The 57283-nt window shown below is 60.7% G+C and carries 54 protein-coding genes; 18 read left to right on the top strand and 36 right to left on the bottom strand.

Annotation, left to right across the window (positions count from 1 at the left end; genetic code table 11):
• Positions 1–54 precede the first annotated feature (54 nt).
• The 14 genes from FBZ97_RS28740 to FBZ97_RS28675 all read right to left on the bottom strand — a co-directional run bounded on the left by FBZ97_RS28740 (position 55) and on the right by FBZ97_RS28675 (position 13217).
• The gene (locus tag FBZ97_RS28740; RefSeq protein WP_145323537.1) at positions 55–1068 is read right to left on the bottom strand and encodes an aldo/keto reductase; all 1014 of its coding nucleotides are present in this window, start codon (positions 1066–1068) and stop codon (positions 55–57) included.
• A gap of 230 nt (positions 1069–1298) precedes the next feature.
• Entirely contained in the window at positions 1299–2378 is a 1080-nt protein-coding gene (locus tag FBZ97_RS28735) for an ABC transporter ATP-binding protein (RefSeq protein ID WP_145323539.1), read from the bottom strand.
• Positions 2375–3175: an ABC transporter permease gene (locus FBZ97_RS28730; protein WP_145323541.1), complete on the bottom strand. Its 801-nt coding sequence runs from the start codon at positions 3173–3175 to the stop codon at positions 2375–2377. The genes FBZ97_RS28735 and FBZ97_RS28730 overlap by 4 nt, the downstream gene beginning before the upstream one ends.
• A gap of 1 nt (position 3176) precedes the next feature.
• Positions 3177–4049, bottom strand: coding sequence for an ABC transporter permease (locus FBZ97_RS28725; protein WP_113420113.1), 873 nt, complete (start codon positions 4047–4049; stop codon positions 3177–3179).
• Between the two features lie 114 nt (positions 4050–4163).
• Positions 4164–5174, bottom strand: a complete 1011-nt coding sequence (locus FBZ97_RS28720) for an ABC transporter substrate-binding protein (protein WP_145323543.1) — start codon at positions 5172–5174, stop codon at positions 4164–4166.
• Between the two features lie 53 nt (positions 5175–5227).
• A complete protein-coding gene (locus FBZ97_RS28715) occupies positions 5228–5542 on the bottom strand; it encodes an NIPSNAP family protein (protein WP_113396227.1) in 315 nt (104 codons plus the stop codon).
• A gap of 5 nt (positions 5543–5547) precedes the next feature.
• On the bottom strand, positions 5548–7011 hold the full coding sequence (locus FBZ97_RS28710) for an aldehyde dehydrogenase (RefSeq protein WP_145323545.1): 1464 nt from the start codon (positions 7009–7011) through the stop codon (positions 5548–5550).
• A gap of 5 nt (positions 7012–7016) precedes the next feature.
• Positions 7017–8057, bottom strand: coding sequence for an LLM class flavin-dependent oxidoreductase (locus FBZ97_RS28705; RefSeq protein ID WP_113396229.1), 1041 nt, complete (start codon positions 8055–8057; stop codon positions 7017–7019).
• The gene (locus tag FBZ97_RS28700; RefSeq protein ID WP_113396230.1) at positions 8054–8989 is read right to left on the bottom strand and encodes a flavin reductase family protein; all 936 of its coding nucleotides are present in this window, start codon (positions 8987–8989) and stop codon (positions 8054–8056) included. Before FBZ97_RS28700 ends, FBZ97_RS28705 begins: the two co-directional genes overlap by 4 nt.
• Positions 8986–9822, bottom strand: a complete 837-nt coding sequence (locus FBZ97_RS28695; RefSeq protein ID WP_186449564.1) for an alpha/beta hydrolase — start codon at positions 9820–9822, stop codon at positions 8986–8988. Before FBZ97_RS28695 ends, FBZ97_RS28700 begins: the two co-directional genes overlap by 4 nt.
• A gap of 25 nt (positions 9823–9847) precedes the next feature.
• The gene (locus FBZ97_RS28690; protein WP_145323549.1) at positions 9848–10450 is read right to left on the bottom strand and encodes an amino acid synthesis family protein; all 603 of its coding nucleotides are present in this window, start codon (positions 10448–10450) and stop codon (positions 9848–9850) included.
• 350 nt (positions 10451–10800) lie between these two features.
• Complete coding sequence (locus FBZ97_RS28685) at positions 10801–11712, bottom strand: agmatinase (protein ID WP_145323551.1); 912 nt, start codon at positions 11710–11712, stop codon at positions 10801–10803.
• Positions 11713–11733: 21 nt separating this feature from the next.
• Positions 11734–12429, bottom strand: coding sequence for a GntR family transcriptional regulator (locus FBZ97_RS28680; protein WP_113396232.1), 696 nt, complete (start codon positions 12427–12429; stop codon positions 11734–11736).
• A gap of 86 nt (positions 12430–12515) precedes the next feature.
• Positions 12516–13217, bottom strand: a complete 702-nt coding sequence (locus FBZ97_RS28675) for a winged helix-turn-helix domain-containing protein (RefSeq protein ID WP_145323553.1) — start codon at positions 13215–13217, stop codon at positions 12516–12518.
• 129 nt (positions 13218–13346) lie between these two features.
• On the opposite strand from FBZ97_RS28675, the gene FBZ97_RS28670 reads away from it, so the two are divergent.
• Both FBZ97_RS28670 and FBZ97_RS28665 read left to right on the top strand, forming a co-directional pair.
• Positions 13347–14114: a metallophosphoesterase gene (locus FBZ97_RS28670; RefSeq protein WP_145323555.1), complete on the top strand. Its 768-nt coding sequence runs from the start codon at positions 13347–13349 to the stop codon at positions 14112–14114.
• Positions 14115–14239: 125 nt separating this feature from the next.
• A complete protein-coding gene (locus FBZ97_RS28665; protein WP_145323557.1) occupies positions 14240–14824 on the top strand; it encodes a protein-tyrosine-phosphatase in 585 nt (194 codons plus the stop codon).
• Between the two features lie 71 nt (positions 14825–14895).
• Here FBZ97_RS28665 and FBZ97_RS28660 read toward each other — a convergent pair whose 3' ends face one another.
• The 3 genes from FBZ97_RS28660 to FBZ97_RS28650 form a co-directional block, all read right to left on the bottom strand.
• Positions 14896–17976, bottom strand: coding sequence for an efflux RND transporter permease subunit (locus FBZ97_RS28660; protein ID WP_113354655.1), 3081 nt, complete (start codon positions 17974–17976; stop codon positions 14896–14898).
• A 9-nt stretch (positions 17977–17985) separates the two neighbouring features.
• Positions 17986–19107, bottom strand: coding sequence for an efflux RND transporter periplasmic adaptor subunit (locus tag FBZ97_RS28655; RefSeq protein WP_233788749.1), 1122 nt, complete (start codon positions 19105–19107; stop codon positions 17986–17988).
• Positions 19108–19630: 523 nt separating this feature from the next.
• Positions 19631–20104, bottom strand: coding sequence for a VOC family protein (locus tag FBZ97_RS28650; RefSeq protein ID WP_113390894.1), 474 nt, complete (start codon positions 20102–20104; stop codon positions 19631–19633).
• Positions 20105–20252: 148 nt separating this feature from the next.
• Here FBZ97_RS28650 and FBZ97_RS28645 point away from each other — a divergent pair, with 148 nt between their 5' ends.
• The 6 genes from FBZ97_RS28645 to FBZ97_RS28620 all read left to right on the top strand — a co-directional run bounded on the left by FBZ97_RS28645 (position 20253) and on the right by FBZ97_RS28620 (position 26085).
• Entirely contained in the window at positions 20253–20840 is a 588-nt protein-coding gene (locus tag FBZ97_RS28645) for a GNAT family N-acetyltransferase (protein WP_348642468.1), read from the top strand.
• A 187-nt stretch (positions 20841–21027) separates the two neighbouring features.
• A complete protein-coding gene (locus tag FBZ97_RS28640; protein WP_246661892.1) occupies positions 21028–22038 on the top strand; it encodes an ABC transporter substrate-binding protein in 1011 nt (336 codons plus the stop codon).
• On the top strand, positions 22035–23075 hold the full coding sequence (locus FBZ97_RS28635; protein WP_145323563.1) for an iron chelate uptake ABC transporter family permease subunit: 1041 nt from the start codon (positions 22035–22037) through the stop codon (positions 23073–23075). The genes FBZ97_RS28640 and FBZ97_RS28635 overlap by 4 nt, the downstream gene beginning before the upstream one ends.
• The gene (locus FBZ97_RS28630; protein ID WP_145323565.1) at positions 23072–23833 is read left to right on the top strand and encodes an ABC transporter ATP-binding protein; all 762 of its coding nucleotides are present in this window, start codon (positions 23072–23074) and stop codon (positions 23831–23833) included. The genes FBZ97_RS28635 and FBZ97_RS28630 overlap by 4 nt, the downstream gene beginning before the upstream one ends.
• 149 nt (positions 23834–23982) lie before the next feature.
• Positions 23983–24750 carry an SDR family oxidoreductase gene (locus FBZ97_RS28625; RefSeq protein ID WP_145323567.1) on the top strand — a complete coding sequence of 256 codons (768 nt, stop codon included), beginning with the start codon at positions 23983–23985 and terminating at the stop codon, positions 24748–24750.
• A gap of 246 nt (positions 24751–24996) precedes the next feature.
• Positions 24997–26085 (top strand): ROK family protein, encoded by a 1089-nt coding sequence (locus FBZ97_RS28620; protein ID WP_145323569.1) that lies wholly within the window; start codon positions 24997–24999, stop codon positions 26083–26085.
• A 5-nt stretch (positions 26086–26090) separates the two neighbouring features.
• Here the strand turns inward: FBZ97_RS28620 and FBZ97_RS28615 are convergent, their stop codons facing one another.
• The 14 genes from FBZ97_RS28615 to FBZ97_RS28550 all read right to left on the bottom strand — a co-directional run bounded on the left by FBZ97_RS28615 (position 26091) and on the right by FBZ97_RS28550 (position 39712).
• Complete coding sequence (locus tag FBZ97_RS28615; protein WP_145323571.1) at positions 26091–27098, bottom strand: phosphosugar isomerase; 1008 nt, start codon at positions 27096–27098, stop codon at positions 26091–26093.
• 68 nt (positions 27099–27166) lie between these two features.
• Positions 27167–28057: an ABC transporter substrate-binding protein gene (locus FBZ97_RS28610; protein WP_113390920.1), complete on the bottom strand. Its 891-nt coding sequence runs from the start codon at positions 28055–28057 to the stop codon at positions 27167–27169.
• 60 nt (positions 28058–28117) lie between these two features.
• On the bottom strand, positions 28118–28906 hold the full coding sequence (locus tag FBZ97_RS28605) for an amino acid ABC transporter ATP-binding protein (RefSeq protein WP_113396243.1): 789 nt from the start codon (positions 28904–28906) through the stop codon (positions 28118–28120).
• Entirely contained in the window at positions 28903–29769 is an 867-nt protein-coding gene (locus tag FBZ97_RS28600) for an amino acid ABC transporter permease (RefSeq protein ID WP_113390886.1), read from the bottom strand. The genes FBZ97_RS28605 and FBZ97_RS28600 overlap by 4 nt, the downstream gene beginning before the upstream one ends.
• Positions 29766–30719, bottom strand: a complete 954-nt coding sequence (locus FBZ97_RS28595) for a BadF/BadG/BcrA/BcrD ATPase family protein (RefSeq protein ID WP_145323573.1) — start codon at positions 30717–30719, stop codon at positions 29766–29768. The genes FBZ97_RS28600 and FBZ97_RS28595 overlap by 4 nt, the downstream gene beginning before the upstream one ends.
• Before the next feature lie 207 nt (positions 30720–30926).
• On the bottom strand, positions 30927–31916 hold the full coding sequence (locus tag FBZ97_RS28590; RefSeq protein ID WP_145323575.1) for an NAD(P)-dependent oxidoreductase: 990 nt from the start codon (positions 31914–31916) through the stop codon (positions 30927–30929).
• A gap of 16 nt (positions 31917–31932) precedes the next feature.
• Entirely contained in the window at positions 31933–33141 is a 1209-nt protein-coding gene (locus tag FBZ97_RS28585) for a glycosyltransferase family 4 protein (protein ID WP_145323577.1), read from the bottom strand.
• A gap of 261 nt (positions 33142–33402) precedes the next feature.
• The gene (locus FBZ97_RS28580; RefSeq protein WP_246661886.1) at positions 33403–33765 is read right to left on the bottom strand and encodes a PIN domain-containing protein; all 363 of its coding nucleotides are present in this window, start codon (positions 33763–33765) and stop codon (positions 33403–33405) included.
• 75 nt (positions 33766–33840) lie between these two features.
• On the bottom strand, positions 33841–34107 hold the full coding sequence (locus tag FBZ97_RS28575; RefSeq protein ID WP_145323579.1) for a type II toxin-antitoxin system Phd/YefM family antitoxin: 267 nt from the start codon (positions 34105–34107) through the stop codon (positions 33841–33843).
• A 118-nt stretch (positions 34108–34225) separates the two neighbouring features.
• Positions 34226–35422 carry a glycoside hydrolase family 172 protein gene (locus FBZ97_RS28570; protein WP_145323581.1) on the bottom strand — a complete coding sequence of 399 codons (1197 nt, stop codon included), beginning with the start codon at positions 35420–35422 and terminating at the stop codon, positions 34226–34228.
• 27 nt (positions 35423–35449) lie between these two features.
• Positions 35450–36298 (bottom strand): carbohydrate ABC transporter permease, encoded by an 849-nt coding sequence (locus FBZ97_RS28565; RefSeq protein WP_145323583.1) that lies wholly within the window; start codon positions 36296–36298, stop codon positions 35450–35452.
• Positions 36288–37232: a sugar ABC transporter permease gene (locus tag FBZ97_RS28560; protein WP_145323585.1), complete on the bottom strand. Its 945-nt coding sequence runs from the start codon at positions 37230–37232 to the stop codon at positions 36288–36290. Before FBZ97_RS28560 ends, FBZ97_RS28565 begins: the two co-directional genes overlap by 11 nt.
• 63 nt (positions 37233–37295) lie before the next feature.
• On the bottom strand, positions 37296–38648 hold the full coding sequence (locus FBZ97_RS28555; protein WP_145323587.1) for a sugar ABC transporter substrate-binding protein: 1353 nt from the start codon (positions 38646–38648) through the stop codon (positions 37296–37298).
• Between the two features lie 59 nt (positions 38649–38707).
• Positions 38708–39712: a LacI family DNA-binding transcriptional regulator gene (locus tag FBZ97_RS28550; protein ID WP_113354638.1), complete on the bottom strand. Its 1005-nt coding sequence runs from the start codon at positions 39710–39712 to the stop codon at positions 38708–38710.
• Positions 39713–39914: 202 nt separating this feature from the next.
• On the opposite strand from FBZ97_RS28550, the gene FBZ97_RS28545 reads away from it, so the two are divergent.
• From FBZ97_RS28545 to FBZ97_RS28535, 3 genes are read left to right on the top strand one after another with little or no spacing between them, the layout of a single operon-like run.
• Positions 39915–40505, top strand: a complete 591-nt coding sequence (locus FBZ97_RS28545) for a hypothetical protein (RefSeq protein ID WP_145323589.1) — start codon at positions 39915–39917, stop codon at positions 40503–40505.
• Positions 40502–41065: a hypothetical protein gene (locus FBZ97_RS28540; protein ID WP_145323591.1), complete on the top strand. Its 564-nt coding sequence runs from the start codon at positions 40502–40504 to the stop codon at positions 41063–41065. Before FBZ97_RS28545 ends, FBZ97_RS28540 begins: the two co-directional genes overlap by 4 nt.
• On the top strand, positions 41055–41627 hold the full coding sequence (locus tag FBZ97_RS28535; protein ID WP_145323593.1) for a hypothetical protein: 573 nt from the start codon (positions 41055–41057) through the stop codon (positions 41625–41627). Before FBZ97_RS28540 ends, FBZ97_RS28535 begins: the two co-directional genes overlap by 11 nt.
• Before the next feature lie 34 nt (positions 41628–41661).
• Here the strand turns inward: FBZ97_RS28535 and FBZ97_RS28530 are convergent, their stop codons facing one another.
• On the bottom strand, positions 41662–42993 hold the full coding sequence (locus FBZ97_RS28530) for a hypothetical protein (protein ID WP_145323595.1): 1332 nt from the start codon (positions 42991–42993) through the stop codon (positions 41662–41664).
• 57 nt (positions 42994–43050) lie between these two features.
• Positions 43051–44100 (bottom strand): LacI family DNA-binding transcriptional regulator, encoded by a 1050-nt coding sequence (locus FBZ97_RS28525; protein ID WP_113354682.1) that lies wholly within the window; start codon positions 44098–44100, stop codon positions 43051–43053.
• A gap of 463 nt (positions 44101–44563) precedes the next feature.
• Between FBZ97_RS28525 and FBZ97_RS28520 the strand changes: the two genes are divergently transcribed.
• The 3 genes from FBZ97_RS28520 (at position 44564) to FBZ97_RS28510 (ending at position 48301) form a co-directional block, all read left to right on the top strand.
• Positions 44564–45520: a sugar-binding protein gene (locus FBZ97_RS28520; RefSeq protein ID WP_113333353.1), complete on the top strand. Its 957-nt coding sequence runs from the start codon at positions 44564–44566 to the stop codon at positions 45518–45520.
• A 102-nt stretch (positions 45521–45622) separates the two neighbouring features.
• Positions 45623–47164, top strand: coding sequence for a sugar ABC transporter ATP-binding protein (locus FBZ97_RS28515; RefSeq protein WP_145323597.1), 1542 nt, complete (start codon positions 45623–45625; stop codon positions 47162–47164).
• A 129-nt stretch (positions 47165–47293) separates the two neighbouring features.
• Complete coding sequence (locus FBZ97_RS28510) at positions 47294–48301, top strand: ABC transporter permease (protein WP_113333351.1); 1008 nt, start codon at positions 47294–47296, stop codon at positions 48299–48301.
• Positions 48302–48373: 72 nt separating this feature from the next.
• Here the strand turns inward: FBZ97_RS28510 and FBZ97_RS28505 are convergent, their stop codons facing one another.
• Positions 48374–48829, bottom strand: a complete 456-nt coding sequence (locus FBZ97_RS28505) for a hypothetical protein (protein ID WP_145323599.1) — start codon at positions 48827–48829, stop codon at positions 48374–48376.
• A gap of 113 nt (positions 48830–48942) precedes the next feature.
• Positions 48943–49845, bottom strand: a complete 903-nt coding sequence (locus FBZ97_RS28500; RefSeq protein ID WP_145323601.1) for a LysR family transcriptional regulator — start codon at positions 49843–49845, stop codon at positions 48943–48945.
• A 136-nt stretch (positions 49846–49981) separates the two neighbouring features.
• Between FBZ97_RS28500 and FBZ97_RS28495 the strand changes: the two genes are divergently transcribed.
• The 4 genes from FBZ97_RS28495 to FBZ97_RS28480 all read left to right on the top strand — a co-directional run bounded on the left by FBZ97_RS28495 (position 49982) and on the right by FBZ97_RS28480 (position 55613).
• Positions 49982–51208: an HlyD family secretion protein gene (locus FBZ97_RS28495; RefSeq protein ID WP_145323603.1), complete on the top strand. Its 1227-nt coding sequence runs from the start codon at positions 49982–49984 to the stop codon at positions 51206–51208.
• Between the two features lie 77 nt (positions 51209–51285).
• On the top strand, positions 51286–52893 hold the full coding sequence (locus FBZ97_RS28490) for an MDR family MFS transporter (RefSeq protein ID WP_145323605.1): 1608 nt from the start codon (positions 51286–51288) through the stop codon (positions 52891–52893).
• A gap of 30 nt (positions 52894–52923) precedes the next feature.
• Positions 52924–54129 (top strand): adenylate/guanylate cyclase domain-containing protein, encoded by a 1206-nt coding sequence (locus FBZ97_RS28485; protein ID WP_145323607.1) that lies wholly within the window; start codon positions 52924–52926, stop codon positions 54127–54129.
• A gap of 392 nt (positions 54130–54521) precedes the next feature.
• Positions 54522–55613 carry a porin gene (locus FBZ97_RS28480; protein ID WP_145323609.1) on the top strand — a complete coding sequence of 364 codons (1092 nt, stop codon included), beginning with the start codon at positions 54522–54524 and terminating at the stop codon, positions 55611–55613.
• 154 nt (positions 55614–55767) lie between these two features.
• Here the strand turns inward: FBZ97_RS28480 and FBZ97_RS28475 are convergent, their stop codons facing one another.
• Positions 55768–57102 carry an acetyl-CoA hydrolase/transferase C-terminal domain-containing protein gene (locus FBZ97_RS28475; protein ID WP_145323611.1) on the bottom strand — a complete coding sequence of 445 codons (1335 nt, stop codon included), beginning with the start codon at positions 57100–57102 and terminating at the stop codon, positions 55768–55770.
• Between the last annotated feature and the right edge of the window lie 181 nt (positions 57103–57283).

Genomic DNA, 57283 nt, shown 5'->3' with positions numbered 1-57283 from the left:
CGGGTTATTGCAGCCGCGACACGACGGCAAAGAGATCTAACCCGTCATGCCCTGTCATTGGTGGAGCGACAACTGGAGACCCGCCAGCGCCTGATCGACCGCCGCCATCACATCTGCCGGCAGCGGTCCCTTGGCCAGGGCTCCGGCGTTTTCCTCGACTTGAGCAACCGTGCGGAAGCCGGGAATTGGCAGCGTGCGCGGCGAACGCGCCCACAACCAGGCAAGCGCACCCTGTGTGAGCGTGCGGCCGCCCTCGGTCAGCAGATTGCGGACCGCTTCCAGGCGCGCGGCGAATTCGGGAGCAATCCTGCCGTCCTTGAAGTAGACCATCCAGTCGAGGCTCGCACCACGCACATCTTTTTCTCCGACTCCCTTGTCAGGCGTGAACTTACCGCTGAGCAGCCCCATGGCGAGCGGACCGCGATTGATGGAAATCAGACCATTACGCTCGATGACATCGATCATCGCCGGGACCGGCTCGAAGACGTTCATCGTATGCTGAACCGAAACGAACCCTGAGCGATGCACGTGACGTGCGGCGCGGTCCGGATGATCCGTACTCCAGCCGAAAGCATCGATCTTGCCTTCGGCCTTGAGCGCTTCAAGTGTCTCAAATACCTCGTCAGAAGCTTCGAGCGGAAAATCGTTAAGATGGAACTGCAGCAGATCCAGACGATCACGGCGCAGGCGACGCAATGACGTCTCAGCGGACTGCCGGATAAAGGCAGGATCGGAAAAGGCGCCCGTGGCTTGCTTGGTCTTCTCGTCCGTCGCGAAGCCGAATTTGGTGGCGATGGTGATATCGTCCCGATTGCCGATCGCCCTGCCGACCACCTCTTCGGAATGACCAGCCCCGTAATTCGAGGCGGTGTCGAAGAAGCGAATGCCGAGATCCACCGCCCGGTCGATGGCACGGACCGATTCATCATCATCGACGTCACCCCAGCCGAGCGGCACATCGCCAGCATAAAACGGTCCGCCGATCGCCCAACATCCCATGCCCAGGCGTGGAATTTCCCGGCCATTCCAGAGCGTCATTGTGGTCGTGCCATCGGGTTTGGTCAGCATGTCGTCCTCCACGATCATCTATCGTTGCAGGCAGAAATAGGGAGAGATGCCAGGGCGATAAACAACCAAATCTGCAGGGTATTTTTCATCGATGAAAAACGGCTGGCGGCTGCGCAATACAAATCCGGGAAGCTCTACATGGTATAGAACGCACTCTGGCGTAAATAGCACTGCCGTCCTCGCTGCCATTGTCTTCATCGCGCTTCGACAACGCCAGCCTCCGGTCAGCGCTAACAGAAGACATGCGCGGCGTCGGGATCGAACTCCAGATACACGTTGTCGCCGCGGCTAAGACCCGAGATGGCTTCGTGGCCGAAGGGCAGGCGCACGGACAAGGTTTCGCCGGCGGCGATCCGTGTCGTCACATGCACGTTGTTGCCGAGGAAAGTGATATCGTTCACGGTCGCGCTGAGGCCCTTGCTCACACCTGCCTCGCGGCCGAGCCGGATGCGTTCCGGCCGCAACATCAACGCCGCTTTGCTCCCCGACGCCGGCCGGCCGTGAACCGGGATGCTGTCGAAGATGATCTTGTCGCCGAGTGAGATCGTCGCCTGGCCATTGTCCGATGAAAGCAGATGACAGGAAATGAAGTCGCTGTCGCCGATGAACTCGGCGACAAAACGAGTGCGTGGATTGGCGTAGAGTTCCGGGCCGGTTCCTATCTGATCGATGATGCCTTTGGAGAAGACGGCGATGCGATCGGACAACCGCAGGGCCTCTTCTTGGTCGTGGGTCACATAGAGGATCGTTACCTCGGTTTGCTCGTGGATCCTTTTGATCTCGTGCTGGATTTCTTCGCGCAATTTCTTGTCGAGAGCCGACAACGGCTCGTCCATCAAAAGCACCGGCGGGTCATAAGCGAGTGCCCTCGCAAGAGCGACGCGCTGCTGCTGGCCGCCGGACATTTGCGCGGGCTTGCGATCCTCGAAGCCTTCCAGCCGGACAAGGCGGAGCATTTCCCTGACACGGCTGTCAACCTCCGCTTTGGGCTTGCGGCGCACCTTCAACGGAAAGGCGATATTCTCTCCGACGGTCAAATGCGGAAATAGCGTATAGCGCTGGAACACCATGCCGATATTGCGCTTGTGCGATGGTGTCGACAGCAGCGTCTCGCCGTTCAGCAGGATATCGCCCTTGGTGGGGTTCTCGAAACCGGCTAGGATATAAAGCGTCGTGCTCTTGCCGGAGCCGGAGGGGCCGAGAAAGGTCAGGAACTCGCCGCGCTTGACCTCGAGATTGACGTCGTGGACCGCGACGACGGGACCGTATTCCTTGCGGATGCCTTTGATCTTCAGGAAGGATTCGCTCATTTTCTTAGAACCTTGCGCACGATCGCGGCCAGCGTCATCAACATGACCGTCAGAAGGATGAGAAGTGTGGAGGCAGCAGCGACGACCGGCGTCAGGTCCTGCCGGAGCGTCGCCCAGACTTTGACGGGCAGCGTCTGCAACGTCGGGCTCGCCATGAAGATCGCAACGACCACCTCATCCCAGGACGTCAGGAACGAGAAGACGGCAGCCGAGAACAATCCGTGGCTGATGGCGGGCAGCGTGACCCTGATCTTCGCCTCGAGCGGAGATGCGCCGCAAAGCACGGCGGCATCCTCGATCGACTTATCAAAGCCTTCGAGCGCCCCAGCGATCGACAGGATGGAAAAGGGTAGCGCCAGGACCAGATGGGACAACACGAAGCCGACTAAGGTGCCGCCCAGCCCAATTCGCAGGAAGAAGGCGTAGAGAGCGACGGCGAACACGACGACTGGGAGTATCATCGGCGTCAGGAACAGTGCCTTCAGCGCATCGCGAAACATGAACTTCCCGCGCACCAGGCCGAAGGAGGTCACAAGACCGAGCAGCACCGAAAGCACCGTGACGATCGAAGCGATCTTGAAGCTCGTCCAGGCGGAAGCCAGCCATTGCGGATCGGAAAGCAGTTCCGCGTACCAGCGCCAGGTCCAGCTCGGCGGCGGAAAGATCAGCCATTGCGATGAGCCGAACGACAAGGCGGCGATGAACAGGATCGGCAGAAGAAGAAAGGCCGCGGTCAGGACGGTGATGGCAAGCAGCACATATTTCCACCAGCCGAGACGATCGAAATTCAGCAACATCTCAGCGTCCCCCCGTGCTTTGAACGCCGAAGAGCCGCAGCTGGACGGCATAGAGCGTCAGGGTGACGACCAGCAGGACGAAGGCGGCCGCGCCGCCCATGCCCCAATTGACGAGCGATTGCACGAACTGGGCGATGAGTTCGGCGAGCATCATGTTCGCGGTGCCGCCAAGCAGCGACGGCGTGACGTAGTAGCCGAGCGACATGACGAACACCATCAGGGCTCCTGCCATCATGCCGGGAGCGGCAAGCGGTATCAGAATGCGAGTGAGGCACTGCAGACGGCTGGCACCGCACAGCGCCGCCGCCTGCAGCACGGCCGGATCGATCTTCTTGATGACGCCGTAGAGCGGCAAGATGATGAAGGGCAGCATGATATAAGTCATGCCGATCGTCACACCGGTCAGGTTATTGACGAGGGCAAGCGGCTTGTCGATCAGGCCCATGCCGATCAGCATCTTGTTGATCAATCCCGTACGCTGCAAAAGCACCATCCAGGCATAGGTGCGCGCGAGCAGGTTCGTCCACATCGACAGCAGCAGGATCGCAAAGACGACCGAGGACCAGCGCGACGGCATGATCGCCAGCGTCCATGCCACGGGAAAGCCGATCAGCAGCGATAGGACGGTGACGACGCCCGACACGATGAACGTGTTGGCGAAGATCTTTAGATAGGTTTCTGAGCCCAGCAATTCGGCGTAATTGCCGAAGCCGAAAGCCGGCTCCATCACGCTGCGCAGAAGCAACGCGATGACCGGAAAGACGAAAAAGATCGCGACGAAGGCGAGGGCCGGCGCGACCTGCGCGAATCCGGTCGACCCTGCCGTCTTGCGCGCCGGTGCGGCCGCGTCCGCGACGTCTACGTATGTCGACATGGCAATCCTTTCCCACCATGGGCGCTGTTGAGCAGCGATCGCTACGCACAGGCCTGGACCTCGCATTGCCCCACCGCGGAGATTTGTCCGCGGTGGTCTGGTCATCTCCGCCGCTTACTGAGCCTGCCAGGCGTACCACTTCTTGCCGATCGCATCCCTGTTCGCGGCCCAGTAATTCATGTCGGCATTGACCTGACTGGCGGTCTGCTGGTCCGGCAAGGTCTTGGCTATTTCAGGGTCCATCAGTTTCGCCGAGCCGAGGTTGGTCGGCGCATATCCGGTGGCCTTCGCCAGATCGGCCTGCGACTGTGCCGAGGTCGCGAGCGCGATGAATTTCATCGCCGTTTCGAGGTTCGGCGCACCCTTGGGGATGACAAGGGCATCCGCTGCCGTGATGTTCTGGCTCCAGGAGGTCTCCGTCTTGACGCCGCTGTTGGCAAGCGCGGTCATGCGGCCATTCCAGAGACTGCCGAAAGGCGCTTCGGCCGAGGCCAGCAGCTGCTGCGATTGCGCGCCGCTCGACCACCAGACAATATCGGATTTGATCGTATCGAGCTTCTTGAAGGCGCGATCGAGATCGAGCGGATAGAGCTTGTCGGCGGGAACGCCATCGGCCAAGAGCGCCGCTTCGATGACGCCGGGCGCGGACCATTTGTAGAAGGTGCGCTTGCCGGGGAATTTCTTCGTGTCGAAGAGATCAGCCCAGGTCTTCGGGCAGACGCTGACCGCATCGGCGTTGCAGCCGATAACAAAGGAATAATAGAAGCTACCGACGGAATAGTCGCTGACGAAGCGCGGATCGAGCTTGGACTTGTCGATGACGGAAAAGTCGAGCTTTTCGAGCAGACCCGCCTTGCCGGCCTGCGCGGCATAATCACCCTCGACGTCGACGACGTCCCAGCTCACCTGGCCGGCTTCGACCATTGCTTTCAACTTGCCGTAATCCGTTGGGCCGTCCTGCATGACGCCGATACCGGTCTTTGCCGTGAACTGGTTGGCCCAGGCGACCTTCTGCGCATCCTGCGTCGTTCCTCCCCAGCTCGTGAAGACCATGGTGTCGGCCTTGGCGGGCATGGATGCGGCCATCATGGCGGCAAAGGCCGCGAGTGCAATTCCTGCTTTCATGTTCCCTTGTCCTTGTTTTCGGTTTTTAGAGGCATGCCTTACGCACCCGCCGATCATCCCAATGGGGAGAAACCGGCGGGCTTCATGATCTTGTTTTCCGCTTGTTCGATCAGGTCGCGGATCTTCGGCAGGAAGGCCTGCCATTTGGGGTCGGCGGCCAGCCGCCCGCGCCGGGCCTCGCGATCGTCGAGGCTTGCATAGGCCCAGATGTGCACGATCTCGTTGATGACACCGATTTCCGAGTAGAAGTAGCCGACCAGATCGCCGAGATGGGCCTTTTGGATGGCAATCCCTTCCTCTTCCACCACCTTCAGATATTGCGGGGTCGTGCCGTTCTTCAGCCGGTAGGTGCGGATCTCGTAAAACATCGGTCTCATCTCATGACGAAGGGATCGGGAATTGGATCGTCCGATGTGCGCAGCCAGATCGTCTTGGTGCGCGTATAATCGAGCGCCGCCGCAAGCCCGCCTTCCCTGCCATGGCCGGAAAGGCCGAAGCCGCCGAAGGGCGCGATAGGCGATACCGCGCGATAGGTATTGACCCAGACGACGCCGGCGCGGATGCCCTTCATCAGGCGATGGGCGCGTGTGAGATTCTGGGTGAAGACACCGGATGCCAGGCCATAGCGGGTATCGTTTGCAAGCCTCAAGGCTTCTGCCTCGCTCTCGAACGAGACAACCGACAGAACCGGCCCGAAGAATTCCTCGGCCAATGACGGCGAGTTGACGCCATCGCAATCGAGGATCGTCGGCGGGAAGTAATAACCCACGCCGTCTGGCTTTTGGCCACCGGTGATCAGCCGAGCGCCGCTCGCAATGGATTTCTCGAGGAGAGCGGCCACATGGTCCTGCTGGCGCTTCGTAGCTAGCGGGCCGACCTCGGTCGCCATGTCGAGCGGTGAACCGATGCGGATCGCCTCGGCCTTGCGCTTGAGGATCGACAGAAAGGCATCCTTGACGCTGGCCTCGACGATCAGCCGCGAGCCGGCAACGCAGCTTTGACCAGTTGCCGCGAAAATGCCGGCGACTTGCGCATTCGCGGCGCTCTCGAGATCGGCATCGGCAAAGACGATGAAGGGTGATTTGCCGCCCAGTTCCAAGGAGGTCGAAGCAAGGTTCTCGGCCGAATTGCGGACGACATGGCGTGCCGTCTCCGGTCCGCCGGTAAAGGCGATATGCGCGACCTTGGGGTGCCGCCCGAGTACCGCGCCGCAAGAAGGGCCGAAACCGGTGATGATGTTGACGACGCCGGCCGGAAAGCCGGCTTCATGAACCAGGCGCGCGAATTCCAGTAACGGCGCCGGACCATCTTCGGACGCCTTGACGACCATGGTGCAGCCGGCGGCGAGTGCCGGTCCGATCTTCACCGCCGAGAGAAAAAGCTGACTATTCCAGGGCACGACCATGGCTACGACGCCGACTGGCTCGCGGCGCAGCCAGACATCCATGTCCGGTTTGTCGATCGGCAGGTAGGAGCCCTCGATCTTGTCGGCGATGCCGGCATAGTAGCGATAATAGTCGGCGACATAGGCGATCTGCGCCGAGGTCTCGCGGATGATCTTGCCGGTGTCGAGCGTCTCCAGTTCGGCAAGTTTCCGCGCATTGGCCGCGACGAGATCTGCGAGCCTGTAGAGAAGCTTGCCACGCTGCGTCGCCGTCAACTTTGCCCAGGGGCCTTCGTAAAGCGCCTTTTCGGCGGCATCGACGGCGCGGTCGACATCAGCCTCCCGCGCTTCCGGCATTTCTGCCCAGACGTCGCCAGTCGCGGGATCGATGCTCTGGAAGCGGGCTTCCCCATCCAGAAATTCGCCGCCGATGTAATACTGGAAGCGCTGCATGGTGTTCACTCCGCAAATGCCGGCATGACCTCGGCGATGAAGCGTTCGAGCGATGCCTTCTTGCGCTCGAACGACATGCCGGTGTCGATCCAGAAGGAATATTCGTCGTAGCCCATCGCCTGATAGGCCTTCAGTCGGGCAATCACGGTTTGGGCATCGCCGACGACGTTATTGCTGCGCATGACCGCATCCGACAGCATGGGATTGGCGCGAATGTCTTCTTCCGGGATGCGCTCGATCAGGCCCTGATGGATCGGCTTCTCGTTCTTGAACCAGGCGAAGAAGTAGTTGTAATAGACGCTGAGCTCATGGGCGGCCTGCGCGATGTCATCCTCGGACGAGCCGACATAGGTATGACGCAGGAGCATGATCTTCGGTCGCTCGATGTCCGGGTTCTTGGCGCAGGCGTCATTGAACCGCCCCATCAGCGCCTCGACTTCATCGTCACCTTGCCAGAGCGGCGTCACCTGGACATTACAGCCATTAGCGACGGCGAATTCATGCGAATTCGGGTCGCGCGCGGCAACCCAGATCGGCGGATTGGGCTGCTGCAGCGGCTTTGGCGCGGAGGTGGTCGGCGGGAATTTGAAGAACTCGCCCTCATGGGCGTAATCCCCCTGCCAGATGCCTTTGACAGCCGGGATCAGCTCGCGCATGCGCTGACCAGCGCCCCAGGCGTCGAGACCCGGCAACAATCGCTCATATTCAAAGGAATAGGCGCCGCGGGCAATGCCGATATCGAGCCTGCCGTCGCAGATGATGTCGGCCATGGCGGCCTCGCCGGCAAGCTTGATCGGATGCCAGAAGGGCGCGATTACCGTTCCGGTGCCAAGCCTTACCCGCGATGTGCGCCGCGCCAGATCAGCGATGGTCACAAAGGGATTGGGCGCGATGGTGAAATCCATCCCATGATGCTCGCCCGTCCAGATCGCGTGCATGCCGCCCTTGTCGGCGATCTCGCACAGCGCGACGAACTCCTCATAGAGGCTCTTATGCGTCTGGTTCGCGTCGAGGCGCTCCATGTGAACGAAGAGAGAGAATTTCATGCCCGCACCGCCTTTCCGGAAACCGGTCGCACCATGCCGGAGGTCTCGTCGCCAAAATAGACCCCGAAATTGCCGATCTGGCTTTCCAGCGCGAAGCGGGAGACGATATCGGCCGTGGAGCTGGTCTTGAAATGCGCGGTCTTGAGCGCATCCGGCTTGAGGAACCGGCCCTCGCGCGGCTCACCTTGTGAAGCAAAGGCCCGATAGACGATGTGATGCTTGCCATCGCTCCTGCCTTCATAGACGGAATAGAGAAAGCCGACGGTCACGGTAAGGCCGGTCAGCGTCCGTAAATACTGACCGAGAATATCGGCGGGGCTGCCCTCCCTGCCCTCGCAATTGGGAAGAGCCAGAACATCGTCCCCGAGCAGCAGGATCTCGCCGTCGCGCTCGAGAACGGCACCCAGCTCGATATTGCCCTCCGCCGCAGCGGAGACCGCCTTGCTCGCCAGGATCGGGGTGAAATAGCCGCCACGGGCATAGCCCAGCCCATTGCGGCCGCTATTGTCGAACGAGACGATACGTCCCATCAGGACAACGTGATCGCCTGCTTCGATCACTTCGCTCATGGCACATTCGAACCAGGCGGCGACATCGGCGAGGATCGGACAACCATCTGCCCCGGAAGTCCACTCGACGGCGGCAAACCGGTCTTCAACGGGTCGAGCGAAGGTGTTTGAGACGGCCTTCTGCGTCTCCGAGAGCACATTGATGGCAAAGTGCTTCGCGCTCGTCATGGCCGCGAAATTGCGCGAGGTCTTGGCGAGGCAAACAAGAAGAAGCGGCGGTTCAAGCGATACCGACGTGAAGGAATTCGCCGTAAAGCCGATCGGCAGACCAGCCTGATCGCGCGCGGTCACGACCGTCACGCCCGTCGGAAACGCGCCGAAGGCGTCGCGCAGCGCCCGTGGATCGAAATCTTGTGCCGTCATCTTGCGTCCTCCCCGCATGAAAGCCACTCGGCAAGCAGCTCATTGACGATAACTGGCGCGGTCAGGTTCACCATATGGCGGTGCCCTTCGACGATCCGTGCCCAGCCTTTGGGTGCCGCCGTCGCCATCTCCTCCGCCATCCGTGGCGTCGAGTTCGGATCGTCGGATCCCGTCAGGAACAAGGCCGGTGCCCCGACATCGGGCCAGCGATCGGCATAGGTCTCATCGCCACCGGCGAAAGCCGCATAGGCCGTGGCATAGGCTTTCGGATCGACAAGGCTCAACCAGTTCCGCGTGAGTTCCCGCGCGACTTCACTTCGAGCATCATCGCCGAACCAACGCTGCAGCGGGCCCTCCTTGTCGACACCTGAAATCGGTATCGCGGCTGCGCGTGCCAGCACGGCCGCCTTGGCCTCGGGATCGCGCCGATAGACGCCATTGAGATAGGCGACCCTCTTGATCCGCTCACCGAAGGTGGCGGCAGCCCCTCCGGCAACGAGCGCGCCCATCGAATGGCCGGCGACATTGACCTCACTGAACGCCATCTCATCGAGAAAGCCGCCGAACCAGGCGACAAAGACCTCCAGCTTGCTGCCCGGAGGCAAACCAACGCTTTCCCCATGACCCGGCATATCGACGGCGATGACGCGATGGCTTCTGGAAAAAGCCTCGATCTGTGGCATCCAGGCTTCAAGCCGCATGCCGACACCATGGATCAGCACCAGCGGCTCGCCTTTGCCGACTTCATGATAGGCTGTGCCGCGCGCCGTGTGCTTGCGAGGCAAGCCTCCCACATTCAGAAGATCGGCCTTGTTCTGATCCATCGTTTCCATCGCCGGCATCCAGACGCCCGATCTCTTAAACGCCGGCAGGATTGGAGACGTCCTGTCCCAGATCCTTAAGGTCCTGATAGCGATCGCCGATGCGATGATGCGGCCGACCACCGATCGAGGCACCAAGCGCGATGACGATTTCGTCGGCGGCCGGTGCATCGGGTATCGACGTCTGGATTGTCAGATAATGCGAGCGGCGACCTTCATCATTCTTGTCCATGAGCGGGATCATGATCGGCGCATTGGCCGGTCCGCGCGTGTTGCAGAAGGCGAGATAGGATTTGGCGCCGACCGCATGGCGATAATAATTGCCGAAGCGAAGGGTGTGGATCAGCGCGGATGCATGCTCGATCTCGCCATCGAGACCGACGACGGCGGATTTGCCATAAGCCTCGACGGCCTCGCCCGATCCAACCGCATCGATAATCATCTTGGTGAGCAGTTCGCCGAGAAGGGGTGCCGCGGCATGAATCTCGGGCTTCAGATCCGCGACGAAGCCGCGACCAGCCCAAGGGTTTTTGACGATCGCGCATGCCGAGAAGAGTTTCAACGGCGTGGCCGCTGCCCTACCCCCTTCAACAAGCGTCGTTTCGATCTGCAGGACGGTTTTTCGGATCTGAAGGCTCATGGCTCGCTCTCGTCTAGGATTACATATGATGGTATGCCATAATACTGAACTGTCAAGCAGCTTCGAGCGACCGGACTAAAAAACCTGCCGTTGTCAGAAGTAATCAGCTATATCAGTAGCTTATGGAGGGGCAGAGAAAGGTGCCCGCGAAAGCGATGCTTGTCGCCGCGGATCTTAAGCCGTCGATGTTCCGCTTCCGTATTCGTTATTATGGTATACCGTCACACCGAAGGCGTGCCAGTGTCAACCCGCTCCGGGAGGCAAACGACAATTTGATGGGGCGTGACGGCTTCTCGCATCATCCGACGTGGCGCAAGCCGGCTCCTCATATGGCGAGATTTTCGCGGCCGTTAGCCCTGGCGGATGATGGCGCCGATCACATTGACGACAATGCGCGCGGCGGTCAGGGCCGAAAGGCCGTCGATATCGGCGGGAGGATAGAGCTCCACCAGATCAAAACCCGCGATGTCAGCCCGCCGGCCGAGGCCGGCGATCAGGTCGATGATCTGCGTATAGGTGAGGCCGCCGGGCGTGCGAGCCGCCACGCCCGGCATGATGCCGGGATCGATGCTGTCGCAATCCAAGGTGACAACGACCCGAGCACCCTCCGGAATGTGCCGGAGAGCGGCCTCGACCCCTTGGGCATGGATCTGGCGGGCCGTGACAAAGCGGCTGCCATAGCGTTGCGCTGTCTCGATATCCGAAGGGCGGGCACTGCCGACGCCACGCAGGCCGACCTGCACCATTCCGGCGACATGCGGCATCTCGCTTACCCGCCGCATCGGGCTTGAATAGCCGTAGCGCTCGCCATGCAGCGTGTCGCGCCAGTCGATATGGGCATCGATCTGCAAGATCCAGACCGGCCCCTCATCCGCAAAGCCGGCGATGAACGGGATCGTGACGGAACAATCGCCGCCAAGCAGGACCGGAATAGCCGGCAATGCAAGCACGCCGCGCGTCCTTGCCTCGATCCGATCGCGGTTGCCGGCATTGTCGTGCATGACAGTCTCGACGTTTCCGACGTCGACGCAGCAAGCGGGCTTACCAGCAAACAACGGGCCACCGAGATCGAAATCCCAGTGATCGACCAAGCCGGCGTCATCCTGGCTGGCGTCCCGGATAGCTTCCGCCGACAAGGCATGCCCGCTGCTGTCCCTGCCGGGATAGGTACTGCCGTGACCCGCCCCGAAGATCACCACACGCGGCGGACCACCGTCATCGAGGCGGTCCGGGAAGCCGAGAAAGGAAGAGGAAGCCGGCATCTTCATGGCCTTCTTGGGAAATCAATCGATCAGCTGCCGCCCGGAAAGCACGGCCTGGGCGATGGCGCTTGCGCTGGCGACATGATCCATCGCCGCCTGATAGGCGCCGTCGCCGTCGCCGCGCCTGATAGCATCGACGATACGCGCCATCTGCGCGGGTCCTTGAACATCGCGATCTTGCGTCTTGATCGTCATGGAGCGCAGGTGATTGATGCGCACGGTCAGAAGGTTGACGACGCCCCAGGCCACATGGCGGTCGACCATGCTGAACAGCGTCTGATAGAACGACGATGTGTGGGCGAGCACACCGGCCATGTCCTTCTCGCGGTAGCTATGCCTTATGTCCTCGAGCGACTTGTCCAGTGCATCCGCGATCGCGGGGTTGTTCTGCTCGGCGCAAAGCCGTGCCGCCATCCCTTCGAGCGCGGCGCGGATCTCGTAGATCTGCTTGGCTTCGTCATGATTGAGCTGCGCGACGATCGGCCCCTTGTTCGGAAGGTTGGCGACGAGGCCTTCGGATTCGAGATGGCGCAGCACCTCGCGCACGATCGTGCGGCTGACGCCGAGCTGAGCGCAAAGATCGCGTTCGACCAGGCGGTCGCCCGGGCGGAAATAGCCGCTGATGATCGCCTCTCGCACCTTGTCGAGGGCGAGCTCCCGCAACGTCTTCGTCGGACGCTCCACGCGAATCGCGGCGCCATGCGCATCGTCATTCATTTCCAGACCCTCGATCTTCGGATACCATAATATGGCGTACCAAAATCATCCATTGTCGAAATGAAGTCAATGCGGGAGAGCGCCCGTCAGAGCAAGGCTTGCTCGTCAATGCCGAAATGCTCCTTCAACACCTTCCAACCTTTCGGCGTGACGTCAACGGCCCGGGACGAAGGCGCCCGCCGTATGCAACCCTTCGCCAAGAGGAACTCGGTCAAATGAACGCCAAGCGGTCCAGCAAGATGATGTTCTCTCTCCGTCCAATCGAGGCATTGCCGGGCAAGCCCATGGCGCGTGGGTCTGATGCTGGCCGTGTTCATGCCCATGCGGTCGAACCACTTCGCACCATCAGGCGTGAGTTCGAACCGCTTCTTTTCGGCCGCGACAAGGAACCCCTGCTCCACCAATCCATGGGTTAGGGCGATCCCAACGCGGCCGGCCAGATGATCATAGCAGCAACGCGCGAACCGAAGCTTCCGCGCATCCCGGGTCAACGGCTTTCTTCGCACGGATTGCGCCGGACCGATGGAGGCGAGGGTCTCGAGCGCCAGCGCGACATGGGAACCGGCGAGACGGTAATATCGATGCCGCCCCGCGGCTTCTACGGCCAGCAGCTCGCCGGCCAATAATTTACCGAGATGCGAACTGGCTGTCTGTGCCGTCACGCCGGCCGCATGGGCGAGCTCGCCGGCTGGCCGCGCCCGGCCATCGAGGAGCGCCGACAATATGGCGGCCCGCGCGGGATCGGCAATCAGAAAGGCAACGGCTGCTATGTTCGGCTGGGTCGTCATGTCTAGGCCTCTCCACATCAGGCTGCATCATAACATCGAAATAGTTCGCATGCTTCGACCCATGTCGAAACATTGGGGCAGATCGCCGTCCTAGACTGACCGCTCAAGCAATTGCCGCGGAACCGACCCATGACAAAGACCATCCTCGCCTTTTTCACCGACACCCATCTCGGCCAGAAGCTGGTCACCAAGACCGAAATCGCCGGCGACAAAATGGGCTATGAGAATACACCGCGACAGCACGAGCAGCATCTGCGCCTGGTCCTCAGCGATATCACCCGCCGGGGCATTTCCAAGATCGTCTTCGGCGGCGATATCGGCACCGCGTGCTCGGTCGGCGGCTTTTTCGAGCATCTGCGCGCCCATGCCTTCGATGTGTCGCTCATTCTCGGCAATCACGATACCTACGGCGATGTCGCGCCGTACCACGACATGAGCGGCGCTACCGTGGCTGGGAAACTTTGCTACTCGCAGCAAGATCCGCATCTGAAACGGATTTTCCTCGATACGTCCGACAACGTCGTCGGCGACGGCCAGCGCCGGTGGCTCGCCCGCGAACTCGAAGGTGTGAGGCAGGCCGCGATCTTCCTGCATCATCCGATCCTGCCGCTCGACACGCCGATAGATCGAACCGGGGCAGCCCTGCGCGATCGGGACGAGGTCAGATCGCTTCTGATCGGCATGGATTGCCGGATATCCCTGTTCTGCGGTCACTACCACATGACCGACGAAGCCCGGGAGGCAAACATCACGCAATATGTCTCGCCAGCGGTCTCCTATCAGATCGTCAAGCAATCCGAACGTCTCACGGCCGATACGGGGATATTCGGCTATCGTATCCTGGAGATGGACGAAGAAGAGATCAAAACGCAGGTCGTCTTGTTTTCAAGGACCTAGCCTGCGCGGACGGCTCGCCGCGCCACTTCGTGGCAACAGGGGGAAAAGCATTTTCACTTCAGAGCGATGGCGCTATATCGTATCGAAGCGCCGCGGAATCGCCAGCCGGTTTGAAGGATATCACAATGAGCGTGCTTCTCTCTCCAGAACTCACGGTTTGTGGCATTGAGGAGTTGCCCGATCAATGCGCGCGAAACGTCACCCATGTGCTTTCCCTCCTCGATCCGGAATATCCCGAGCTCGATGTCTTCCACTCCTATGCCGAGCATCATCGCACGACGCTTCGTTTTCACGATATCATCGCGGCGGCTCCGGGGCGGGTCATGCCCCGGCCGGAGCATGTCGAAGCCATCCTGAAATTCGGCTCCGAGTTTCAGGCGCGACAATATCCCGGGGCTTCGAGTCATCTGCTGGTGCATTGCCACATGGGCGTATCGCGCTCGACCGCCGCCATGCTGTCCTTGATGGCGCAAGCAAACCCTGATGAGCCCGGTGAGAGCCTGTTTGCTCGTCTGGTCGCCATCCGTCCGCAGGCCTGGCCGAACTCCCAGATGATCGGCTTTGCCGACGAACAGCTCGGCCGACAGGGCGATCTGACGGCCGCGCTTGCCCGCCATTACGGTCGCCAGATCAAGAGCCGGCCCGATTTCGTCGACTGGATGACGCATCTCGGACGTCAGGCAGAACTCAACATGGCGATCCCCGCGTAAGGATCGCCTCCCCCGCCTGAAGACCGACAGCCGGCACGATAGCCTCGTTACCCATCTTGACTAGCCTCCACTCAATGCGCGGGAGCCGGTTCTGCTTCTGTTTCCGGTGCATCCTTCTTGTGATGATCGGCGGCGAGCAGCATATAGACCGCCGGCACGACGAAGAGCGTGAACAGCGTTCCGATGGCAAGACCGGCAGCGATCACCAGGCCCATGTTGAAGCGCGCGACAGCTCCTGCTCCGGTCGCCAGGATCAGCGGCACGACGCCCAGAACCATGGCGCCCGTCGTCATCAGGATCGGCCGCAAGCGGATGCCGCAGGCACCTTCGATCGCCTCGCGCTTGGTCTTTCCCTCGGCCTGCAGCGTGTTTGCCACCTCGACGATCAGAATACCGTGCTTGCTGATCAGACCCATCAGCGTCACCAACCCGACCTGCGTGTAGATGTTCATCGACGCGCCGCCGATGCCGAGGCTGATGAAGGCAAGCGCGCCCGCGATCGACATCGGCACCGACACGAGGATGATGAACGGGTCGCGGAAGCTGTTGAACTGCGCCGAAAGCGCCAGGAACACGATGATCAGGGCGAGCGCGAATGTGGTCGCCATGCCGCTCGATTCCTGCACATATTGACGCGACTGCCCGCCATAGTCGACCGAGTAGCCCTGCGGCAACGTCCGTGCCGCGATCGACTTCAACGTATTCAGCGCGTCGCCGACGGCAACACCAGGCGCCGGCACGCCGGAGATCGTGGCCGAATTCAATTGCTGGAAATGGGCGACCGAGCGCGGCGTGGCCTGGAGTTTCGCCGTCGCGATCGCCGAAAGCGGGATCTTGTTACCGTTCACGTTCGCGATCGGATAGTTCATGATCTGATCGATGGTCTGGCGCGACCGTTGCTCGACCTGCGGGATGACCTGATACGAGCGGTTGTCGATACTGAAGTAATTGACATAGCCGCCACCCAGCATCGAGGCGAGCGCCGAGCCGACATTGTTCATGGACAGGCCGAGGGCCGAGGCCTTGCTGCGATCGATCTGGATCGAATATTGCGGATTATCGACGTAAAGATCCTTCGTCAGGAAGATGAACTCGCCGGATTTCTGCGCTTCCTGCAGGAAGGCGGTGGATACCTCGTTGAGTTGCTCGAAGCCGCTGGTGCTGCCGATGGCGAACTGCACCGGCAGACCGCTGGCGCCGGGCAGCGGCGGTATCTGGAAGACCACGGACTGTCCGCCGGCGATCTTCGCCAGATCGGCCTGCACCAGTGGCTGCAGCTGGTCCGCCGTTCTCGTGCGCTGGTCCCAGGGCTTCAGCACCATGCCCTCGAAGGATGTGCCGGGCACCTCGACCTGCAAGGTCTTGTCGGTTTCGGGGAAGCTGCGGAAGATCTTGGTGACCTGGTTGGAGTTCAGCAGCTTTTGCTGAAGCGTCGCGTTGGGAGGGTTCGTCACCTGCGCGGCCAGGAAGCCCTGGTCCTCGTTGGGAGCCAGCTCGGTCTTGGCGCTGGTATAGAGGAAATAGATGCTGCCAAGCACGATCACCGCAAAGACCAACGCCACCGGCACGGTGTTCAGGCTGCCGTGCAGCATGCGCACATAGGGCCGATGGATTTCCGAAAAGCGGCGGTCGATGAAGTCGGAGATACGCTCTTCCCAGCCACTGCGGTCGGTCAAATGCGGCTTCAGGATGCGCGAGCACATCATTGGCGTCAGCGTCAGCGCGATGATCATCGACACGGTAACGGCGCCGACAAGCGTGAAGGCGAACTCCGTGAACAGCGCACCCGTCAGGCCGCCCTGGAAACCGATCGGAACGTAGACGGCGATCAGCACCACCGTCATGGCCAGGATCGGCCCCACCAGTTCATGCGCCGCGTCCAGCGCCGCCCTCATGGGCGTCGATCCCTCTTCGATGTGACGGTTGACATTCTCCACCACGATGATGGCATCGTCGACGACGAGGCCGATCGCCAGAACCAGGGCAAGCAGCGTCAGAAGATTGATCGAGAAGCCGAAGATCAGCATCATCGCAAAAGTGCCGACCAGCGACAGAGGTATGGCGACGACGGGAATGGCAACCGATCGCGGCGAACCGAGAAAGGCGAAGACCACGAAAATGACGATCACGAGAGCCTCGACCAGGCTCTTTACGACTTCGTCGATGGAGGTGGTAACGAAAGTGCTGGAATCGTAGACGATGTAGCCTTCGAGCCCCTGCGGCAATTGCTGCTGAATTCCTGGAAACACCGCACGCACGCCGGCGATCACGTCGAGCAGGTTGGCTGTCGGGGCGATCTGGATGCCCATGAACACGCCGTCCTGCCCATCGAAGCCGATCTGGACGTCGGGATTCTGGGACCCGAGGGCAACGGTCGCGACATCCTTCAGCCGCACGATCGTGCTGCCGATCTGCTTGACCACCATTTCCTTGAATTCATCAGCGGAATGCAGGTCGGTCTGCGCCGTCAGCACCGTCTGCGTCATCTGGCCACGCGTGGTGCCGATGCCGGAGATATAGTTGTTGGCGCCAAGCGCGGTCCAGACATCACCGGCCGACAGGCCATAGGCGGCAAGCTTGTCCGGCTGCAGCCAGGCTCTCAAGGCGAATGTTCGCGCGCCGAGGATTTCGGCCGTCTGAACGCCGTTGACCGCCTGCAATTTCGGCTGGACGACGCGCGTCAGATAGTCGGTGATCTGGTTGCTGGCCAGAACGTCGCTTCGGAAGCCGATATACATGGCGTCGATCGACTGGCCAATGGAGACCGTCATGATCGGCTGCTGCGTGCCCGTGGGCAATTGATTGAGAACGGAGGATACCTTGGCGTTGATTTCGGTCATCGCCGCATCGGCGCTGTAGTTAAGCCGAAGGTTGACGGTGATCGTCGACGTGCCGCTCGTGCTCGTCGAGGTCATGTAATCGATGCCGTTGGCTTGGGCGATAGCGTTTTCGAGCGGTGTCGTGATGAAGCCGGCGATGACGTCGGGCGCCGCACCGGGATAGGTGGTCGTCACCGTGACGACGGCATTCTGGGTCTGCGGATATTGCCGCACGGTTAGCGAACGGAACGACTGGTAGCCGATCACGATAATCAACGCGCTGACCACCAGAGCAAGAACGGGGCGCTTGATGAAGATATCGGTGATATTCATCGCCACACCTCAGTTGGGATTTGCCGGGTTCGCGTTGGGATCGTTCGACGGCTGCACCTCGTTGTTGATGATGACAGGCGAGCCGTTATTCAGTTTCAGCTGGCCGGAGGTCACCACCACTTCGCCCGCGTTCAACCCTTTGGTCACCGAGATCTGGTCGCCCCGGGCCTGTCCCGTGCTGACGAACTTCTGATTGGCGACGAGCTGCGGCTTGCCATCCGCGCCGTTGCCCTTGTCGGTCACCACATAGACGACATTGCCGTAAGGGTTGATGGTGACGGCTGTCTGCGGCAGGGAGATGTATTCCTTCGGATCCCCGACCACCACAGTTATGTTGCCGAACATGCCGGGCAACAGCTTGCGATCGGGATTGGGGAAGGTTGCCCGGATGGTGATGTTACGGCTCTGGGTATCGACGAGCGGGCTGATCGCCGTGATCTTGCCGTCGAACGTCTGATTTCCATAGGCATCCACCGTCGCTGTCACCGCCTGTCCGACCTTCAGCTGCGACAGGGCCTGTTGCGGCATCGAAAAATCGAACTGGATCGGATCGAGCGACTGCAAGGTGACGACCGCGGTTCCTGCAGGCAGATACTGGCCGAGGCTGACCAGCCTGATGCCAAGGTGGCCATCGAAGGGAGCGCGGATCGAATATTGATCGATCAGCGCCTGCTGCGACGCGACCTGCGCCTGCGCCGCCTTCCAGTTCGCCAGATCGCTGTCGACCTGGCTTTGCGCGATGGTGTTCGCCTTGATCAGCTTGGAATCGCGCTCATAGGCGATCTGCGCATTCGTCATCGACGCCTTGTATTGTTCCAGCGTCGCGATCTGCTGATCGGCAAGCAGCTGCACGATGAGATCGCCCTTCTTGACGTCCTGACCATCCTCGAATCCGATCTTCTGGACAATGCCCTGGACCTGCGCCGAGAGATTGGCGCCTTCGACGGCATTGAAGCTGCCGATCGATTGCAGCGTCGTCTGCCACGGGCTCATAGCCGCCGTGATTGTCGAGACTGTCTGCGGTGGCGACTTGAGATTAGCCAGATAGGCCGCGATCATGCGGTTCTTGAATGCCTGGAAGCCGAAGATCCCGCCAAGGATCAGGCCTATGATGATCAGCATGATTATCATGCGTTTTATCATGAGTGTCAGCTCTACTCTTCGGGAACAGGTCGGGAGGAATTCTGATGGCGTCAGCGTGACGGGATTTCACGGCAATCCTCCCGGAAACCCGCCGGCACCGAAGCAGTCGCAAGCACATGACAGCCCGCGGCCAATCTTTGCATGGAAAGCGACTTTTGTGGGGACGGGCAGGTTCGGTCAGCCAAATTCCTTGACCAAGGCCTTCATCACGCGGTCGTGCACGTCGCCCACTGAAGACAGCGGTGACCTTGCAATGATTCCAGCTGGCGGCGTTCCGTGCGGCCATCCTCTGTAAACCTCACCAGTCAACCGCCATTGGCCTGCCTCTGCATTCGATCAAGGATAAGTTGTTATTATCCGATCCACAACAGCCGATTTCATATGCCTGAATGCATATTTAATGGAGTCTTGAATAAAAGCAATCATAGCCCCGCGCACGCAAGCCATCCCGGATCACCACGGCAGTGGCGACCTTGGGATGGGATGCGTGCTGGACAAGCCGCTTCAGTCCTCAGCCACGCCGGGCCGCGTCGATCGCCGCCACATCGATCTTCTTCATGGTCATCATCGCATCGAAAGCGCGCTTCGCCTGATCGCCGCCCTCGCGAAGCGCCTCCATCAGAATACGCGGCGTGATCTGCCAGGAGACACCCCATTTGTCCTTGCACCAGCCACATTCGCTTTCCTGGCCACCATTGTCGACAATGGCGTTCCAATAGCGATCCGTCTCCGCCTGATCCTCGGTGTAGATCTGAAACGAAAAGGCTTCATTGTGCTTGAACACCGGGCCGCCATTCAGGCCGACGCAGGAAACACCGGCGACCGTGAATTCCACGACCAGCACATCGCCCTGCTTGCCCTCCGGATAGTTTCCCGGCGCGCGGATGACGGCGCCCATGGCGCTATCTGGAAAAGTCTCGACATAAAACTTGGCGGCGGCCTCCGCGTCCTTGTCATACCACAAGCAAATCGTATTCTTTGCCATTATTCCGGTCCTCCTGCTCTCCATTTCCCGATCATTGAAATAGGCACGCAATCGCATTTCTCCACCCTCTTCAACGCCATTTCGGCTGGGCAATGAGTGGTTTCCTGTCGTAGCCTCTACATCCGACGGGCTGTTTGAAGGCTCGGCCATGTCGGCCTGCCGTTCGCTTCGTGAAACATTCGCATATGGAAGGCGAAATCATATGAGAAACATCGGCTCGCAGATCGAAACGCCGCGGCTGCTGCTCCGCCCTTCGCTCCTGTCCGATGCCGCCGCCCTGTTCGAATTTCTCGGCGACCGCCAAGCCATGAAGCATACGCATGTGGACGAAACGCCTGGCGACTGCCGCCGCAGGATCGCCGTTCATGAATGGCGGCGTCGACGCGACGGATATGCACCCTGGACGGTGATCAGAAAGGATGATGCAAAAATCATCGGCCGGGGCGGCCTATACGACGATCCGTTTGAACCAGGCTGGGGCTGCGAAGTCGGATATTTCTTCCATCGGGATGCCTGGGGATGCGGATATGCATCGGAATTGGTCACGGCGGCGTTGCGGCTGGCGGACCGGGAACTGCGGATTCGAGAGATCCGCGCCTTTGCCCATCCTGACAATACAGCCTCAAGGAAAATCCTGGAGATGGCAGGCTTCAAAATGATTCGCTTCGTTCCAGAGATGAACCGCCTTCTCCTTTCCAGACCCAGACGCGAGGATGACACGGCCAACCGGAGCTAATGAAAAATACGTCTTCTCTCGAGAATGCATGGCGGGCAAAGTTTACAAATGCTCGCAGCGCAAAATAATATGACTTTTTTCCTCTTGTTTGTAACCGGGCGACGAGGCTATATCACGCGGGCGATTTCGTCCGATCGCGCCGACAATAGCCACCGGGATATATTTCGTGACCATATTGAAATCAGTTTTGACCGTTTCAGCTCTTTGCGCGGCGCTCGCCTTTGCCGCAGCGACAGCCTCCGCCGCTGCGACCAACTATCCGCTGACCATCGACAATTGCGGCACCAAGGTCACGTTCCAGAAGGCTCCGGAGCGCGCGATCGGGCTTGGACAGAACAGTGCCGAAATTCTTCTTTTGCTCGGCCTCGAAAACAAAATGGTCGGCACCGCCTTCTGGCCCAACAAGGTTCTGCCGCAGCTTGCGGAAGCCAATTCCAAGGTCAAGCTGCTGACGGTCGAGTTCCCGACCTTTGAATCGATCCTCTCGGAAAATCCTGACTTCGTCATCGCCGCGCTGCCGACCCTGATGGGACCGAGCAGCAAGGTGGCAAAGCGCGAGGACTTCGAAAAGCTCAATATTCCCACCTATGTTTCCCCCAGTATCTGCCCGGCCCAGGGTGCCTCTCAGGACAAATACGGCAATGCCGCCCGCAGCCAGATCTGGAACATGAGCACGCTCTACCAGGAAATCGACGAACTCTCGCAGATTTTCGATGTCCGCGACAAGGGCCAAGCGCTGATCGCGGATTTCAAAAAGCGGGAAGAGGCACTGCGCGCGAATGCGCCGAAGGATGGCAAGAAGCTCTCCTATGTCTTCTGGTTCTCCAGCCCGTCGCCATCCGCGGATGCCTATGTCGGCGGCAAAAACAGCCCCTCGGGTTATATCGCCGACCTGCTTGGCGGCCGCAATGCCATTACCACCGAAGCGGAGTGGCCGACGCTTGGCTGGGAGAGCATCATAGCCGCCAATCCGGACGTCATCGTCGTCGCCAGCCTCGACCGCAATCGCTGGGAGCTCGACAAGCCTGAAGCCAAGATCAAGTTCCTGACCACCGATCCCGCCGTAAGCCAGCTAGCCGCGGTCAAGAACAAGGCGATCGTCGTCATGGACGGCCAGGCCATGAATCCGACCATCCGGACGATCTATGGCGCTGAGCAGGTCGCCCGGCAGATGAAGGCGCTTGGTCTTCTGAAGTGACCGACGCGTATCGAACCCTGAGGCAGCTCGCCATCATCGGCCTGCTGCTTTTTGCCTCTCTCGCGGCGATCAGCCTGACGATCGGCATCAGCGTCGGGATCGGTGATCTACCGATACCGCTTTCGACGACCTTCCATGCCATCACCAACAGGCTGGGATGGACGGGGATCGAACTTAACCGCATCCACGAAACGGTGATCTGGGACTATCGCCTCAGCCGAGCGCTCGTGGCCGCTTTCTGTGGAGCGGGCCTGGCGCTCTCGGGCGCGATCATGCAGTCGCTCCTTCGCAACCCGCTTGCCGAACCCTATGTGCTCGGCATCTCGGCGGGCGCCTCGACCGGCGCGGTCGCGATCGTCATACTCAACATCGGCGCGGGCGCGGTTTCCCTTTCGGCTGGTGCCTTCGCCGGCGCGTTCGCGGCCTTCTTCTTCGTCGCTCTGCTTTCGAACGGCACGCGAGGCGGCGCCGACCGCACGATCCTTGCCGGTGTCGCCGCCTCCCAGCTGTTCAATGCTGTGACATCCTATATCGTGACGACGTCGGGAAACGCGCAGCAGGCACGGGATGTGATGTTCTGGCTGCTCGGCAGTTTCGGTGGTGTCCGCTGGCCGGAATTCATGCTGGTCGCGACCATTGTCGGTTTCGGCCTCGTGGCTTGCCTGCTCTATGCACGCGTGCTGGATGCGTTCGCCTTTGGCGACGAGGCCGCGTCGTCTCTCGGCGTCAATGTCGGGCGGGCGCGGATCTGGCTCTTCGCGCTGACCGCGATGATGACGGCAACGATCGTCAGCATGGTCGGATCGATCGGCTTTGTCGGTCTCGTCGTGCCGCATGCGGCCCGCTTCTTCGTCGGCCCGCTCCACATCCGGCTGCTGCCGGCCTGCGCCATTGTAGGAGCGATCTTCATGGTGCTGGCGGATATCGCCTCGCGCGCCCTCATCCCTCAGCAGGTTCTGCCGATCGGAGTGGTCACGGCGCTGGTGGGCGTTCCCTTCTTCTCTATCATTCTCTACCGGTTCCAGCGCGCATCATGAGCATCAAGGCCGACAACGTCATCTGGAAAATCGGCACAAAGACCGTACTCGACGGGGTCTCCTTTGAGGCGCCCCAGGGCAAGATGCTCGGCCTGCTTGGACCGAACGGCTCCGGCAAGACCTCGCTCCTGCGTCTGCTTGCCGGCTTGAAACGGCCGAATTCCGGTCGCATCACGCTCGAACAGAAGGATCTGCGACGGATGTCCCGTCGTTCGATCGCAAGGCGCATCGCCTTCGTCGAGCAGCACAGCACCACCAACGCCAATCTCAAGGTCATCGATGTCGTGAAGCTCGGCCGGTTTCCGCATCGCTCGATGTTTTCCGGCTGGACGTCGGCGGATGACGAGGCGGTCGAAGATGCTCTCGCACGCGCCGGCATGAGGGCAAAACGCAACGACCGATGGCAGAGCCTGTCGGGTGGCGAAAAGCAGCGCGCCCACATCGCACGCGCCTTGGCACAGGCGCCGAAGGAACTGATCCTCGACGAGCCGACCAACCACCTCGATATCCAGCATCAGATCAGCCTGATGTGGCTGGTCGCCGGCCTGCCGGTCACCAGCATCATCGCTCTTCACGATCTCAATCATGCCGCCATGTTCTGCGATGAATTGATTGTCATGCAGCAAGGCAGGATAGTCGCCTCCGGCACCCCGGAAGCCGTGCTGACCGAAGATCTGCTGAGAACCGTCTTTGCTGTCGAGGCAAGGATCGAAGCCTCTCCTCACCACTCCCGGCCGCATATTCACTATCTGCGATGAGGTAATCCGGAACGCCCCTGATTGCCCTTGCCTCACCATGGAACCGAGCGCATCTTTCGCGATAAGCTCGGCAGGCTCGGGCGTTTCGAAGGGCATCGCAAGAAGATCGCAAGGCGCCGGTCCTGGACACGCGGCGGATGGGGGAACACATGACAGACAGGCTCAAGGGCAAGATCGCCATCATTTCGGGCGGCGCCACCGGCATGGGCGGTGCGGCCTCCCGCCTTTTCGCGGCCGAAGGCGCGAAGGTCGCGATCATCGACAGAAATGGCGATGCGGCGGCACAGACCGCGCGCGAAATCCGCGATGCCGGCGGCATCGCCGATCATTGGGTTGCCGATGTTTCGGATGAAGCGGCCGTCAATGCCGCGATCAAGGACATCGAGGGTCGCTTTGGCGCCGTCACCGTACTGTTCAACCATGCCGGCACCATCGTCATCAAGCCATTCCTCGAAACGACGCTCGAGGAATGGGAGTGGCTGCACGGCGTCAACGTCCGTTCGATGTTCCTGATGACCAAGGCAGTGCTGCCGGGCATGATCGCCGCCGGCGGCGGCTCCATCGTCTGCACCTCGTCGATCTCCGCCGTCGCGGCGACCCCGATGGAGGTGCTCTATGACACGACGAAGGGAGCGGTGCATATGTTCGCCCGCGCCATCGCCGTCGAATTCCGCGATCGCAATATCCGCTGCAACGCCGTCTGTCCCGGTTTCATCCGCACGCCGCACGGGTTGCGCGAGGTTGCGGAGCTGCAGGCTCTCGGCGTCGATGTCTCGGATGCGGCGATCGCGGCCCAGCAAGGGCGCATCGGCGAGCCCGAGGATGTGGCACGCGCCGCTCTCTATCTGGCCTCCGACGAGTCCAACTTCGTCAACGGCATCCACCTCTTCGTCGACAATGGCTTTACCGCCATCTGACAGAAAGGCATCCGCATGCGATCATGCGAGCAAATCGATATTTTTCAATAGGATATGACTGTCAATTTCATGACACCGATGGTAAGGGAGCTTTACGAATGACTTCACTGCCCCGGGTGTCCTTTGAGTACAGCTTGGCAACAGACCGGAATTGACGCGCCGCCGCTGACGGAGAGCGCGCGGGCGGTGCTGCGAACCATCGCGAGCAGCGGCCCCGCGACCAGACCGCAATTAAGCGCGGCGCTGATGTTTTCGAAACCCACCATGTCGGCGGCCGTCAGCGAACTTGAACGGCACGACCTGCTCGCGCCGGTCGGCATCAATCGCGGCTCGATCGGACGAACCTCCGTCACCTACGGTCTAGGGCCAAGGGCGGGCTTCGTCGTCGGCGTCGATTGCGGCACGACCCATATCAACGCCATTGCCCGCGGCCTCGACGGGACAACACTCGCGACCGTCGAAATGCCGCTTGTCGACAAATCCGCCGATGAACGGTTTCGTCTGATAGAAGATGTCGTCGCACGATTGCTTTCCCGGTTCGAAGCACGATCGACGCCGTTGCGCGCAATCGCGATCGCCCTGCCGAACATCATTTCCGCATCGCTGGAGAGAATGTCCGGCCGCGAAACCTTGATACCCGTTCTGGAACATTTGCAGGCCATCTACGCCGCGCCCGTATTGCTTGAAAACAACGTCAACTGCGCTGCCCTTGCCGAATATCACGAAGGATCGGCAAAACAGTATTCCTTCGCGATCTACATGCAGATCGGTGTGAAGACCGGCATGGGCATCGTGCTGGACGGCCGGCTTTTCCGGGGCTTTAAGGGTGGCGCCGGCGAAATCGGCCACCTGCCCTTTCCGTGGTCGCAACATGAGCGGCCGAAATGGCAGCAAGTGGAAACCTATATGGGATCCACGGCCCTTCTCGAGCGCGCGGCGCTAGATTGGCCCGAAAACGAAGGTGCGCCGCCGAAAAGCACCAGCGAGCTTTTTGCCCGCATGGAACAATCCCGCACGGCGCGCGCCATTGTCGAGCAGCACGCCCGCGATGTCGGAAACCTGGCCGCCGCCTGCGTCAGCGTGCTCGATCCGCAACTGATCGTGCTTGGCGGCGGCGTCGGGCAGAACCCGCAATTGCTGCCGGGCGTGAGGGATGTGGTGAGGGAATTGTGCTGGCCTGTGGAAGTGGTCAATGGCCAGCTATCGAACCAGGCGACCGTTCTTGGCGCCGTGCGCCTCGCCATCGACTTCGCCATGGCGAGACTTTTAGGAGAGGAAGGCAAGGCCGCCTTCCTTTATCCGAATGCGCTGACCGTGGGTCGCATCAGCATCTGAGAGGTTCACATGTCGCGTTTGGTATCGGTCTGACGGTAGCGGAATTCGCAGACCGGCAGGCCGGCATCCTCCGAGAGCGTCGCGATCAGCAACTGCGCGGGAATTGCCTGCAGAATGGCATCGCCAATGCCTTCGGAGAAGGCCGGCACATGGATGACGACGAGATTGTCGGCATCCGCGATATCGGTCCGCGCGGTGACGAGGACGGAGGGAATGCCAAAGCCGGCGAGATCGCGCGCCAGCTTCACCTCGCGACCGTTGCCGAACAACAGCACGCCGCTATCCCTGTCGTTCGGCTCCATCGGCCCATGGAGAAAGTTCAGCGTATCCCAATCCTGGGCGGCGACGCGCGCGGCCTCGCGGATCAGGAGCGCGGCATAGCCGGCCGTGCCGAGTGCCGTGCCCGCACCAACGCAATCGATTGACGTCTTGCCGGCCAGCAACTTGGCTCCCTTGTCGGCCTGGGCGCGCGTTTCGGTTAATACGGCCTCGGCGCGACCTGAAAGCTCCCGCCAATTCGCGCCGGACGGGCGACCGGCCTTGTCGATGAGCAAGGCCGCGCTCAGAAGCGATCCGAGATAACTTGTCGTATTCGGACCGCTATCCGCGCCGCTCTCGGTTGCGATCATATGCTTCACGACCCGCGAAATCGGCGTGCCGTCCGCCTTGGCGATACCATAGGAATGGGCGTTGGGACGGAGCTCCATCGCGCGCGCCGGCTCTTCGCTGCGGCCGGAGGCGGAAAAAGCGATATAGGCCTCGCCGGCATCGACGGATGGGTCATGGAGATCGGTACCCGGCAGGGCGAAGGCGCGCAGGCCCTGAGCGCGCATCTGCGCGGCGGCGACGACGGCCGCATAGAGGCTGGCGCCGATCCCGACGAGGACCGTCGGTCCACGCCTTACCGGCTCCAGGTCGAGCGTTTCGAGCCGTTTGGAGACGGTATTGAAGCAGGTATTGAGGGCAGCGGGCTGCAATGCGATCGCTTCGCGGTAAGGCACTCTGTCTGTCATGATCATTCCCATTTCGTTGCAAGGAATGGCGGCCGCGTAAGTAGCGGCCGCCTGAGGATTGGCCGATCTCAATCCAGCTTCATGTAGTCGGCGAAGCGCGCCGCATCGTTGATGGTGACCTTGTCGAGTTTGTTCTCGCCAAGGCCCCATTTCTCGAAGATCTTGGCATAGGAGCCGTCGTCGATCATCGACTGCATGGTGGCCGCCAGCGCATCGCGCAGCTTCGGATCATCCTTGCCGACGAGCATTGCCTGGTAGCCCACCGCATATTGGGCACCGGTCACGAGCTCCAGTTTCTTGTTACCCGCCGGTTGATGCTGCAGGCTGTAGGCCGCGACGCCCGTCGTATCCATGGAAAGATCGACGCGACCGCTCTGCAGCGCGATCTTGATCTGGTCGTTCGAGGGAAACTGCATGACGTTGAGCGGCTTATCGGCCGGGCAAAGCGTCTTCTGCTTGTCCAGGAGCTGAAGCGGGATCGAGCCTTGGACCGCGCCGGCATTGAGCCCACAGGCGTCCTTCAGCTTGTGCACGCCCTTCGGATTGCCCTCCAGCACGATGATGCTGGTGCCCTCGAGCATGTAGTTGACGACATCGACGATCTTCTCGCGCTCGGCAAAATCGCCGAAGGCGGACATGCCCATATCGAAACGGCCGGCCTGGATGCCGGGGATGATGCTGGCGAACTGCGCCGGCACGTCGGTAAACCTAACGCCGAGACGCGCGCCCATCTCGTCGCGAAGATCGCGTTCGAGGCCGATGATCGTCTTATTGTCCTCGCCGTAGAAATCGTAGGGCGGTGTCTGCGGTTCCGTCCCGACCTTGATCTCGCCCGAGGACTGGATCTTTTCGGGCAGCATGGCGTGCAGTTTCTGGTCGACGCCCGCGCCCCAGGCCGTGGAGCTCGCGAGCATGGTCGCCAAGGCGAAGGTGATTGTCAGCTTTGTCTTCCCTGTCATTGTCATTCCCCTTTGCTCGTGCACGTGAAGGACGTGCGGCCTTGTCGCGGTGCCTGCCAGTCAGTGCATCCGTCTCAAAAACGCCTGGGTTCTTTCCTGCCGCGGATTGTCGAGCACGTCGCGCGCCGGCCCTTCCTCGACGACGACACCCTGATCCATGAATACGATACGGTCGGCGACGTCGCGGGCGAAGGAAAGCTCATGCGTCACGACGATCATCGTCATGCCGTCCGCCGCGAGCTTGCGCATCACGTTCAGCACCTCGCCGACGAGTTCGGGATCGAGCGCGGATGTCGGCTCGTCGAAAAGCATCAGCTTCGGGCTCATCGCCAATGCCCGGGCGATCGCCACGCGCTGCTGCTGGCCGCCGGAGAGCTGATAGGGATAGGCGCTGCCGCGGCCTTCGAGATCGACCATCTTCAGGAGCTCCCGCGCCCGGGCCAGAGCCTCCTCGCGCGACTTGCCGCGATTGAGCATCGGCGGCTGCGAAATGTTCGTCAGCACGTCCTGGTGAGCGAAAAGATTGAAGCGCTGAAACACCATGCCGATGTCGCGTCGCTGCACGGCCAGCTCCTTGCCGCTCATCTCGTGCAGGGCATCGCCGCGCTCGTGATAGCCGATCAACTGGCCGTCGACGAGAATGCGGCCCGCCGTCATTCGCTCCAGGTGGTTGATGCATCTGAGGAAGGTCGATTTCCCGCTTCCCGAGGGACCGAGCAGGCAGACGACCTCGCCCTTGTCGACGGAGAGATTGATGCCCTTCAGCACTTCGAGCGAACCGAAGGATTTGTGGACGTCGATCGCCTGGACGAGGGCCCTTGCCGAGGACGATGTTGCAGGAGCACTCATCCGTTTCTCCCTTCCGCGCCCATGAGGCGCAGGGCGCCTTGCAGGAGGCCAGGCGCCTGGTTCGTGGATTTTCCAAGCCGGCTCTCGATGACGAGCTGGATGGCGGAGGCGATCGTGGTCATCACGAGGTACCAGATGCTGGCAACGATCAGCAGTTCGATGATCAGGAAGTTCCTGGCATAGATGTTCTGCGCGCGCGTCAGCAGGTCCTGAGCCGCAACGACGGAGACGAGTGAGGTCGTCTTCAGCATCGAGATCGTTTGGTTGCCGATCGGAGGGATGATGACGCGAAGCGCCTGGGGAAAGATGATGCGCAGCATCGATTGGGCGGGCGTATAACCGAGCGCCTTGGCGGCCTCATGCTGGCCGCTATCGACGGCGAGCAGTCCGCCGCGAATGATCTCCGCCATATAGGCCGCCTCATTGAGGCTGAGGGCAAGAAGCGCCGCGACGAAAGCCGTGACGATCGAGTTGGTGTCGATATGAATCGATCCGACATCGATACTCGGTATGAAGAGCTGGATGTTGAACCAGAAGATGATCTGAACCAGCAGCGGCGTGCCGCGGAAGAACCAGATATAGAGGCTCGCGAAACCGGACAGCACCGGATTGGACGCGAGCCGCATCGTGGCAAGGATGGCGCCGGCAACAATGCTGATGATCATCGACAAGACGGTGAACAGGATGGTCAGCTTGACCCCATCCAGGATCGTCTCGTCGAAGATATATTGCGGTATGGCCGACCAGGCGATGTGACGGCTGGTGGCGACCATGAACGCCAGCAATACGACGACAGCGATCAGCACGACCGCGATCAATCTCTGCCCCCAGTTTCGTGCGGGAATGATCTTCCGGGAGGTCATGCGGCTCTCCAATCATCAGCGGTTTTCAGCTCGCCGTCGAGATGCGGCGGCGGCAAGGTGGCCGGCAGGTCACCACGACTGAGCTTGCGGGCGAGCACCAATGCCCCCGCCACTGGCGGCTCGTCGAGAAGGGTCAGCGTCAGATCGGGCAAGCGGTCACTGAGGGCGGTCTTGAAGGCCGCCAGAAGCCGCGGCTGACGGGCAATGACGCCGCCGCCGGTAACGACATCGCCACGCGGCGCGCCACGTTCCAGCAATTGCGCGGTGAGCTCGGCAAGGGAGGCACCCGCCTCCGTGATGACCTTGTTGGCATATCTCGAACCGGCATCCGCCGCCTCGAATACGAGCGGCGCGAAGCGGCCTATGCCGGCTGCCGATCCGATCTCGCCCAACGCCCGCCCGATCTCGATCGGCGACGATATCGCAAGGGCCTCGATGAGGCTCCGACCAAGGAGATCAAGCGGTTGGCCCTGGTCTAGCGCAAATCGGATGGTCCGGGCCGCTTCCCGCACAAGACCGCTCGCGCTTCCTTCGTCGCCCAGATACCACCCCCACCCGCCGGATGCGATCATCCTGCGCGCGGCATCGCGCGAGACCGCAATTGAACCGGTGCCGCTGATGACGGAAATGCCACTCGACTTGCCCGCCGCCGGCAGCAACAGCTCGGAGTCGTTGAGAACCAGCACGGCGCCGGGCAAGTGCCGGGCGAGCCTTGCTTGCAGCCCAAGCCGATCCTCGTCGCTGTCGCAGCCATGCGCGCCGACGACCGTGATCTTTGGGATGGCTCCGGTCGTCGCCACAAGCAGCGAAACGAGGGCCCGCGCATCCGCATCATGATCGACGCGAGCGCGCCATTCAGCGGTGTGGACGACTCTTTCGCCAACGGTTTCGCCATTCATCTCGGCGATGAGCTGCGTTTTGGTTCCGCCAATATCAATTCCAGCAATCATGCGTCCCGATCCATTTGTTAGGTAACTTACCTAATTATAGGAGACGCGCAAGCACTATTTCGCGGTTCGTCAGATCGGTGGATGATCCCGAGGTCGAATTGACGCGTGGCCTGAGGAACCGCGGTGGGCCGCCGAATTCAGATGGGGCACAACCGGTCAACCCCGGACCTCATCGACGGGACGTGACAACCATGATTGGTTATGGGGTCAAATGGCGACTGCGTATGACGCCTGCTCGGCCTGAAGATATGCGAGCATGCGTGCAATCCCCTCCTCCAGACCGACCGAGGGAGTCAGTCCGTAGGAGCGTTGCAGAGCCGTGTCGCCGCAACGGTAAAAGACACCTTCCGGATGATTCGATCGCCCGCTGACAGCCGGCTGCCAGCCGATCCGCCGACTGATCGTCTCGGCCAGTTCGATGAAGGAAGTCGCGGTGCCGGTCGATAGATTGAGGCTTGCCCCGTCTGGAAGCAGCTCCCTCGTCCGCCAGATGAAGTCGATGCAGTCCGAGATGTGGATAAAATCCCGGCACTGACGGCCCGAGCCCCAGACGAAGACCTCGGGCGCGCCCTTTTCCGCAAGCAAGCGGCGGCAGATCGCCGGGAAAGGATAGGCAAGATCCTGATCCTCGCCATAGCCGCTGAACGGCCTGTAGGCGATGGCCCGCCGGCCGTAGCGTTCGACATAGAGTTTCATCAGATATTCGCCGGTCAATTTTGCCCAGCCATAGCTGAGATCGGGGACACCGACGGCGGCGTCGAAATTGATCATCTCCTCCGACAGCAGCCGATGATTGGCGACGGTCTGTAGCGACACCGGATAGGCCGCGCTGGAGCTGAAAAATATGACCGAACCGGGTTTGGCTCGCGATGCCCATTGCCACAGTTCCGCATCGACCGCCAGATCCTCGGCGACGTCGAGCGCGCGCGTCTCGAGCGTCAAGCGACCGCCGACGAGCGCGGCCAGATGGAAGACATAGTCGAAATGCTCGGGAGGCCGTGCGAAGAACGTCCGGCAATCCTCTTCGCAAAAGGTGAAGCGGGAACGCCGAAGCCGCTGCCACAGTTCCGGATGCAGCGCGCCCGTTCCCGCGACCAGGGAATCGACGCAGACGACATCCAAGCCCTCGGCAAGAAGCCGCCGGACAAGATGCCGGCCCACGAAACCGCAACCACCAGTCACCAATGCGCGCACCATCGTCTCCCCCCAATCACTATGCGGAAAAATCGCCCCGTCCCAGATAGATATCCACCATGCGCCGCCCCCATTCCGCCCTGCTCGGTGCGATGCGGCGGCCAAGGGCCAATGCCCCTTCGCTCAGCCGCCGCATCAATCGGTCGTCATCCGTCGCCATCAATTTCTCGGCCAGCGAATCCGCATCGCCGCTATCGAAAACCAGGCCGGCGCCATTCTCCTCGACCTCCGCCGCGATCAAGGCATTGCTGCTGACGATGACCGGAATGCCGGACATCAATGCTTCGGCGGCGACCAGGCCGTAAGGCTCCGGCATGCGCGACGGCATGACGAAAACGCGCGCTGTGCCAGCGATCTCGCTCACCTCTTCGTCGCTTAGCCAGCCAGGCACATGGCAATGCGGCAACAGCCGCCGCATCTCGGCTAGCAATGGCCCACGCCCGATCAGCGTTGCCGTCCTGCCCGTCTTGTTGAGCGCGTCCGCCAGTGTCTGAACCCCTTTTTCCCAGCACATGCGACCGAGGAAAACAGTGCGGCGGTTGCGCCACGCCTCGACGGGCGCCGGCGTCAATGGCTGCGTCGGCGTGCGCAGCGTTGTGAAATGCCGGAAGGGGCCAGTGCGTAGAAACGCCTCCATGCTCTCATGCGCCAGGACGATGCCCACCTGGCTCCAGAACCTCTCGCCAACCCCCTGCTGTGTCAGGGTGCGGCGGAAGCGCCAAAGCTTATGGAGATAACTGCGCTTGTCGCAATTGGTCGTCAGGCAGGCGAGAGATAGCGGCTTGATGTCGCAAACCTCGCCGCTATGGAAATTAATAAGGCCGCCATTCGGGCAGGTCAGGAAGAAATCATGCGCCGTGACGATGACTTTGACCCGATGCCTGGCAAGCGCATAGAAAATCGAGGGCGAGAGGATCTGCGACCAGCCATGTACATGGACAACGGTTTCCTCATCCGATTCCCGAAGCAGGCCCTCCATCGCCTCATAGGCCCGCCGATTGTAGTTCTTCGCGAGGATATCGACGGTCCCCGGGCCTTCCCGAAGGGCGCGCTCGCCCAGCGCGACCGTGCGGATATCGGCAAAGCGCGGCTTGAGGCCCTCACCATCATCACCGACCAGCATGGCGCATGTCAGCCCGGCATCCCTGCTTGCCTCGAGACATTGCAGCGCCACCTTGGTCGCGCCACCGCGAACGATCGAAACATCATTGACAAGTATGAGACGCATGAGACCAGCAACTCGCCTGTGGCATTAACCCGACGCGGCGAAAGAAACCGTCCTCTTACGTTTCGCGCCCGATACATAAAGCGCCCTAACGCAGCGCTTTTTCAATTCATCCATTCGCACGAGAGCATCCCGCTTTCAGGTTGAATCCACAGGATCTCTTTCGATGCATGAGAGGGAAATGCCGGTAGCGCATGCTTACCAAGCCATGTGTCCAGCTTGCTGTTTTTGCAGTTGCCGGGACGCTCTATTCAAACCGGAGCATTAGCGCGCGATTTGGTCTGGCGACTGGACGGGAATGTGAAACGGCGGGAAGTGTTTGAGATTGGCTGTGATCCCGACGAGCCTATGTACATTTGCCGTTCCCGCGATGACCGCATCCGCCGCGCCTGGATCATGCCCGGCGACGACCGCCTTCGCCTCGAGCCTTCCGGATTCAAGCGCAACATCCTTGTCGACGGGCAGGATGTGATCACCATACCCGGCAATTAGCCCTTGTAGCCAGGCGTGAATCCCCGCTTCCCTTGTCTTCGCACCTTTTGCTTCCATTGACCGAATGCCCTTTTCGATCTCGTGGATAGTCAACGCGGAAAGATAGATCGCGTCCCGCCGATCCTGTTCATCCACCCATTCGGCAAACGTGTTCGATGCACTTGCCTTGGACGAGGCGAATGGACATCGGGTTGATCTCGAGAAGAAGGCTCACAAATCGACCTCGCGCGAGGGAGCGGGATTTCTTGAGAAAACATCGTCGGTAGGATCGAGATCAGCCGGAAAGGTCTTCAGATATTGCACAAGGCTCGGCCGACCGCTCAGGATCACCTTTCTTGCCGCCTCGGCCGCCCTCACACTAACGACGACGGCTGCAGCGCGCCCGCGACGTGTAATCGTCACGAACTCACCGGCCGCGGCCTGATCGATGACACGGGAAAATGACGCCTTGGCATCCTTTAAGCTGATCGTTTTCATGGCGAATCCCTAAAAGAGGTCACTTATGGCCTCTTCTTGGAGCGCATTCGTGCGAAATCAAGGCACGCAATAGCGATTGTAGTGAAGTCCGTTGGCTGCCTTGGACATACTGCCGCTCTCAGCCCCTCGCCTTCTTCACGGCGATCTCCATTTCCTTGAATGGCCGGCGGAAGGTCGGCACGCGCTCCGCGACCTCGGGGAATGCGCCGAACGGCCTGTGCGGCTCGGCCTGATACCAGAAGGCGACCGAGGAAATATCGTCGGAGCGTCGGTTGGCATGGCCGTGCTCGATGGTCACGCGGATGTGCTTCTGAAAGATCGCCGGATCTTCGATATGCCAACGGTAGAGCGTCACCGGCTCGGTCCAGTTTGGACCGCCGGCGGCGATGATGCCATGATAAGGCGCGCTGTATTCCTGGGTCGGGCACCATGCCGTATTGAAATAGTCCTCGGTGCCGGTGCCGTGCAGGGTCGGCGGCCAGGCGTCGTTGGCACCGGATGCGGATTCATCTCGCGGTTCGATCAGCCCCGCCTTCGGCCCGATGCGCGGATCGGGCTTGCGCACCGTGTCCCGCACCGAGAGCCCCTGTACGCCGTCGATGAAGATCATGTCATCGCCTTCGCCGTACCAATCCCACACCTCGGAGCGGCGGCGCGAATAAACGCTGTAGAGAACGCCGACATAGTGACCGCGGCCTTCGGCCTCGAGGATCGTGTAGTTTTCCTTGCCGTCGACATTCTCGCCGCCGAAGAGATATTCCTCGTTGGTGAGGCCCGTGTCGCTCATGCCTTGCGGCTGAGACTGGCGATATTGCGCGTGGAAGCGTCCCATGTCCTCCTCTAGCGTCTGATGAAGCTCGAGATCGACATAATAGTAGAATAGCAGGTCGTGTTCGGCCTCGTTCGTCACCGTGAGCTTCATGTGCGAGCCGAAGGGCATGGGGAAGTAGCAGTTGAACGCCTTGCCGTCTTCGGGACTCGCCTGCATCGGCAGGCTGGCGTAATTCGCCGTGCGGCCATGACCCATGCCGAAGAAATCACCGATCGGTGCCTCGATGCTCGGCGCCGTCTCGCCATCCCAGTAGGCGCGAAGCACGATCTTGCGCAGGAAATTCTCGCTCTCGCAGGCAAGCGTCGCCCAGATATGGGTGATGATGCCGGCGCCCGAGTGCTCGGCGATCACCTCCGTCTTTCCCGGCTCGATATGGAAGCGGTCGTCGTTGCCGCCGGTGCGGTCGTAGCTCGAAAAGCGGCGCGTCCTTGCTTCGCGCAGTTTAGCCAGCCCACGCAAGGGTGAAAGGCCGAGATTGCTCATAGATGTCTCCTGTCTTGAGGAAAACGGCTATTTCAGGCCGCTGGTCTTCAGCGAGTCCATGATCTGCCGCTGGAAAATCACGAAGAGGACGAGGGTGGGGATGGCGACGATGGTGGAGGCCGCCATCATGTAGTTCCAGGAAGCCGAATACTGGCTCTTGAAGTTGGCGATGCCGACCTGCACCATCCAGAGGTTCGCATTGGAGGTGATCGTCAACGGCCAGAGGAAGGAATTCCAGTTGGCGAGGAAGAACAGGATAGCGAGCGCCGACATGATCGGCCGGCTCATTGGCAAAATGACGCTCCAATAGATCCGCCAGTAACCCGCGCCGTCGATCACCGCCGCCTCCTCGATCTCGCGCGGCAATGAAAGATAGTACTGCCGCAGCAGGAAGATGCCGAAGGCGTTGAAGATCGCGGGAATGATGAGCCCCGCGTAGGAATTGATCATGCCCATCGCCTTGACGATGATGAAGAGCGGTACGATCACCACCGGCAGCGAGACGAGAAAGGTCGAGAAGATCGCCAGGAATATGATCTCACGGCCTGGAAAGCGCAGGCGCGCAAGCGCATAGCCAGCCATGGTGTGGAAGAACAGCGCGACCATCGTCACCGTCGCCGACACAAGGAAGCTGTTGAGCATGTAGCGAATGAAGGGTACGCCCGTCAGCACATAGATGAAATTGTCGAGTGTCGGCGCTTCCGGTATCAGCGATGAGGAGAAGGATTCGGCTGCCGGCTTGAAGGCGATCGAGACCATCCAGAGCAGCGGGAACAGCGTCATCAGCGCCAGGATGGCAGCGATCAGCATCCATAGGCAGCGCACCAGCGTTACCTGCGATCGCGCGAGATAGGCGTTAGAGGCATCATTCGGCATGATCGAAACGTCCTCCGCGCGTGACGGCGAAGAAAATGGCTGTCACGGCCATGAGCGCGATGACCAAGATCGAGGACATCGCGGCCGCATAGCCGAAGGCGCCGAAAGAAAAGGCTTGCTGATAGATGTAGACGATCAGCACCGCCGTCGAATTGGCCGGGCCGCCCTTGGTCATGACGTAGATGATGTCGAAGGCCTGGGCACCGGCAACGGCGGCAACCATCGACACCATGAGAACGAAGAAACTCGTCGGCTTCAAGAGCGGCAGCGTGATATATCGGAAACGCTTGACCGGGCCGGCGCCATCGATCATCGCCGCCTCGTAATACTCCTTCGGTATGTCCTGCAGGCCACCCAGGAAGATCAGCATATAGAAGCCCATCAGGAACCAGACGCTGACAAGCACGACGGTGATCAATGCGAAATTCGGATCGCCGAGAAATGAAATAGCGGGAAGACCGAGGTTCGCCATGGTCTGACCAACGACGCCGATCTTGTCGATCACCATGAATTGCCAGACAAGGGCGACGACCACGAGGCTCACCATGTTGGGCGCGAAGAACATCGACCGCATGACGGCATTGAAACGATTGGTCTGCTGCACGAGAAGCGCCAGCCCCAGACCGCTCATGTAAAGCGAGGGTACGAGCATGACGGCATAAAGCGCCGTCACCCTCGCTCCCTTCCAAAACAGGGGGTCGTGCCACATGCGGATATAGTTCTTGGCGCCGACGAAATTGTAGCCGCCGAAGCCGTTGACTTCATAGACGCTCAGGGCAAGCGACAGAAGCATCGGCACGCCGAGAAACAGAAAGAGGCCGAGCGCGTCGGGCAATACGAAGAGGTAGCCCGCGATCCACTCGCGATGCCGGGCGGAAAGGCCTTTGCGCCTGCCATTCGCATTGCTTGTCGTCGCATCTGCAATTGTCGTCATGATCTCGTCCCGGAAGGAGAGACGGCCGCTTGAGCGGATTGCCGCGGCGGCCGACGTTTCTTTTTAAAGGATCGGCGCGCCGCTATAGGAACCAAGGAACGCGTCGAGCTGCTGCGAGGCCGAGGTTGCCGTCGCTTGAGGATCGGCGCCGCCAAGCTGCGTCTGCTGGATCGCATCGGAGATGATCTTGTAGACCTCTGGCGGCACGCGCGGTTCGGCACGCGCCCCCGGATAGACATCGGAGGCGAATTTGCCGATCATGCCGGTCTTGAAGGCATCGCCGCCGGCGGCAAGAGCACTTTCGCGCGGTGGCATGTCCGACTTGCCCTTGGTGCACCAATCGGCGACGCGCTGAACGGAGCCTTTATCCTTGGAGGCCAGCGCCCAGGCACAGAACTGTGCCGCCGCATCCGGATTCTTGCTCTTGGCGTTGGCGACGAAGGCCCAGCCGCCGCCGACGGTCACATATTTGCCGTTTGGCGGTGTTGGCAGGCGGAAGACGCCATATTTGAAATCCTTGGCGTTGCTCTGCAATTGCGAGATGCCCCAGATGCCGACATTCTGGATGGCGCAATAGCCCGAGGCGAGGTTGGCGACGGTGTCATTGGCGCCGCTGCCCATCACCTGGCGCGGAGCCGCCCCCGAGTTGACGGCATCCTGCCAGAACTTCAGAGCCTGCACGGTGGCGGGAGAATCGAAGGCGCTCTTGCCGTCCTTGCCCTGGAATTCGCCGCCTCCCTGCCAGAGGAAGGGATACCAGGTGAAGTTCTGATAGTAGCCCGGCTGGGTCTCGAAGAGCACGCCGAAACGCTTCGGCGTCGTCAGCTTCTTGGCAAGCTCAAGCAGATCGTCCCAGGTCTTCGGAACGTCGTTTTCGTTGAGCTTCGCCTCTTCGAAAGCCTTGACCGAATAGTACATCGCCATCGGCTCGACTTCCATCGGAATACCGTAGATCTTGCCATCGACCATGCGGTTGGCGATCACGCTTTCGGGAAAATCCTCCTTGGCATCGATGTGGGGCGTCAGGTCCTGCAGGACGCCACCATTGTAATAACGCAGGAAATCGCCCGGCGAGATCAGGAAGATGTCCGGCCCCTCGCCAGAGGCGAATGCGGTCGCGAGCTTCGGTCCATTGATGTATTCCGCGTTCGGCACATATTCGAGTTCAACCTTTTGCGGATGGCTGTCGTTCCAGGCCGCAACCGCTTTCTCGAACCAGTCGATCTGGCTCTGGACCGGGCCGCCCGGCGCGTAGAACTGCCAGAACTTCAACGGCGCGCCTTGCGCACGGACGGCCATGCGCGAAATGTAGGGAAAACCGCTCAACCCGGCAGCCGCGCCGGCGGCGAGGATCGCGCCGCTCTTGAGCACGCCGCGACGGGTGGCGGGGGCGATGAACTTATCCTTACCAGTCATGACTTCCTCCCATTTTGCGTTACCGTCACCACTCTCCTCCCGGGTGACGGAGCCTCAATTCATGCGGTATCGTAGGCGTGTAGATTGCAGGGGATCACGTCCGAACGCGCGGGCCCGGCATAAGCTCCCGAAAGCCGCTCCAGCAGCATCTCGGTCGCGCGGTGGGCAAGCAGCGACGGCGTGTTGCCGACCCTTGTGATCCGCGGCCTGACATATTCGAGCTGCGGCTGGTCGCCGAAGACGGCGACGCCGATATCCTTCGGCACGCTGATGCCACGATCGAAGAAGGCGGCGAGCGCTCCCGCCGCCATCAGGTAGTTTCCGAAGAAGATCACCGACGGCAGGTTGTCGCCATGGCTTGCCAGAAGCCAATCGACCGCCTCTTGCCCTGACGGACCAAGATAACTTCCTTCCCGCCGCAGTTCGGCGATCGGCTCGACGCCGTTGTCACGCAAGCCCTGCTCAAATCCGGCGGCGCGCGCCATGGCCTCGGCGAAGAAGGACGGGCCGGTCAGATGCGCTATGCGACGATGGCCCTTCTTCGCCAGATAGGTTCCCATCTGATGGCCGCCGCCGAAATCGTCGATCTTGACACTGTCGACCGCCTTGTTTGGCAGGTCGCCGATGAACACGGTCGGCAGATCGATTTCAAGCAGCGCGTCATGCATGCCGTGCAGCGCGAAATCGCCGACGATAAGACCGTCAATGCGCCGGCTACGGATCTGGCGGAGATAGTGCTCGCCGTGCTCCTGTGAATGGCCTCCGGGAACATCGGTATTGAAGATCAGGAGATCGACCCCGATCGCCTCGAGATCGGATTGCGCCGCCTGCACCATCTCCGGATAGAAGGGGTTGCGGATATCCGGGATCAGCATGGCAACGAGATTGGTGCGGCCGGTCCTGAGGCTTTGGGCGAGCGGGTTCGGCACATAACCAAGCTCCGCGATTGCCTCTTGAACGCGCTTGCGCAAATCCGCCGAGACACGGTCGGCATGATTGAGCACATGCGACACTGTGGTCGGCGACACTCCGGCACGTTTGGCAACTTTGGCGATTGTGGTCATGCGCGCAGGCTACGGCATTGTAAATCGATTTGCAAATGCTTTTGCAAATCGATTTACCAAGTGCCTATCCGGTGATATCAGCACATATTCCAGCGCTCCGGCACCACCCACCCTTGCCGTATCGACCGGCTGAACCAAATAGAGATTGCCGCCCGTTCTTCGGATGCAGGCCGCGAAAGTCACCACCCGATCGCATCAGGCAATGAATCAGTCCGCCATCAGCAAAGCGAACAAGGCGCTCCATACACGGATCATCGCCGGTATCGGCGGCCTTCTGGCGGGCGCACTCTCGCTTGGGTATTCGATCTACCAAACCCGCGAAGAAGCGGAAGTGGCACAGGTGGCGCCTGGCAAACCCGTCGATGCCGGCCAATGGATGGTGACGCTTCATTCCGGCGGCGTCGCTGCCGAAACGCCGGATGGCCGACACCTTCCCGATGGCAAGAAAGCGCTGACACTCGATCTGACCCTTGAGAACATGACGGCGGAAAGCTCGAATTCCTATCGGGATACGCTGAAGCTCGAAAATCTCGAAAATCCGCCGGTCCCGCAATTCTATCTCGTCCGGGACAATGATTTGCTTTGGGACCTTCAGCCGATGATGCCGGAAAAGGTCAAGGTCGTCTGGCAATTGCCCGCGACGCAGGCGCTTCCCAAAGTGCTGAATGTCGCGATCGTGGGAACCACTTACAAGCCGAAGGACAATCTCTATGCCGCGCCGGGCTGGTTCAATCCGAACGACGTGGCGCGCGTCGGCTTGCCGCTTTCGGCGGGGCAAGGAGCAAATCCTTGACACGTCTCTTGCTTTCCGTGTTGCTCGTCGGCGTGACCGCCCTGCTCCTGGCTTTCCTGCAATCGACGACACCGAGCTACGCCGTCCTAACCGGTCCCATCGAAACGTCGGGACCGCAGAAGGACACCGTGTCGAGCAAGACGTTCAGCGTCAAGGTCGCCAAGCTCCTGCGCGCGAAAACGATCGCATTCACCTCTTACGGCAAGCCGGTCGAGCGACAGACCGACGGCGTCTGGCTGATCGTCAGTGTCGAGCTGCAGTCGAAATATGACACGATGACCATCCAGGCCGCGGCGATTGAAGGAGCTTCCGGCCGCTCCTACCGGCAGACCCATCGTGCCGATGGTGCCCCTCGCCTTCTGCCATCCAGGGACTTGCAGCCGGGCCTGCCGACTTCAGGCATCTTCATCTTCGAACTGCCGGAAGACGAAACGAGCAATATGACACTGGTGCTTTCCAGGCAGCCATCACCTCAGCTGGATTCGGAAATTCGCGTCAAGCTCGACGGTGGAAGCGTCGAGACGCGCGACCGCGCGGAGATCGGTAATAATGGCGTCTAGACGAGAACGACGGCTTTGGTTGGTATCTCTGCTTAGCCTGCCCTTCTTGCTCGCCGGCTATTATGCCATCAACGCATGGCGCAACGCCGAGGATTACATCAAGCGAAGCGAGCTGCGCGTAAGCGGCAATATCGGCGGGCAGATCTATGCCAAGGCCTCCTGGACACTCGATCAGGCAAGGGTGATCGGCGACGGACGTGACGGGAAAATGACCTTCCCCGGCCAGATGCGCCTGGTGATCGTAAGGCTGGCCGCGAGAGCCGAAGAAGATATCGGACAGTCCTGGGCTCAATGCAGCCTGACCCTGACGGACCCGAAGGGCCGTCGCTGGCAGCCCCTCAATTTCATTCTCTCCAAGGATCTCAGCCGCGACCTCGATCCACAGGCCACTCCCATCGATGGCTGCGATACCATATCGCGCCAGCCGCCCGCCAAAAGCGCAAATACGCTCATGGAGGAAAAATTCGTCGTGCCGGCCGACGCAATCCCCTCCTTGTCGGCACAGCTGAGCTTCGCTTCGACGAGACCTGACGCCATATCCTTTCCGCTGCGGCTGAATTAAAGCAGAGCCACGAGAGGCTGAAGCGCTGCGTGCTTCAGCTTCCGCCGCGGCGCCATTCCCGCCCCTGCGCGAAACCGATTTCCAGAGCCGCGGCAAGCAGGCAGATCTTTATCGGCATGATGAGGACGCCGTCACCCGGCGCGCTGGGACTGCCGAAGACGAGCGAAATGGCCTGCGCGATCATCTGCCACAAAGGCAGATCGTGCGGACCGATCAGCCTGGAGAGGCCGTACCAGGCCCAGGCCGAGCTCCAATCCAGCAGCCGGTAAAGCAGAATGACTGATAGCATCAGCCCGAGACCGGAGCCGAGGGTCAGCCCGACACCCTCGGCCAAGGCACGATAGCGTTTTGCCGTGCCCGCGATGAAATGCGAAATGAAATCACGGATCGCCTTTGGCAGCGACCCCCAGCGCGAAACCGTGCGCGCCAACCGGCCCTCCGTCAGCGGGCGCTCGCCATTGATGTCGTAGCCATAGACCAAGGCTGCGAGCGTCAGCCAGACGACGGGATAAAGAGCATAAAGGAACAGGCCGCGCATTTGCCTGGAAAAGGAAGGCGACGCGTCCTCCGCCGTCGGCGGAAAGATGGTGGCCGCCGCGGCATCGCCAACTGGATTGAGAAAGCCGAAAAAATGCCCGATCGTTTCGGGGAGCTTAGCGACCCAGGAACGGATGTCGCCTTCCCAGGTCGAAATGACAAAGAGACCGATGAAGGCCCAGTTCGCCTCACAAACAACGATGATGATAGCCCAGACAGGCGCTTTCGAACGCGAATGCATGAATTTGGCAAAGCGCCTGACCGCCCAGGCAATGGCAACCGATACGAGGAGCCAGGCACTGCTGCCGAATTTCAGAGGATTATAATCCTCCCCGAACGGCATCAGGTCGAGCGATAGCCTGGAATATTCCCTCACCGTGTCGCCGAGAAATCCCCAGGCGGCATAGTAGGCGAAGAATGGCACGAGGGTCAGCGCGAGTATCGAAGTAAAGCTGGGCGTCGCGGCGCCGTCGCCGGTATCGGTTTCCGGCGAGGCAGCCGCAGCGCGCGAGGCGGCGTCAAGCGAGGCCAACGCGGGTCGCACGGTCTCGAACAGCGCGACGATAATGACAAGTTTCAGGAGAACGACAAGGGCCAGGGTAGACAGCCCGGCCAGCGCATTCAGCCGGCCGATCATGACCGCCAGTTCGTTGAGAAGCGAATTTCCGATCAGGCCGAGCAGCCACAGCGCCATCAGCTGCGGCCAGAAGCGCCACAGCAGTCGCAGGGTGAGCGACGGCAGCCGGAACGAAAGCCGGAGCGGCGGGCGGGTATCCGGAGAGAGAACCGTCATGACGCGCATGGTAGCAATCGAACCGTCAGTCGCCAAGACGCCTCTACAGGTTGCCAGGCGAACGGATCGCCGCGCGCCTGCCGGCGAACCCGATCAAACCTTTCGCACCTTGCGCCCGGTTCTGATGCCAGCCGGTGCGGCAACCGACGCACGTTTGACAAGCGAGCATTCGAGCTTGGTGATCTGGTAGCGGCGCTCTCGCGGCAAGACGGCCGTTTCCAGATGCTCGATCGCCCATTGGCCCATTGCCATGTGAGGAAGGACGGAGGTCGTCAAGGGCGGCACGAGATGACGGCAGATGTCCTCGTCGTCATAACCCATGACCGACATGTCCTCCGGAATGTGGAGGCCAGCCTCCTTCAGCGCTTCGTAGCAGCCAATGGCGGTGCGGTCGTTCTGGCAGAAAATCGCCGTCGGGCGCTCGCGGAGCGAAAGTAGTTTCATGGTGCCGGCATAGCCGGCGCTCGCCGACCAGTCACCCTCTATGACAAGCTCCGGATCGAATGGAATGTCGGCCGTCGCCAGGGCGCGACGATAACCGGTCAATCGATCCTGGGCGGCCTGCATCCACGGTTCGCCCGTGATCGTCGCGATGCGATGATGCCCATGCGAGATCAGATGCCGGGTCGCGGTCTGCCCGCCGGCGATTTCGCTCGGAACGACGGACGGAAAGGCATAGTCGGACGTATAGCAATTCAGAAGAATGATCGGGATATTGAGATCATAAAGATAATCCGGCACCTCCACCTCGCGGGTGAAGATCGTCATGTAGATGAGCGCCGAGATGCCGCTGTTGGTGAGCGCCTTGATCGCTCTCGGCTCCATGACGGGATCACTCATGGTCTGTGCGACGAGCAGAACGTTTCCGGCATTCCAGCAGGCCTGGCGCGCTCCTTCGATCGCGACAACCGCCTCCGGACTGGTTGCAAGCTGGTCGACGGCAAAGCCGATGACGCCATCGAGCCTCGACGGAGACAGCAGCGCCGGCGGCGCGGCAAGCACCGGCGCGACATAGCCAAGCTGGCGGGCTGCCTCGATGACCCTCTCACGGGTCTGCTGCGATAGCCGCATGCCCGGCGTATTGTTGAGGACGAAGGATACTGCGCTTTGCGAACATCCAGCCGCCTTGGCGATATCGGTCATCGTGACCCTCGTACCGGAACGACGGCCGCTTCGCTTCGTTGGCCTGTTGTCGGTGGCCGTCCGATCGCCGTTCGCGGCCGATATCTTCTTCACTGCGTCTCATCTCCCCTGAAGCGAAAACGGCCTACGATCCCCACGGTCGCCTTCATGCGCTAATTTTTATTATCATCAATTGCACGATCTCGGCAACCGGTGCGGATAGGCATACAATCGCCACCCACATCTTCAAGCGCGAGATCGCTGGCAATTGAACCAAATAGCTAGATTTTCGAGAGTCCGCCGCTTCGCGCGCAGGCAACTGTATTACTAATACTATTTACTAATTGAAATTAGTCGTATACCGTCGGTGTCGTGGTGGGACGTGCCTTATCTCGCTTGGCGAGAAAACCCTGGGAGGGGGCTCAGGACCGGCCTGCCGCGAGTTGCAACCAGATCCCGCAGGCGGATCTATGGGAGGACGATCATGAAATACGTAACACGGGGCGCTGCCGCCTTCGCGGCAGGGTTGCTGCTGAGCTATGCGACGGCGACCTATGCCGCGGACAAGCCCACTCTCGCATTTGTGGTCAACGGCGCGTCCGACTTCTGGAAGGCGGCCGAAGCCGGCGTCAAGAAGGCTCAGGCCGAATTGCCGGACTTCAACATGGAATTGAAATATCCTGAACAATCGTCGGTCGCGATCCAGCAGCGATTGATGGAAGACCTCGTGGCGGCCGGCGTCAAGGGCATCATGGTTTCGGCCGTCGATCCCAAGACATCAACGGAGGGGCTGAACAAGATCGGCTCGGAAACGGCGCTGTTCACCACCGATAGCGATGCACCGGATACGAACCGCGTCGCCTATATCGGCTCATCGAACGTCGATGCCGGCAAGCAGGCCGCCGAGATCGCCAAGAAAGCCATGCCGAACGGGGGCAAATGCATCGGCTTCGTGGGACTTCTCGGCGCCGACAATGCCAAGGAGCGCATTCAGGGCATGAAGGATGGCCTGGCGGGCACGAAGATCGAATTGACCGACGTGCGCGGCGACGACATCGACCAGACGAGAGCGAAGAAGAATGTCGAAGACGCGCTCGTCGCGAGCCCTGACGTCACCTGCATGGTCGGCTTCTACTCCTACAACACGCCGCGCATCTATGAAGCACTGCGCGAAGCCGGCAAACTCGGCCAGATCACCGTCGTCGGTTTCGATGATGATCCGATCACGCTCGGCGGCGTCAAGGAAGGAACGATCGCCGCGACAGTGGTGCAGCAGCCCTATCTCTGGGCCTATCAGGGCATGAAGCTGATGGCCGCCTACCTGAAGGGCGACAAATCGGGCATTCCCGCCAACAAGCTGATCATCATCCCGACGAAAATCATCGGCAAGGACGATGTCGATGCCTATGCGGCCAATCTGAAGGCCATGGCTGGCAATTAAGGCCAACCAGCAGCGCCGGTTGCGAGGACCGGCGCTGCTCGAATGCAGTTGCTCGCGTCGCCACGGCTCTCGAAGCCACATCGCACAGGCATAATATTCGTTATGAACCAGCGTTCGAATAACTTGGCATCGGCTGAAACCACGATGCCCTTCCTCAGCCTTTCGGGAATCGGCAAGACCTATCCGGGCGTGGTCGCGCTCGATAATTTCTCGATGGACGTCAGCGCCGGCGAGGTGATCGGTCTTGTCGGCGAGAACGGCGCCGGCAAATCGACGCTCATGAAGATCCTTGGCGGCGTCGTCAGGCCGGATCATGGCAGTATTCGGCTCGATGGAGCCGAGCACGGGGCCTTCACGGTCGAAAGCAGCATCGCCTCCGGGATTGCCTTCGTCCATCAAGAGCTAAACCTTTTTGAAAATCTCGATGTCGCGGCCAATATTTTCCTTGGCCGCGAACCATTGCGCGGCGGCGCCCTGAAACTGATCGACCGCGCCCGCCTGCGCGAGATGGTCGCCCCTCTTCTGAAGCGCGTCGGCGCCAATTTCTCGCCGGATACGCCGGTGGCGTCACTATCGCTTGCCCAGCAGCAGATGGTCGAGATCGCCAAGGCGTTGTCCATCAATGCCCGTCTCGTCATTCTCGACGAGCCGACCTCGAGCCTGCCGCTTGCCGAGACGGAAAAGCTGCTGGCCGTCATATCCTCGCTGAAAGCCGAAGGCATCAGCGTCATCTTCATTTCGCACCGCCTGCATGAGGTCGAACGTGTCGCCGATCGCGTCATCGTTCTGCGCGACGGGACGCTTGTCGGCACATTGGCGAAAGACGCCATCGACCATGATCGCATGGTGAAGCTGATGATCGGGCGGGCATTGGCCGCGCGCTCCGTGGAGGCGGCCCGTCCGCCGGGCGATATCGCCCTGAAGATCGCGGCGGTCCGCACAGCCGCCTATCCGGCGCAGCCCGTCAACCTGGATATCCGTTACGGTGAAATCCTGGGTCTTGCCGGTCTCGTCGGCTCAGGCCGGACGGAACTTGCCCGCGTCCTGTTCGGGGTCGACCATAGCTATGGCGGCATCATCGCCCTCGGCGGACGCGAGCTCAAACTGCGATCCGCCAGGGATGCTGTCGCCAATGGCATTTTCCTGGTGCCCGAAGATCGCAAGCTGAATGGCATCCTGCTCGATATGCCGATCTCGCAGAACATATCGTTGCCCAACCTCCCGGCCTTTGCGCGCCGCTCCATGGTTTCACCGGAGCGAGAAAATGCCATGGCCGAAACACAGCGCAGGCAGCTCGCCATCAAGACGCCATCGGTCGCGACCCGCACGGGCACGCTTTCGGGCGGCAACCAGCAGAAGGTCGTGCTTGCCAAATGGCTGGCGATGCACCCGAAGGTGCTGATCTTCGACGAGCCCACCCGCGGCATCGATATTGGCGCGAAGAGCGAAATCTACAGCCTGATGCGCAAGCTTGCCGATGCCGGTGTGGCGATCCTGATGATCTCAAGCGACATGGAAGAGGTGATCGGCGTCTCCGACCGCATCGCCGTCATGCATGAGGGTCGGATCTCCGGCATCCTCGAAAAGGATCAGTTCAGTCAGGAAAACGTGCTTTTGCTGGCCGTCGGCAAAACGCTACACTAGATTGGTTCAGCTACCCCGGGGAAACCTGAACCGCTCTATCTCATTGTTTTCGCGCAATTTCCCGCGAAAGATGCTTCGCACTTCGCTTGGAATTGCTCTAACGGCCGCGGCCAATGGGAATTGATATCGATGAGTAAGAAAGATCTGGGCCTGCTTTTGTTGATTATCGTTGTCGGCATTGTCGTGACGATCATCAATCCGCGCTTCCTGTTGCCGATCAATCTCGCCAATACGTCGAACCTTATCGGCCTTTTCGGGATATTGTCGATCGGCCAGGCTTTCGTCATCATCACCGGCGGCATCGAATTGTCCGTCGGCTCGCTGGTTGCCTTGCTCGGCGTCCTGTTCATCGATTTCATCGCCGTCCAGAACATGCCCTGGGCGATCGCCCTGCCGCTGATCCTGATCCTTGGCGGCATTCTGGGAGCGATCCATGGCTGGCTGATTACCCGGCTCAACCTCCAGCCTTTCGTCGTCACTCTTTGCGGCCTCCTGATCTATCGTGGCGCGGCGCGCTTCTACACAGCGGACGGCACGGCAGGCTTCGCCTTCGGCCAGAACTTTCCCACCCTCGAATTCCTGACCGCCGGCCGCTTCTATGGCGTGCCGAACACCTTCATCGCGCTCGTGATCATCGCCGCCGTCATGTGGATCGTTCTGCATCGCTCCGTCTACGGCCGCTATCTCTACGCCATCGGCAAGAATGAGGAGGCGGCGAAATATTCCGGCATCCGCACCAGGAAGATGGTAACGGTCGCCTACATCATATGCGGCGTGCTGACGGCGCTTTCAGCGATCTATTTCGCCATGTACACCCGCTCCATTTCGCCGGCGAGCCATGGGCAATTCTATGAGCTCTACGCGATCGCCGCGGCGGTGCTTGGCGGCTTTTCGCTGCGTGGCGGTGAAGGATCGCTGATCGGCGTGGTGCTGGGCACGATCCTGCTGCAGGAATTGCAGAACCTCGTCAACCTTTTGGGTATCCCCTCCTCGCTCAACTTCGCCGTCATGGGCGGCGTCATCCTGATCGGCGTCTTGATCGATCAACAATGGAGCGCCATCCGGGCGCAACGGCGCCTCGCGTCGGCCGCACGCCAGGCGGAAACGCGCCAGCCCGCCGAACAACCGCAGTCATGATACCGCCACCGGCCGGATGGACCCGAGGACGTCCTGTACGATCGGTAAGGCCATGCCACATGCCCGTGAATTTCAGGAAGGCGCCGACGTGTTGCAGACGAGGCATCCGTAAGCATGCATGATGATCCCATGCGTTTCGCAGCGCCTGAGGTCGCTCTCGGAAAAGGTCGAATGGATCGCCGCGCCGCTTGCCCTGATATTGTGTGGTCCGAATGCCGACACCAGCATTCGCAAACGCATCAGGCGCGGCATCAGCCAGTCTTCCTTCGGCTCGTAGCCCAGCTTTTCCCAACCGGCTTTCGATTCCGCGGCGGTAATCGCCCGAATTAGAAAATTCCGATCCGCGGCAAATGTCGCGACGTGCCAGGGCATTTCGGCGATGTCGAATCCCACCGCCCCAAGTCCCAAGACCGCCTGATCTCGCGATGCGATCCAGGATGCAAACGCTTGCTCCGACCTCGTTCGCGCCAACACCGAAGCAGCAATGGCGAGAACCTCCATGAAGACGTCGGTCAATCCGTTCTGCATCTGAATCGCAGGCAGCTCCGAACGAGCCTCGCATGTTATTCGGTTCGCCATGGCTTTGAGATGGCTCCATTCACTGCTGCGTCACCGACGGACAGGACTCGGCCTTGTTGTGCTCAGGTCATCCACTTGCGGTGCTCGACGAAACGCTCCGCCAAAAGGTCGATGAACAATCGCACTTTCGTCGGCAGATGGCTACGGTTCGGATAGATCGCGCTGATCGTGAATTCCACGGCGCGATAGTCGGGCATGACACGCACGAGACGGCCAGCGGCGACCTCTTCGAAGACGATGAAACTCGGAGCGAGAAAGATGCCCTGCCCGCTCGCCAGGAGAAAGCGCAGCGTCTCCGCGCTGTTGGAGACGACATTGCCAGAAATCTTGACGCCCACCTGCTTGCCATCGGCATTCTCGAAACGCCATTCGTCGCCATAGGGGTAATAGGTATATTGCAGGCAATTATGCTCCGCGAGGTCGGCCGGAACCTTCGGCATCGGATGTGTGTCACGATATTTGGGCGAGCAAACGAGCATGTGCCGCCAGGGCGCGAGCTTGCGCGCGACGAGTGTCGAGTCGGATGCGGGGAGGGTTCGGATCATCAGGTCGTAACCCTCCTCGACCATGTCGATCGACCGTTCGCCGACGTTGAAATCGAGCGAGATCGCGGGATATTGCGTCATGAATTCGTTGACGACGGGAAGCAGGAAGCGGACTATCGCGCCGCTGGTATAGAGCTTAAGCGTGCCTCGCGGCATGGTACTAAGCGCGCCGGCGGCCCGATCGGCCTCCTCGAGATCGGCCAGTATCTGTGAGGAACGCTCATAATAATATTTGCCGGTTTCCGTCAAACTGATCCGGCGCGTCGTCCGGTTCAGGAGCCGCGCACCCAAGCGGTCTTCCAACGATTGCACGTGATTGCCCACCATGGTGACGGACATGTTGAGCCGGCGGGCGGCGGCGGAAAAGCCGCCACATTCCACCACCCGGCCAAAGACTGTGAGGCTGGTCAACCGATCCATATTGTCCTCGGATTATCCACTGTGACTTGATGATCCTTCCCAATTTGAGGAGATTATCAGAAGGACGGTTCGGATGCATCTTCATCGCATCAAAATGACCCCGGGCAAAGGGGTGGCGCATTGAAGGAAACGGACGATGGTGGAACTCCCCCGCAACGAAGCGTTCAAGAACGCGAGCCAAGCCGACGCTGCTCCGGCCAACGAGGTCGCAAGGTCTCCCACGAGCGAAGCCCCGCGGGGTGTGACCGTCGAAGCGCCTGTCGCTTCGGCCACGCCCAAGACAGGCGGAAAGCTCATCAAGCGCGGCGTGTTGATCGCCGCGCTGCTGGCTGGCGTCGCGATCGCGGCGGATTTCGGCTATCGCTACTGGACGGTCGGGCGCTTCATCGAATCCACGGACGACGCCTACGTGAAGGCCGATTACACCACGATCGCGCCGAAGGTCGCCGGCTATATCAAGGATGTGCTTGTCAACGACAATGATAAGGTCAAGGTCGGCCAGGTGCTCGCCCGCATAGACGACCGCGATTTCCAGGCCGCACTTTCCCAGGCGAAGGCGGATCTGAAGGCCGCGGATGCGGCGATTTCCAACATCGATGCGCAGATCCAGCTGCAGCAATCGCTGATCGGGCAGGCCAAGGCGACGGTCGACGCGTCGCAAGCCTCCCTGGATTATGCGATATCGGATGCAGCGCGTTCGGCTCGGCTGATCACCAACGGCGTCGGCACACAGTCGCGCGCCGAAGAGACGGCATCAGCCAGAAAGCAGGCAGCCGCCGCCGTCGAGCGCGATCAGGCCGCGCTCGTCGCTGCTCAGAACAAGGTGCCGGTGCTTCAGACCCAGCGAGATCAGGCAGCCGCCCAGCGCGATCGGGCCGCTGCGGCCGTCCAGCAGGCCGAGCTCAATCTTTCCTATACCAACATCGTCGCCGCCGTTGACGGCACGGTCGGCGCCCGCTCGATTCGCGTCGGGCAGTATGTGACATCGGGAACGCAGCTGATGGCGGTGGTGCCGCTGCACTCGGTCTATGTCGTCGCGAACTTCAAGGAGACGCAGCTCACCTATGTACGTCCCGGACAGTCGGTCGAAATCAAGGTCGACAGCTTCCCGGACATCACCATCAAGGGCCACGTCGACAGCCTCTCGCCGGCAAGCGGGCTCGAATTCTCGCTGCTGCCACCGGACAATGCGACAGGCAATTTCACCAAGATCGTCCAGCGCATACCGGTGAAGATCGTCATCGATGACGATAATCTCGTCGGTTTGCTGCGCTCAGGCATGTCGGTGGAGCCGGAAATCGACACCAAGGCCATCCAGACATCGACGACGGACGCACAAGGATTATCCAGCCACGCTGGATGATCCTTCCCAATCTTCATCGATTATCACCTTTGTATCGTCATGAGATTATTCCGGCATGAGCCGGAAGGAGAGGCGCCGTGGCTACCCTTCAGATCGCCGCAAACAACAATTCAGCCGTATCCGCTCCGGTTGCCCGGCCCGCCATGAGCCCGCTGCGCATGTGGACCGCCGTCGTTGGTTCGACACTTGGCGCCTTCATGGCGGTTCTCAATATTCAGATCGTCAATGCCTCGCTTGCCGACATCCAGGGCGCGATCGGCGCTGGAACGGACGATGGCGGCTGGATCTCGACCTCCTATCTGATCGCCGAAATCGTGGTCATTCCCCTTAGCGCCTGGCTCGCCCGCGTCTTTTCCGTGCGCATCTATCTGCTGACCAACGCCCTCCTTTTCCTGCTTTTCTCGGTCGGCTGCGCCTTTGCCGCCAATCTGCAGCAGATGATCGTGCTGCGCGCCATACAGGGCTTCTCCGGCGGAGTGCTGATCCCGATGGCCTTCACGATCATCATCACCTTGCTCCCCAAGCCCAAGCAGCCGATCGGCCTCGCGCTCTTCGCCCTTTCGGCGACCTTCGCGCCGGCGATCGGGCCGACCATCGGCGGCTACCTCACGGAAAACTGGGGCTGGGAATATATCTTCTACGTCAATCTCGTGCCCGGCATTCTCATGATCGGCATGCTCTGGGCCTCGCTCGATCGCGCGCCGATGAACCTTTCGCTGCTCGCCAAGGGCGACTGGCCCGGCATCATCACCATGGCGGTTGGCCTTGCCGCGCTGCAGACCGTGCTTGAGGAAGGCAACAAGGACGACTGGTTCGGTTCCCCTTTCATAGTCCGCCTCTCTGTCATCGCCGCGGTCTCCTTGACGCTCTTTCTCATCATCGAGCTTCGCGCCGCCCATCCGCTCCTCAACCTGCGCCTGCTGGCGCGCCGCAATTTCGGCTTCGGCATCGTCGCCAATTTCCTGATGGGTGTCGCCCTCTATGGCTCGGTCTTCATCCTGCCGATCTACCTGACGCGTATTCAGGGTTACAATTCCGAGCAGATCGGCATGGTGCTTGCCTGGACCGGCATTCCGCAGCTCATCCTGATCCCGCTGGTGCCACGGCTGATGAAACGTGTCGATGCCCGCCTGCTGATCATCGTTGGCTTCGCGCTCTTTGCCGCCTCGAATTTCATGAATGTTCACATGACCGGCAACTATGCCAGCGATCAGCTCTTCTGGCCGAATATCGTGCGCGCCGTCGGCCAGGCGCTCGCCTTCACGCCGCTGACAGCGATCGCCACCGCCGGCATCGAGCAGGAAAATGCCGGTTCCGCCTCGGCGCTCTTCAACATGATGCGCAATCTCGGTGGCGCGGTCGGCATCGCCGCGCTGCAGACCTTTCTCACCAAGCGCGAGCAGTTTCATTCCAACATTCTCACGAATTCGGTCTCGGCATTCGAAGAGGCGACCCGTGCCCGCGTTGTCAATCTGACGAATTACTTCATGAACCATGGTGTCAGCGACCAGGCGTTTGCCACGCACAAGGCGATCGTCGCCATCGCCGCCAGTCTTCGCAAGCAGGCCAACATCATGGCTTTCAGCGACACGTTCTTCCTGCTCGGCGTTGCGCTGGTCATCGCCCTCGTCGCGAGCCTGCTTCTGAAGAAACCCGGCCACCTTTCCGGCGGTGCGGCACACTGAGCGCCGCATCTCAAAGAGGAGGAGATAGCCATGACCCTGCTGCACGACATGCCCAAGACCTCGATCATCAATTCCAGGACGGGCCATATTGGCGTCAATACTGCGGCTACCCTCAGCCTGATCGAATGGCTGACAGGCGATGAATGCCACGCCCTCGACGAGGCCGGCCTCGTCGCCGGGCTCGGTCGCCGCCTGCGGGCCCTCGGCCTTCCCATCGATCGGTTGACGCTGCACCTGACGACGCTGCATCCCGAATTCATCGGCCGCACCTTCGCCTGGGCGCCCGGCGAGCCGGTGGAGATCCATGATCGCGAACATGGCTCGCGTCTCGCGCTTGCCAACACGCCGCTCATGAAGGCACAGGAGATGCGCGAACCGCTCGTCGTCGGTCCGGGTGAGAGTCCGCATGGACGCTGGCAACACATCGACATATTTTCCGGCCGGGGGCTCGTGCAATTGATCGTGGCGCCGCTTTGCAACGCCGACGGACCGATCAGTTGCGCCGTCTTCGCCACGCGGCGGCCAGGCGGCTTCACATCCGGCGAGCATGACCTGATCGAACGCATCCTGCCGGCATTGCGCAACACGTGCGAACTTCGCGTCCTCAGACAATGCGAACTCAGCCTTCTCGACACCTATATCGGCCCGATGACGGCGCGCCGCATCCTCGCAGGACACATCCGTCGCGGAGAAATCGAATCCATGGAGGCCGCACTTCTGCTGTGCGACCTACGCGGCTTCACCGAGCTTTCCAATCGGCTGGCAGGCGGCACCGTGCTCGGGCTCTTGAACGCCTATTTCGACAAGGTGATACCGGCGATCACCCGCGAAGGTGGAGAGGTGCTGAAATTCATGGGCGATGCGGTTCTGGCATTCTTTCCAGGCGTCGATGCGACCGGAGCCTGCGATGCGGCGCTGACCGCGGCGAAGACAATTCTCGATGAAATAGGCGGCTTCGAATATGAAGGCATCCGTGTCAAGGTCGGTATAGCGCTGCACTATGGCGAGGTGAGCTACGGCAATGTCGGCTCCGGCAACCGCCTGGACTTCACCTTGATCGGCCCTGACGTCAATATCGTCAGCCGTATCCAGAACGTCTGCAGCGAGAGCGGCCAAGCGCTCCTGATATCAGGCCCATTCCAGCAAAAGGCTGATATCAACGATGCGATCTCGATCGGGCGGCAGCCGCTGAAGGGCTTCGCCAATGCGATGGAGCTGTTTGCGATCGCATGCTGACGCCGCCGATGAGAGGAGAGAGGTTGGGCCATCCGAGCATTCGGTCGATCCGTCGATTGCTTGGATGGGGTTTCCTCTCCGAATTTTCCCGCCAAACATGTGTTGCATTAAATCAACAACCAGTTTTTCCGTTTTCGAATGGCTCCGGGTCGGATTTACAAACAATCTGAATGTATATAGCTCTGTCGTCAGGACCTAATTAGCTTGCGATCTGGTGGGGTTGTTGTTTCAGCCGCCAGCTAACGAGGTCCTATCGGGGTGGGGATAGTACCGGCGGTCTATTGCAGATGCAGCGCCTGGTTTGGCTTCCTGTTTGCGGGGAGCACTTCCATGGCAGCCTATTATGCTCGCTCCTTGGATTACGTAGAAATAATTACGACAAGGAGTTTACAATGAACATCAAGAGCCTTCTTCTCGGCTCCGCTGCCGCTCTGGCGGCGGTATCCGGTGCCCACGCAGCAGACGCGATCGTCGCCGCCGAGCCGGAGCCGCTGGAATACGTTCGCATCTGCGACGCATATGGTGCTGGCTACTTCTTCATTCCCGGTACCGAAACCTGCCTCAAGGTCGGCGGCATGGTCCGTACCGAAGGCAAGTGGTACGATGCCTACAATGCCAACAGCCACAACGGCACTCTCTGGCATACCCGCGCTCAGCTGAGCCTCGACACCGCGACCGACACCGAATACGGCCCGCTGAAGACCAACACGGTCATCCGTTGGGATTGGCAGGAAGGCAACTCGACCTCAAGCAAGCTGCTGTTCGCCAACATCAGCCTCGGCGGTTTCCTGGTCGGTAAGGCCGATTCGCAGTATAACTACTACATCGGCTATGCCGGCGACGTCATCAACGACGACGTGATCTATGACGGCCCGTACGAACTCAACCAGTTGACCTACACCTACGATGCCGGCAACGGCTTCACGGCTGTCGTCTCGGTTGAAGACTCGAACTCCAGCGGCTCGGGCGCTGGTTATGGCGCGAGCTGGGCAAGCGACGACAAGGCCAACCACTACGCTCCCGACGTCGTTGCCGGTGCCGGCTTCAAGTCCGGCGCATGGGGCTTCAAGGTTGTCGGCGGTTACGACTCCATTAAGTCGGAAGGCGCCATCAAGGCTCGCGTCGATGCTGACTTCGGCGTCTTCTCCGCCTTCTTGATGGGCGGCTGGAACACGGACGGCGACAACCTGAACAAGTACGCGGGCACCAACCTGGCTCGCTCTTCTTGCCCGGCTAACGATGCATCGAAGTGCGGCTGGGGTGACTGGGCTGTCTGGGGCGGCGTTGGCGTTCCGATCAATGAAAAGCTGAAGTGGAACCTCCAGCTCGCCTACACCGACTCGAAGATCTTTGCGGCGACCACGAACGTCAAGTGGAACCCGGTCAAGAACCTGCTCATCGAGCCGGAAGTCTCCTACACCAACTTCGATTCCGTGAACCAGGATCAGTGGGCTGGTATCCTGCGCTTCCAGCGTAGCTTCTAATATGGAATTACCCGGCTTAGCGCCGGGTATGAGAAGCCTGAGGTCCAATCCCTCGGGCTTCTTCCATCGATCGGTTGACGTCCGATCAAAGCCGGAAGGATCCGATTTCCCCCCGGGTTCTTCTTATCCCCATGCAAGATCAACGCTGATGACGTCAATCCGGCGCGTAGAACCCCGCCTGGTGGGCAGCCCGATCCAGCTCCTCCCGGAAATCGGGATGGGCAAGCGCGATCATCGCCCTCGCCCGCTCCGCCACCGATTTTCCCTTGAGGTTCACCCAGCCATATTCCGTGACAACGATATGGATATCGTTGCGCGACGTCGTTACTGGACCTGTCAGCGTTGGAACAATACGCGAAAGCGTTCCCTTGGCCGCCGTCGCATGACAGGCGATGATCGAGCGGCCGCCGCGTGAGCCATAGGCGCCTCGGACGAAATCCACCTGCCCGCCCGTGCCGCTGAACTGCCGCCCATTAACGAATTCGGAATTGCACGCGCCATTGAGATCGATCTGCAGCGTGGCATTGACCGACACCATGCGGTCATTCTGGGCGATGACGAAGGGATTGTTCACATAATCCACGGGATGTGCTTCGACATCGGGATTATCGTTCAGGAAGTCGTAAAGCGGCTTGTCTCCCAGCGCAAAGGTGAAGATGGTTCGCCCGACATGTATCTGCTTGCGGCTATTATCGACCACGCCGGCCCTGACCAGAGCGGCAAGTCCTGATGTCATCATTTCGGTATGGATGCCCAAGTGGCGGTGCTGGGATAGACCGGCGCAAACAGCGTCCGGCAACGCGCCGATGCCCATCTGCAAACAATCGCCATCGTCCACGAGTCCCGCGACTATGGCGCCGATCGCATCATCGACTTCCGAGCGAGGCGCGGCAGCGAGCGCCGGCAGGCTTGCGTCGTTCTCGACAAGCGCGGTGACGCTTGAGACCGGGATCATGCAATTGCCCCGCACATAGGGCATGCTGGGATTGACCTCGAGGATCAGCCGGGCACCGGGCTTGCGGGCGACCGCCAGGGCATAATCCGTGCTGGCGCCGAGACTGAAATTCCCGTCCGCATCCATGGGCGAGACGGTGGCAATCAACGTATCGACGCCCACATGCTCCACCAGGGAGCGCGGCACCTGGCTGAAATGGCACGGCACGATTTCGGCGGCCGGCAGCATCTCGGCCATTCGCCGCTTATCCAGGGCGCGATCCACCGCTCCATGAAAATAACTCATGGGAATGATGCGGTCACGCAGGTCGAAGTCGAGCACGCTCGAGCCGGCGACGCCTGTACAAAGCAGGTAGTAGAGCCGGACATTGTCCACCGCGCCGGCCCGCGCGCGCTCGGCCAATGCCGCGAGAATGGCCGGCGGCTGGCCGGCAGCGATCGGCATGGCGATCTTCGCGCCCGATGGTATCAAGGCAACGGCCTCATGGGCAGAGCGCACGCGTTCGCGGTATTGCGTCTGATGATTAGCGGCCATCGAGTCCTCCCCTTGAATGCCACCGTCAGCACAATTTGGCATCCACTGCGGGATCGCGATCGACCCTCCTCCAAGGTCGCCGCGAACACTTCGCTGCAGTAGAACGCGCTTACATAAAAGCGCCGAACCCGCTGTTCGCGCAAGACCCGAACAGCACATCCACACCGACAAAAGCGAACTC

It is taken from the genome of Rhizobium sp. ERR 942 (assembly GCF_007828395.1).
GTDB classification, from domain to species: domain Bacteria; phylum Pseudomonadota; class Alphaproteobacteria; order Rhizobiales; family Rhizobiaceae; genus Rhizobium; species Rhizobium dioscoreae.
Note: the sequence above shows the minus strand (reverse complement) of the source record. Positions and strands in the feature narration are given on the sequence as shown.

Excerpts from the sequence above, each read along its gene's own strand:
- FBZ97_RS28740 (WP_145323537.1), bottom strand. The coding sequence starts at position 1,068 with ATGCTGACCAAACCCGATGGCACGACCACAATGACGCTCTGGAATGGC.
- FBZ97_RS28735 (WP_145323539.1), bottom strand. The coding sequence starts at position 2,378 with ATGAGCGAATCCTTCCTGAAGATCAAAGGCATCCGCAAGGAATACGGT.
- FBZ97_RS28730 (WP_145323541.1), bottom strand. The coding sequence starts at position 3,175 with ATGTTGCTGAATTTCGATCGTCTCGGCTGGTGGAAATATGTGCTGCTT.
- FBZ97_RS28725 (WP_113420113.1), bottom strand. The coding sequence starts at position 4,049 with ATGTCGACATACGTAGACGTCGCGGACGCGGCCGCACCGGCGCGCAAG.
- FBZ97_RS28720 (WP_145323543.1), bottom strand. The coding sequence starts at position 5,174 with ATGAAAGCAGGAATTGCACTCGCGGCCTTTGCCGCCATGATGGCCGCA.
- FBZ97_RS28715 (WP_113396227.1), bottom strand. The coding sequence starts at position 5,542 with ATGTTTTACGAGATCCGCACCTACCGGCTGAAGAACGGCACGACCCCG.
- FBZ97_RS28710 (WP_145323545.1), bottom strand. The coding sequence starts at position 7,011 with ATGCAGCGCTTCCAGTATTACATCGGCGGCGAATTTCTGGATGGGGAA.
- FBZ97_RS28705 (WP_113396229.1), bottom strand. The coding sequence starts at position 8,057 with ATGAAATTCTCTCTCTTCGTTCACATGGAGCGCCTCGACGCGAACCAG.
- FBZ97_RS28700 (WP_113396230.1), bottom strand. The coding sequence starts at position 8,989 with ATGACGGCACAAGATTTCGATCCACGGGCGCTGCGCGACGCCTTCGGC.
- FBZ97_RS28695 (WP_186449564.1), bottom strand. The coding sequence starts at position 9,822 with ATGGAAACGATGGATCAGAACAAGGCCGATCTTCTGAATGTGGGAGGC.
- FBZ97_RS28690 (WP_145323549.1), bottom strand. The coding sequence starts at position 10,450 with ATGAGCCTTCAGATCCGAAAAACCGTCCTGCAGATCGAAACGACGCTT.
- FBZ97_RS28685 (WP_145323551.1), bottom strand. The coding sequence starts at position 11,712 with ATGCCGGCTTCCTCTTCCTTTCTCGGCTTCCCGGACCGCCTCGATGAC.
- FBZ97_RS28680 (WP_113396232.1), bottom strand. The coding sequence starts at position 12,429 with ATGAATGACGATGCGCATGGCGCCGCGATTCGCGTGGAGCGTCCGACG.
- FBZ97_RS28675 (WP_145323553.1), bottom strand. The coding sequence starts at position 13,217 with ATGACGACCCAGCCGAACATAGCAGCCGTTGCCTTTCTGATTGCCGAT.
- FBZ97_RS28670 (WP_145323555.1), top strand. The coding sequence starts at position 13,347 with ATGACAAAGACCATCCTCGCCTTTTTCACCGACACCCATCTCGGCCAG.
- FBZ97_RS28665 (WP_145323557.1), top strand. The coding sequence starts at position 14,240 with ATGAGCGTGCTTCTCTCTCCAGAACTCACGGTTTGTGGCATTGAGGAG.
- FBZ97_RS28660 (WP_113354655.1), bottom strand. The coding sequence starts at position 17,976 with ATGAATATCACCGATATCTTCATCAAGCGCCCCGTTCTTGCTCTGGTG.
- FBZ97_RS28655 (WP_233788749.1), bottom strand. The coding sequence starts at position 19,107 with ATGATAATCATGCTGATCATCATAGGCCTGATCCTTGGCGGGATCTTC.
- FBZ97_RS28650 (WP_113390894.1), bottom strand. The coding sequence starts at position 20,104 with ATGGCAAAGAATACGATTTGCTTGTGGTATGACAAGGACGCGGAGGCC.
- FBZ97_RS28645 (WP_348642468.1), top strand. The coding sequence starts at position 20,253 with ATGTCGGCCTGCCGTTCGCTTCGTGAAACATTCGCATATGGAAGGCGA.
- FBZ97_RS28630 (WP_145323565.1), top strand. The coding sequence starts at position 23,072 with ATGAGCATCAAGGCCGACAACGTCATCTGGAAAATCGGCACAAAGACC.
- FBZ97_RS28625 (WP_145323567.1), top strand. The coding sequence starts at position 23,983 with ATGACAGACAGGCTCAAGGGCAAGATCGCCATCATTTCGGGCGGCGCC.
- FBZ97_RS28620 (WP_145323569.1), top strand. The coding sequence starts at position 24,997 with ATGTTTTCGAAACCCACCATGTCGGCGGCCGTCAGCGAACTTGAACGG.
- FBZ97_RS28615 (WP_145323571.1), bottom strand. The coding sequence starts at position 27,098 with ATGACAGACAGAGTGCCTTACCGCGAAGCGATCGCATTGCAGCCCGCT.
- FBZ97_RS28610 (WP_113390920.1), bottom strand. The coding sequence starts at position 28,057 with ATGACAGGGAAGACAAAGCTGACAATCACCTTCGCCTTGGCGACCATG.
- FBZ97_RS28605 (WP_113396243.1), bottom strand. The coding sequence starts at position 28,906 with ATGAGTGCTCCTGCAACATCGTCCTCGGCAAGGGCCCTCGTCCAGGCG.
- FBZ97_RS28600 (WP_113390886.1), bottom strand. The coding sequence starts at position 29,769 with ATGACCTCCCGGAAGATCATTCCCGCACGAAACTGGGGGCAGAGATTG.
- FBZ97_RS28595 (WP_145323573.1), bottom strand. The coding sequence starts at position 30,719 with ATGATTGCTGGAATTGATATTGGCGGAACCAAAACGCAGCTCATCGCC.
- FBZ97_RS28590 (WP_145323575.1), bottom strand. The coding sequence starts at position 31,916 with ATGGTGCGCGCATTGGTGACTGGTGGTTGCGGTTTCGTGGGCCGGCAT.
- FBZ97_RS28585 (WP_145323577.1), bottom strand. The coding sequence starts at position 33,141 with ATGCGTCTCATACTTGTCAATGATGTTTCGATCGTTCGCGGTGGCGCG.
- FBZ97_RS28575 (WP_145323579.1), bottom strand. The coding sequence starts at position 34,107 with ATGAAAACGATCAGCTTAAAGGATGCCAAGGCGTCATTTTCCCGTGTC.
- FBZ97_RS28570 (WP_145323581.1), bottom strand. The coding sequence starts at position 35,422 with ATGAGCAATCTCGGCCTTTCACCCTTGCGTGGGCTGGCTAAACTGCGC.
- FBZ97_RS28565 (WP_145323583.1), bottom strand. The coding sequence starts at position 36,298 with ATGCCGAATGATGCCTCTAACGCCTATCTCGCGCGATCGCAGGTAACG.
- FBZ97_RS28560 (WP_145323585.1), bottom strand. The coding sequence starts at position 37,232 with ATGACGACAATTGCAGATGCGACGACAAGCAATGCGAATGGCAGGCGC.
- FBZ97_RS28555 (WP_145323587.1), bottom strand. The coding sequence starts at position 38,648 with ATGACTGGTAAGGATAAGTTCATCGCCCCCGCCACCCGTCGCGGCGTG.
- FBZ97_RS28550 (WP_113354638.1), bottom strand. The coding sequence starts at position 39,712 with ATGACCACAATCGCCAAAGTTGCCAAACGTGCCGGAGTGTCGCCGACC.
- FBZ97_RS28545 (WP_145323589.1), top strand. The coding sequence starts at position 39,915 with ATGAATCAGTCCGCCATCAGCAAAGCGAACAAGGCGCTCCATACACGG.
- FBZ97_RS28535 (WP_145323593.1), top strand. The coding sequence starts at position 41,055 with ATGGCGTCTAGACGAGAACGACGGCTTTGGTTGGTATCTCTGCTTAGC.
- FBZ97_RS28525 (WP_113354682.1), bottom strand. The coding sequence starts at position 44,100 with ATGACCGATATCGCCAAGGCGGCTGGATGTTCGCAAAGCGCAGTATCC.
- FBZ97_RS28520 (WP_113333353.1), top strand. The coding sequence starts at position 44,564 with ATGAAATACGTAACACGGGGCGCTGCCGCCTTCGCGGCAGGGTTGCTG.
- FBZ97_RS28515 (WP_145323597.1), top strand. The coding sequence starts at position 45,623 with ATGAACCAGCGTTCGAATAACTTGGCATCGGCTGAAACCACGATGCCC.
- FBZ97_RS28510 (WP_113333351.1), top strand. The coding sequence starts at position 47,294 with ATGAGTAAGAAAGATCTGGGCCTGCTTTTGTTGATTATCGTTGTCGGC.
- FBZ97_RS28505 (WP_145323599.1), bottom strand. The coding sequence starts at position 48,829 with ATGCAGAACGGATTGACCGACGTCTTCATGGAGGTTCTCGCCATTGCT.
- FBZ97_RS28500 (WP_145323601.1), bottom strand. The coding sequence starts at position 49,845 with ATGGATCGGTTGACCAGCCTCACAGTCTTTGGCCGGGTGGTGGAATGT.
- FBZ97_RS28495 (WP_145323603.1), top strand. The coding sequence starts at position 49,982 with ATGGTGGAACTCCCCCGCAACGAAGCGTTCAAGAACGCGAGCCAAGCC.
- FBZ97_RS28485 (WP_145323607.1), top strand. The coding sequence starts at position 52,924 with ATGACCCTGCTGCACGACATGCCCAAGACCTCGATCATCAATTCCAGG.
- FBZ97_RS28480 (WP_145323609.1), top strand. The coding sequence starts at position 54,522 with ATGAACATCAAGAGCCTTCTTCTCGGCTCCGCTGCCGCTCTGGCGGCG.
- FBZ97_RS28475 (WP_145323611.1), bottom strand. The coding sequence starts at position 57,102 with ATGGCCGCTAATCATCAGACGCAATACCGCGAACGCGTGCGCTCTGCC.